51 protein-coding genes (2 of these 51 running past the window's edge) are annotated in these 56,549 nt (G+C 72.8%); 25 read left to right on the top strand and 26 right to left on the bottom strand.

Annotated features, from left to right (window positions below; all coding sequences use genetic code 11):
• The 8 genes from tatA to WN71_RS01520 form a co-directional block, all read right to left on the bottom strand.
• A protein-coding gene (gene tatA / locus WN71_RS01555) for a Sec-independent protein translocase subunit TatA (RefSeq protein ID WP_046581355.1) crosses the window boundary here: on the bottom strand, positions 1-66 show its start. 138 nt of this gene lie to the left of the window's left edge; 66 of the gene's 204 nt are visible here — the first part of the coding sequence; the start codon lies at positions 64-66; the stop codon falls past the left edge of the window.
• A gap of 67 nt (positions 67-133) precedes the next feature.
• Positions 134-1,960 (bottom strand): LCP family protein, encoded by a 1,827-nt coding sequence (locus WN71_RS01550; RefSeq protein WP_206299991.1) that lies wholly within the window; start codon positions 1,958-1,960, stop codon positions 134-136.
• A 280-nt stretch (positions 1,961-2,240) separates the two neighbouring features.
• On the bottom strand, positions 2,241-4,991 hold the full coding sequence (gene mgtA, locus WN71_RS01545; RefSeq protein ID WP_046581354.1) for a magnesium-translocating P-type ATPase: 2,751 nt from the start codon (positions 4,989-4,991) through the stop codon (positions 2,241-2,243).
• A complete protein-coding gene (locus WN71_RS01540) occupies positions 4,984-5,325 on the bottom strand; it encodes an ArsR/SmtB family transcription factor (RefSeq protein WP_240529529.1) in 342 nt (113 codons plus the stop codon). Before WN71_RS01540 ends, mgtA begins: the two co-directional genes overlap by 8 nt.
• Positions 5,326-5,422: 97 nt before the next feature.
• Positions 5,423-6,205, bottom strand: a complete 783-nt coding sequence (locus WN71_RS01535) for an SDR family NAD(P)-dependent oxidoreductase (RefSeq protein WP_046581350.1) — start codon at positions 6,203-6,205, stop codon at positions 5,423-5,425.
• Between the two features lie 3 nt (positions 6,206-6,208).
• Positions 6,209-6,814, bottom strand: a complete 606-nt coding sequence (locus tag WN71_RS01530) for a cupin domain-containing protein (RefSeq protein WP_079177592.1) — start codon at positions 6,812-6,814, stop codon at positions 6,209-6,211.
• A gap of 50 nt (positions 6,815-6,864) precedes the next feature.
• On the bottom strand, positions 6,865-7,743 hold the full coding sequence (locus tag WN71_RS01525) for an RNA polymerase sigma-70 factor (protein WP_046581348.1): 879 nt from the start codon (positions 7,741-7,743) through the stop codon (positions 6,865-6,867).
• A 106-nt stretch (positions 7,744-7,849) separates the two neighbouring features.
• A complete protein-coding gene (locus WN71_RS01520; RefSeq protein ID WP_046581345.1) occupies positions 7,850-9,136 on the bottom strand; it encodes an NAD(P)/FAD-dependent oxidoreductase in 1,287 nt (428 codons plus the stop codon).
• 202 nt (positions 9,137-9,338) lie between these two features.
• Here WN71_RS01520 and WN71_RS01515 point away from each other — a divergent pair, with 202 nt between their 5' ends.
• Both WN71_RS01515 and WN71_RS01510 read left to right on the top strand, forming a co-directional pair.
• Positions 9,339-9,857, top strand: coding sequence for a hypothetical protein (locus tag WN71_RS01515; protein WP_071369792.1), 519 nt, complete (start codon positions 9,339-9,341; stop codon positions 9,855-9,857).
• Between the two features lie 13 nt (positions 9,858-9,870).
• A complete protein-coding gene (locus WN71_RS01510; RefSeq protein ID WP_052742870.1) occupies positions 9,871-10,809 on the top strand; it encodes a hypothetical protein in 939 nt (312 codons plus the stop codon).
• A 37-nt stretch (positions 10,810-10,846) separates the two neighbouring features.
• Here the strand turns inward: WN71_RS01510 and WN71_RS01505 are convergent, their stop codons facing one another.
• Complete coding sequence (locus WN71_RS01505) at positions 10,847-11,533, bottom strand: DUF6445 family protein (RefSeq protein WP_046581341.1); 687 nt, start codon at positions 11,531-11,533, stop codon at positions 10,847-10,849.
• A gap of 241 nt (positions 11,534-11,774) precedes the next feature.
• Between WN71_RS01505 and WN71_RS01500 the strand changes: the two genes are divergently transcribed.
• Positions 11,775-12,515 carry a DUF4142 domain-containing protein gene (locus tag WN71_RS01500; RefSeq protein WP_206299990.1) on the top strand — a complete coding sequence of 247 codons (741 nt, stop codon included), beginning with the start codon at positions 11,775-11,777 and terminating at the stop codon, positions 12,513-12,515.
• 137 nt (positions 12,516-12,652) lie between these two features.
• Here the strand turns inward: WN71_RS01500 and WN71_RS01495 are convergent, their stop codons facing one another.
• Positions 12,653-14,296 (bottom strand): glycoside hydrolase family 13 protein, encoded by a 1,644-nt coding sequence (locus tag WN71_RS01495; RefSeq protein ID WP_046581339.1) that lies wholly within the window; start codon positions 14,294-14,296, stop codon positions 12,653-12,655.
• A gap of 271 nt (positions 14,297-14,567) precedes the next feature.
• Between WN71_RS01495 and WN71_RS01490 the strand changes: the two genes are divergently transcribed.
• Positions 14,568-15,527, top strand: a complete 960-nt coding sequence (locus WN71_RS01490) for a hypothetical protein (RefSeq protein ID WP_046581337.1) — start codon at positions 14,568-14,570, stop codon at positions 15,525-15,527.
• Positions 15,528-15,803: 276 nt separating this feature from the next.
• On the opposite strand, the gene thrS is transcribed toward WN71_RS01490, so the two are convergent.
• Positions 15,804-17,045 carry a threonine--tRNA ligase gene (gene thrS / locus WN71_RS01485; RefSeq protein WP_046581597.1) on the bottom strand — a complete coding sequence of 414 codons (1,242 nt, stop codon included), beginning with the start codon at positions 17,043-17,045 and terminating at the stop codon, positions 15,804-15,806.
• A gap of 365 nt (positions 17,046-17,410) precedes the next feature.
• On the opposite strand from thrS, the gene WN71_RS01480 reads away from it, so the two are divergent.
• On the top strand, positions 17,411-18,175 hold the full coding sequence (locus tag WN71_RS01480; protein WP_046581335.1) for a hypothetical protein: 765 nt from the start codon (positions 17,411-17,413) through the stop codon (positions 18,173-18,175).
• A 325-nt stretch (positions 18,176-18,500) separates the two neighbouring features.
• Here the strand turns inward: WN71_RS01480 and WN71_RS01475 are convergent, their stop codons facing one another.
• The 3 genes from WN71_RS01475 to WN71_RS01465 all read right to left on the bottom strand — a co-directional run bounded on the left by WN71_RS01475 (position 18,501) and on the right by WN71_RS01465 (position 21,154).
• Complete coding sequence (locus tag WN71_RS01475) at positions 18,501-19,844, bottom strand: helix-turn-helix domain-containing protein (protein WP_046581333.1); 1,344 nt, start codon at positions 19,842-19,844, stop codon at positions 18,501-18,503.
• Positions 19,845-20,127: 283 nt separating this feature from the next.
• The gene (locus WN71_RS01470) at positions 20,128-20,346 is read right to left on the bottom strand and encodes a DUF397 domain-containing protein (RefSeq protein ID WP_046581331.1); all 219 of its coding nucleotides are present in this window, start codon (positions 20,344-20,346) and stop codon (positions 20,128-20,130) included.
• Positions 20,330-21,154, bottom strand: a complete 825-nt coding sequence (locus WN71_RS01465; RefSeq protein WP_046581328.1) for a helix-turn-helix domain-containing protein — start codon at positions 21,152-21,154, stop codon at positions 20,330-20,332. The genes WN71_RS01470 and WN71_RS01465 overlap by 17 nt, the downstream gene beginning before the upstream one ends.
• Before the next feature lie 83 nt (positions 21,155-21,237).
• On the opposite strand from WN71_RS01465, the gene WN71_RS01460 reads away from it, so the two are divergent.
• Together WN71_RS01460 and WN71_RS01455 are read left to right on the top strand one after the other, a co-directional pair.
• Positions 21,238-22,476: an amidohydrolase gene (locus WN71_RS01460; protein WP_046581326.1), complete on the top strand. Its 1,239-nt coding sequence runs from the start codon at positions 21,238-21,240 to the stop codon at positions 22,474-22,476.
• Between the two features lie 133 nt (positions 22,477-22,609).
• Entirely contained in the window at positions 22,610-23,296 is a 687-nt protein-coding gene (locus WN71_RS01455; protein ID WP_046581324.1) for a GNAT family N-acetyltransferase, read from the top strand.
• Here WN71_RS01455 and WN71_RS01450 read toward each other — a convergent pair.
• Positions 23,284-24,492, bottom strand: coding sequence for a PP2C family protein-serine/threonine phosphatase (locus WN71_RS01450; RefSeq protein ID WP_046581322.1), 1,209 nt, complete (start codon positions 24,490-24,492; stop codon positions 23,284-23,286). The two genes, WN71_RS01455 and WN71_RS01450, sit on opposite strands and share 13 nt — an antisense overlap.
• 123 nt (positions 24,493-24,615) lie before the next feature.
• Here WN71_RS01450 and WN71_RS01445 point away from each other — a divergent pair, with 123 nt between their 5' ends.
• Positions 24,616-25,053: a hypothetical protein gene (locus tag WN71_RS01445; RefSeq protein ID WP_046581321.1), complete on the top strand. Its 438-nt coding sequence runs from the start codon at positions 24,616-24,618 to the stop codon at positions 25,051-25,053.
• Positions 25,054-25,144: 91 nt separating this feature from the next.
• On the opposite strand, the gene WN71_RS01440 is transcribed toward WN71_RS01445, so the two are convergent.
• Positions 25,145-25,651, bottom strand: a complete 507-nt coding sequence (locus tag WN71_RS01440) for an SH3 domain-containing protein (RefSeq protein ID WP_046581319.1) — start codon at positions 25,649-25,651, stop codon at positions 25,145-25,147.
• Between the two features lie 190 nt (positions 25,652-25,841).
• On the opposite strand from WN71_RS01440, the gene WN71_RS01435 reads away from it, so the two are divergent.
• Positions 25,842-26,756 (top strand): hypothetical protein, encoded by a 915-nt coding sequence (locus WN71_RS01435; RefSeq protein ID WP_046581317.1) that lies wholly within the window; start codon positions 25,842-25,844, stop codon positions 26,754-26,756.
• On the opposite strand, the gene WN71_RS01430 is transcribed toward WN71_RS01435, so the two are convergent.
• Positions 26,656-28,014, bottom strand: coding sequence for an aminotransferase-like domain-containing protein (locus WN71_RS01430; RefSeq protein ID WP_046581315.1), 1,359 nt, complete (start codon positions 28,012-28,014; stop codon positions 26,656-26,658). The genes WN71_RS01435 and WN71_RS01430 overlap by 101 nt on opposite strands.
• A gap of 77 nt (positions 28,015-28,091) precedes the next feature.
• On the opposite strand from WN71_RS01430, the gene WN71_RS01425 reads away from it, so the two are divergent.
• From WN71_RS01425 to metG, 4 genes are all read left to right on the top strand, one after another.
• The gene (locus WN71_RS01425) at positions 28,092-28,877 is read left to right on the top strand and encodes an alpha/beta fold hydrolase (RefSeq protein ID WP_046581314.1); all 786 of its coding nucleotides are present in this window, start codon (positions 28,092-28,094) and stop codon (positions 28,875-28,877) included.
• Between the two features lie 27 nt (positions 28,878-28,904).
• On the top strand, positions 28,905-29,915 hold the full coding sequence (locus WN71_RS01420; RefSeq protein ID WP_079177573.1) for an endonuclease/exonuclease/phosphatase family protein: 1,011 nt from the start codon (positions 28,905-28,907) through the stop codon (positions 29,913-29,915).
• Between the two features lie 138 nt (positions 29,916-30,053).
• On the top strand, positions 30,054-31,553 hold the full coding sequence (locus tag WN71_RS01415) for a VWA domain-containing protein (RefSeq protein WP_046581312.1): 1,500 nt from the start codon (positions 30,054-30,056) through the stop codon (positions 31,551-31,553).
• Between the two features lie 158 nt (positions 31,554-31,711).
• A complete protein-coding gene (gene metG, locus WN71_RS01410; RefSeq protein ID WP_046581310.1) occupies positions 31,712-33,436 on the top strand; it encodes a methionine--tRNA ligase in 1,725 nt (574 codons plus the stop codon).
• 192 nt (positions 33,437-33,628) lie between these two features.
• Here the strand turns inward: metG and aspS are convergent, their stop codons facing one another.
• Positions 33,629-35,392 carry an aspartate--tRNA ligase gene (aspS, locus tag WN71_RS01405; RefSeq protein ID WP_046581309.1) on the bottom strand — a complete coding sequence of 588 codons (1,764 nt, stop codon included), beginning with the start codon at positions 35,390-35,392 and terminating at the stop codon, positions 33,629-33,631.
• A 208-nt stretch (positions 35,393-35,600) separates the two neighbouring features.
• On the opposite strand from aspS, the gene WN71_RS01400 reads away from it, so the two are divergent.
• A complete protein-coding gene (locus WN71_RS01400) occupies positions 35,601-37,748 on the top strand; it encodes a SpoIIE family protein phosphatase (protein WP_046581308.1) in 2,148 nt (715 codons plus the stop codon).
• Between the two features lie 7 nt (positions 37,749-37,755).
• Here the strand turns inward: WN71_RS01400 and WN71_RS01395 are convergent, their stop codons facing one another.
• The 3 genes from WN71_RS01395 to WN71_RS01385 all read right to left on the bottom strand — a co-directional run bounded on the left by WN71_RS01395 (position 37,756) and on the right by WN71_RS01385 (position 40,461).
• Positions 37,756-38,811, bottom strand: coding sequence for an AI-2E family transporter (locus WN71_RS01395; protein ID WP_046581307.1), 1,056 nt, complete (start codon positions 38,809-38,811; stop codon positions 37,756-37,758).
• 84 nt (positions 38,812-38,895) lie between these two features.
• Positions 38,896-39,873, bottom strand: coding sequence for a pirin family protein (locus WN71_RS01390; protein ID WP_046581306.1), 978 nt, complete (start codon positions 39,871-39,873; stop codon positions 38,896-38,898).
• A gap of 114 nt (positions 39,874-39,987) precedes the next feature.
• Positions 39,988-40,461 (bottom strand): SseB family protein, encoded by a 474-nt coding sequence (locus WN71_RS01385; protein WP_046581304.1) that lies wholly within the window; start codon positions 40,459-40,461, stop codon positions 39,988-39,990.
• Between the two features lie 142 nt (positions 40,462-40,603).
• Between WN71_RS01385 and WN71_RS01380 the strand changes: the two genes are divergently transcribed.
• From WN71_RS01380 to WN71_RS41705, 5 genes are all read left to right on the top strand, one after another.
• The gene (locus WN71_RS01380) at positions 40,604-42,430 is read left to right on the top strand and encodes an acyl-CoA dehydrogenase (RefSeq protein ID WP_046581302.1); all 1,827 of its coding nucleotides are present in this window, start codon (positions 40,604-40,606) and stop codon (positions 42,428-42,430) included.
• Positions 42,431-42,550: 120 nt separating this feature from the next.
• A complete protein-coding gene (locus WN71_RS01375; RefSeq protein WP_046581301.1) occupies positions 42,551-43,846 on the top strand; it encodes a M18 family aminopeptidase in 1,296 nt (431 codons plus the stop codon).
• 68 nt (positions 43,847-43,914) lie between these two features.
• Positions 43,915-44,169 carry a DUF6458 family protein gene (locus WN71_RS01370; RefSeq protein ID WP_046581300.1) on the top strand — a complete coding sequence of 85 codons (255 nt, stop codon included), beginning with the start codon at positions 43,915-43,917 and terminating at the stop codon, positions 44,167-44,169.
• A 239-nt stretch (positions 44,170-44,408) separates the two neighbouring features.
• Positions 44,409-45,545 carry a glycosyltransferase family 2 protein gene (locus tag WN71_RS01365; RefSeq protein ID WP_079177572.1) on the top strand — a complete coding sequence of 379 codons (1,137 nt, stop codon included), beginning with the start codon at positions 44,409-44,411 and terminating at the stop codon, positions 45,543-45,545.
• Positions 45,546-45,591: 46 nt separating this feature from the next.
• Positions 45,592-45,756, top strand: coding sequence for a hypothetical protein (locus WN71_RS41705; RefSeq protein WP_167382888.1), 165 nt, complete (start codon positions 45,592-45,594; stop codon positions 45,754-45,756).
• A gap of 52 nt (positions 45,757-45,808) precedes the next feature.
• On the opposite strand, the gene WN71_RS01360 is transcribed toward WN71_RS41705, so the two are convergent.
• Together WN71_RS01360 and WN71_RS01355 are read right to left on the bottom strand one after the other, a co-directional pair.
• Complete coding sequence (locus WN71_RS01360) at positions 45,809-47,635, bottom strand: NHL domain-containing thioredoxin family protein (protein ID WP_046581295.1); 1,827 nt, start codon at positions 47,633-47,635, stop codon at positions 45,809-45,811.
• Positions 47,632-48,057: a cupin domain-containing protein gene (locus WN71_RS01355; RefSeq protein ID WP_046581294.1), complete on the bottom strand. Its 426-nt coding sequence runs from the start codon at positions 48,055-48,057 to the stop codon at positions 47,632-47,634. Before WN71_RS01355 ends, WN71_RS01360 begins: the two co-directional genes overlap by 4 nt.
• A gap of 51 nt (positions 48,058-48,108) precedes the next feature.
• Between WN71_RS01355 and WN71_RS01350 the strand changes: the two genes are divergently transcribed.
• Together WN71_RS01350 and WN71_RS01345 are read left to right on the top strand one after the other, a co-directional pair.
• Entirely contained in the window at positions 48,109-49,131 is a 1,023-nt protein-coding gene (locus WN71_RS01350) for a GlxA family transcriptional regulator (protein ID WP_046581292.1), read from the top strand.
• On the top strand, positions 49,128-49,625 hold the full coding sequence (locus tag WN71_RS01345) for an LURP-one-related/scramblase family protein (RefSeq protein ID WP_046581289.1): 498 nt from the start codon (positions 49,128-49,130) through the stop codon (positions 49,623-49,625). The genes WN71_RS01350 and WN71_RS01345 overlap by 4 nt, the downstream gene beginning before the upstream one ends.
• 147 nt (positions 49,626-49,772) lie before the next feature.
• Here the strand turns inward: WN71_RS01345 and WN71_RS01340 are convergent, their stop codons facing one another.
• A complete protein-coding gene (locus WN71_RS01340) occupies positions 49,773-50,570 on the bottom strand; it encodes a carbon-nitrogen family hydrolase (protein WP_046581286.1) in 798 nt (265 codons plus the stop codon).
• A gap of 218 nt (positions 50,571-50,788) precedes the next feature.
• Between WN71_RS01340 and WN71_RS01335 the strand changes: the two genes are divergently transcribed.
• Complete coding sequence (locus WN71_RS01335; protein WP_046581285.1) at positions 50,789-51,613, top strand: maleylpyruvate isomerase family mycothiol-dependent enzyme; 825 nt, start codon at positions 50,789-50,791, stop codon at positions 51,611-51,613.
• 255 nt (positions 51,614-51,868) lie between these two features.
• Here WN71_RS01335 and WN71_RS01330 read toward each other — a convergent pair whose 3' ends face one another.
• Together WN71_RS01330 and WN71_RS01325 are read right to left on the bottom strand one after the other, a co-directional pair.
• Entirely contained in the window at positions 51,869-53,164 is a 1,296-nt protein-coding gene (locus WN71_RS01330) for an MFS transporter (protein ID WP_046581284.1), read from the bottom strand.
• Complete coding sequence (locus tag WN71_RS01325) at positions 53,161-53,832, bottom strand: GntR family transcriptional regulator (protein ID WP_046581594.1); 672 nt, start codon at positions 53,830-53,832, stop codon at positions 53,161-53,163. Before WN71_RS01325 ends, WN71_RS01330 begins: the two co-directional genes overlap by 4 nt.
• Before the next feature lie 238 nt (positions 53,833-54,070).
• Between WN71_RS01325 and WN71_RS01320 the strand changes: the two genes are divergently transcribed.
• From WN71_RS01320 to WN71_RS42480, 3 genes are all read left to right on the top strand, one after another.
• A complete protein-coding gene (locus WN71_RS01320; protein ID WP_046581282.1) occupies positions 54,071-54,973 on the top strand; it encodes a D-alanyl-D-alanine carboxypeptidase family protein in 903 nt (300 codons plus the stop codon).
• A 118-nt stretch (positions 54,974-55,091) separates the two neighbouring features.
• Positions 55,092-55,409 carry a WXG100 family type VII secretion target gene (locus WN71_RS01315; protein WP_046581280.1) on the top strand — a complete coding sequence of 106 codons (318 nt, stop codon included), beginning with the start codon at positions 55,092-55,094 and terminating at the stop codon, positions 55,407-55,409.
• Positions 55,409-56,549: the 5' portion of an RNase A-like domain-containing protein gene (locus WN71_RS42480; protein ID WP_240529528.1), read on the top strand. Its footprint extends 611 nt past the window's final position; only the first 1,141 of its 1,752 coding nucleotides appear in the window; its start codon is at positions 55,409-55,411; the stop codon falls past the right edge of the window. Before WN71_RS01315 ends, WN71_RS42480 begins: the two co-directional genes overlap by 1 nt.

Below are 56,549 nucleotides of genomic sequence, written 5' to 3'. Positions count from 1 at the left end.
GAAGAGCAGGATGATCACAATGGCGACGATCAGCAGATGCCAGGGTTCCAGGCCGTTGCGGAGCATCCCGCTCACCCTCTTCCTCTTCGGTCAACTTCCTTGCGGCTTTGCGCAACTGTACAACCCCGGGGGATCAGTCGTCGGAGTCGGCCTTGCTGCTCGCCGCCTTGTACGCCTGGGCCGGGGTCATCGCCACGCCGTTGAGCGAGACCGTCTTGTAGGGGCTGACCTTCGCGCAGGTCTTCGCCTCGTCGGCGGTCTGCGCGTGCGCGTTGGACACCGCGGCCTGCGTGTCCGCGGAGGAGGAGGAGGAACCGCCGGGATACGTCGTGCCGCTCTCCCAGTCGCTGCCGATCACCAGCGTCAGCCCCGAGCCGCTGCCCGCCTTCACATGCTTGGTGGGCAGGCCCAGCGCCTTCGCCGCCGTCGTCGCCTCGGCCTTCTGGCCGCTGCCGTACGTCAGCGTGGTCGTCGTCGCCGCGCTGGCCGCGTTGCCGGTGGTGGTGTCGGAGCTGAAGCCCTTGTCGGTCAGCGCGGTCGCGATCTCCCCGGCGCGGCCGGTGACCGTGGTGCCGTTCTCCACCGTCACCGCGATCTCGGAGGCGGGCACCGCGGAGGCGGTCGCCGTGGCGGACGCCGCCGAGGACTTCTTGCCCGAGCCCGTCGTCAGCGACTTGTCCTCGGAGATGGTCGCGAACAGGCTCTTGGCGCCCGTGCCCACCACCACGCGGTTGCTGTTGCTCGGGTCGGGCGCGGTCTGCATGGTCGTGAAGGTCATCCGCTTGGTGGGGACCTTGTTCACGTCCGCCGCGAGCGCGACCAGCTTCGCCACGCTGCCGAGGCCGTCGTCGACGGTCAGCGCCTTGGTGGCCGCGTTGGCCAGCTTGTAGACCGCGGTGGGGTTGGTCAGCGTGCCCGCGCTCTTGAACTTGCGGATCATCGAGCTGAGGAAGATGTGCTGCGAGACCGTCCGGCCGAGGTCGCTGCCGTCGCCGAAGCCGTGCCGGCTGCGCACGAACTCCAGGGCGGCGACGCCCTTCAGGGTGTGCGAGCCCTTGGACAGCTTCAGGTGCGAGTAGGTGTCGTAGACGTCGTCGCTGACGCAGACGGAGACACCGCCGACCGCGTCCGACATCTTCACCACGCCGGAGAAGTCGAGCTGCACGAAGTGGTCGATGGTGATGCCGGTCAGCTTGTGGACCGTCTCCACCTGGCAGGCCGGGCCGTACTGGAGCGCGCTGTTGATCTGGCCGTAGTAGCCGGCCGTGGAGACCCCGGTGTCACTGTTCTTGCACGCGGGCACGTTGGTCATGGTGTCGCGCGGGATGCTCATGACGGTGGCGTTGGAGCGGTCGGCGGATATGTGCACCACCATCTGCACGTCCGCGTTGCTGCCGGTCTGCACGCCCGTGGTCGAGCAGCCGCCGCCGAGCTTGCAGTCGGTCTTGCTGGTACGGCCGTCCGAACCCATCACCAGGATGTTGATCGGGGTGCGGCCGAAGGCGTCGGCCTTCTCCGTGCCGCCCTTGCCGTCGATCGACACGCTGTGGATGTTGCCGTTCAGGTGCTGGTAGAACCAGTAACCGGCGCCGGCGAGGACCACGACGATCACGGAGAGCGATATCGCGATGATCTTCAGCGCCCGCCTGCCGCGACGTTCCGGACGGCCACGACGTCGTGACCGTCCGTGACCGCCGCCGTTCGCCGCGCCGTTGCCTCCGCCGTTCCCGCCGGCCCTGCCGCCCTTGCGGGCCGCCTCCCGCGCGGCCGCGCGGCCGCCGGTCGGACGGCCGGGATCACGCGGGGAGCGCGTCCCCTCCCCCGGCGCGCCCATTCCGTCGCCGGGGAGCCGGGAGCGGTCGCCCTGCGGGCGCACCCGGTCGCCACCGGCCCCGCGCTGGCCGGGAACCTGGCGGGTGCGTGTGGCATGGCCTGCCGGCCCGTCCCACGGGTCGCTCATCTACCACTCCCAGGCACGGTCGGGTCCGTCATGCCGGGCCGGGGGGCCGGGCGTGCGCGGCGGTATCGGGCAGGTGGAGCGGGGACTCCACCCCGGTTGCTCAGTTGCGCAATGTAACAAACCTCTGGCCATGGCAGTCCGGATCCTGTGGGAATTCACAGGTGAGTGATCTCATGGGAGCGCCATGAGGGACTCGGGGGACCCCTGTTGGCAGCCCTTTTACACCACGCAGGGTAAGGCTTGCATCAGAGCTCGGCTCACAGCTGTAACACAGCGTCGGTCAAAGGGGCTTGGGCCGCGGGCCGGAGGGCGTGGTGCGGCGCTCCGAGGCCGCGCGCAGGGCCACCGCGTACAGCACCAGGACGCCGATGAGCAGCGGGTAGTACACCGTCGGCAGGGCGGTCAGGCCGAGCGGCGGCCCCAGCGGCGACGCGGGCAGCAGCAGACCGATCACGGCGAGCGCACCGGCGGCCCACGCCACCGGGCCCGGCCTGCCGCCCCGCAGCGGCCGGCGGCCGATCCGCAGCAGCGTCATCACCAGCGCCTGCGTGAGCAGGTTCTCCGTGAACCAGCCGGAGTGGAACACCTCCTGGTCGTCCCCGAGCCCCCGGCCGTGCAGGGCGTAGGCGAGGACGCCGAAGGTGGCGAGGTCGGCCACGGCGTTCAGCACCCCGAACCCGGCGATGAAGCGCAGCAGGTCGCGCGGGCGCAGCACGGTAGGGCGGCGCAGCACCGAGGGGTGCGGGCGGTCGTCGGCGAAGGCGAGCTGGGCCGCGTCGAAGCACAGGTTCTGGACGAGCACCTGCGCCGGGAGCATCGGCAGGAACGGCAGCAGCAGGCCCGCGCAGAGCATCGCGATGACGTTGCCGAGGTTGGAGGAGAGCGTGACCCGCAGATAGGTGGCGATGTTGCCGCCGGCGAGACGACCGGTGCGCACGGTGCGGGCGACCGCGGTGAGGTCCTTGTCGGCGAGTACGACGTCGGCGGCCTCGCGGGCCACCCCGGCGGCGCCCTGCGGCGCGATGCCGACGTCGGCGGCGCGCAGCGCGGGCAGGTCGTTGACGCCGTCGCCGAGAAAGCCGACGGTGTGCCCGGCGCCGCGCAGCGCCCGCACGACGCGGGCCTTGTGCTCGGGGGTGCAGCGGGCGAGGACGGTCGCACGGCGGGCGAGGTCCGCGAGCGCCGCGTCGTCGAGCCCGTCGAGGCGGTCGGCGGTGAGCACGGCCTCGGGGGTGACGGGGACGCCCAGGTCGCGGCAGGCGCGGGCGGCGGTACCGGGGTGGTCGCCGGTGAGGACCTTGACGGTCACGCCGTGTCCGGCGAGGACGTCGAGCGCCCGCGCGGCGGTCGGCGCGAGCGCGTCCCGCAGGGTGATCAGACCGCGGAAGGTCAGGCCGCGCTCGTCGGCGGGGGTGAGGCCGCGGCCGGGGCGGGCGGGGCGCTCCGCGGTGGCGACCGCGAGGACGCGCAGACCGGCCTCGGCCTCGCGGGCGGCGAGGGCGCGCAGCCGGGCGCGGGGGTCGCCGCTGCCGTCGCCCGTCCCGTCCGGATCGCCGTCGAACGCGCACCGCTCCAGTACGGCCTCCACGTCGCCGCGCGCGATCAGGGTGTGCGTGCCGAGCCGGCCGGGGGTGCGGACCACGGCGGTGGCCAGGCGCCGGACCGGGTCGTAGGGGAGGGCCGCCACACCGTCGTAGGCCATGAGGCCGTCGGCGTCGGCGGTGTCGAGGACCGCCTCGTCGAGGGCGTCGGCGACGGGCAGGTCGGCGAGCTGGAGGGTCCACCAGGAACCTACGGCGGCCCAGTGCAGGACGTCCGCGTCGGCGCGGCCGTCCGGGCCGAGGGCCTGGTCGACGACCGGGCGGTCCTGGGTGAGGGTGCCGGTCTTGTCGACGCAGAGCACGTCGACGGCGCCGGCGTCGTGCAGCGCGGGCAGCCGCTTGACGACGACGTCGTGGGCGCGGGCCAGCCGCGTGGCCCCGCGCGCCAGGCAGACGGTGACCAGGACCGGCAGCATCTCCGGGGTGAGACCGACCGCCACGGCGACCGCGAACGGCAGGGTCTCCGCGCCCCGGCCGCGCAGCGCCGCGCCCGCCATGAGCACCAGCGGCGGGGTGAGCAGCATGAACCGGATCAGGATCCAGGAGATGCCGTGCACGGAGCGGTCGAAGGCGCTCGCCTCGCGCGGTACGGCGGCGGCGCCGTGGCCCGTGGCGAAGCGCGTGCGGGCACCGGTCGCGACCACGACGGCCGTGGCGCTGCCGGAGGCGACGCTGCTCCCCTGGAAGCACAGCTGGGGCTGCCCGAAGACGCCCGCGACGGCAGCGGAGGAGGCGGAGGCCGGGGACGCGGAGGCGGAGGCCGGGGACGCGGAGGCGGAGGCGGAGGCGGAAGCCGGGGACGCGGAGGACGCCGAGGCGGAGGAGGCAAAGGACGCGGAGGCGGGGGACGCCGAGGCGACGTGGGACCCGGTGGCCGCGGGGTCCGCCGACTTCGGGACGGGCGCCGACTCGCCCGTGAGCGCGGCCTGGTGCACCGTCAGACCGCTCGCGCGCAGCAGCCGTACGTCGGCCGGGACCAGGTCACCGGGACCGAGCCGGACCACGTCGCCCGGCACCAGCTCGTCCACCGGGATCTCGCGGGAGCCGCCGTCCCCGCCCTCCCCGGCCGGCCGCCGCAGCACGGTGGCGGTGGTGGCGACCAGGGCGCGCAGCCCGGCCAGGGAACGGTCGGCCCGGTGTTCGCCGCCGGCGCGCAGCGCGCAGCTCACGGCGACGAGGAGCAGGATCACGGCGGTCGTGCCCCAGGCGAGGACCAGCGCCGACACCAGGCCGAGGCAGGCCAGTACCGCGGTGAACGGGTCCCGCAGGCTGCGGGCGAACAGCCGCGGCCAGGAGGGCGTGCGGTGGGCCGGGAGGGTGTTGGGTCCGTACCGCGCCAGCCGTTCCAGGGCCTCGGCCTCGGTGAGACCGCGTGGTCCGCTGTCCAGCCCGCGCAGCACCTCGAGCACGGTCGCGGTGTGCTCAGCCACCGGCTTCGTGCAGTCGGCGCACCGGCGCGGCCGACCGGTCCGAACGGGCCGTCAGCTGACCCATCATCACCCGGACCACGGTCACGATGTCGGCGTCGTCGACGTAGTACACCTGGCGGCGGCCCTCGCGGCGGGAGCGCACCAGACCGGCCAGCTTCAGCTTGGCCAGGTGCTGGCTGACCGCGGGCAGCGCGCCGCCGACCCGTTCGGCGAGGTTGGTGACGTCGCTCTCGCCCTGCGCGAGCGCCCACACCAGGTGCAGCCGGGCCGACGAGGCGAGCAGTCCGAACGCGGCGGCCGCCTGGGCCAGCACCTCGGCGGACGGGTCGTCCACGCGACCGGCCTTCTCCCCCACAGCCCTCACCCGTCCCGCCCGTGTCACAGTCACCGCATAGAAGCCCACACAGTGTAGGTGTCCGTGAACGCCCCGCTCACCACGTCGGCCGCGCGCTCACCCCGCCGTCCACCACCAGGTCCGAGCCGCTGATCCAGGCCGCCGCCCCGGACGCGAGGAACACGCACGCGTCGCCGATGTCCTCCGGTGTGCCCAGCCGCCCGAGCGGGGCCGCCGCGCGCCAGCGGTCCACGCCCTCGGGCCAGTCCCGCGCCAGTCCGGGCCGGTCGATCAGGCCGGGGGAGACCGTGTTGACGCGGATGCCGTCGGGGCCGTACTCCAGCGCCGCCGAGCGGGCGAACATCAGCAGGGCCGCCTTGGAGGCGCAGTAGTGGGCGTGGCCCGGGGCGGGCCGGGTCCCCTCGATCGAGGCGACATGGACGATCGAGCCGCCCGCGCCCCGCTCCCGCATGGCCCGCGCCGCGGCCTGGGTGCAGGCGAAGGCACTGGTGACGTTGGCGTCGGCGACCTGACGCCACTCCGCGGCCGTGAGGTCGGCGAGCGCGCGGACCGGCTGGACGCCCGCGCAGTGGACGAGCGCGTCCAGGCGTCCGGCGCCCCAGGCGACGGCCTCGGCGACCAGCCGCTCGCACTCCTCCTCGCGGGTCAGGTCCGCGCGGGCCGCGAGCGCCCGGCCGCCCCCGGCCTCGATCTCCCCCACCAGCTCCCGCGCCCGCCCGGCCCTTCGGTGTCCGTGCACGACCACCGCCGCGCCGGCCGCCGCGAACCGGCGCGCGACGCCCGCCCCGATGCCTCCGCTCGCGCCGGTCACCAGCGCCACCCGTCCGCCGAGATCCGGCAGTCCGGCGTCACGCGTCACGCGTCACCGCCATGAGGGCCCTTCCTCTCTTGTCGCCTCTTGTCGCCCGTCTCTTGTCGCCCGTCGTCCGGGGGGATCCACGGCGTCCGGGGGGTCCACGGCGTCCGGCATCCTGGTCGGCTCCTCCGTCCGGCACAGCGCCCTGATGCGGGTCTCCTGGGCGGGGTGGCGCGCGGCGAGGACGTCCGGGTCGCCGCCCTCGTAGTCGGCGGTGACGAAGCCGGGCGCCATGGTCGTACCGAACAACGACCAGGTGCCGCCCGGGGCCACGCGCGCGCCCATCCAGGTGCCCGCGGCCACCACGAGCTGCACGAGGTCGCCCGCGCCGAGGTGCAGCACCCGGTCGGATCCGTCCGGGTCGAGCAGGAGCAGTTCCAGCGGGTCGCCCCGGTAGAAGTGCCAGACCTCGTCCGAGGCCAGGCGGTGCAGGGCGGAGAAGTCGCCCTCCTCCGAGGTCAGCAGCATCATGATCGCGGAGCCGGCCGGGCGGCCGTCCGGTCCCGGCGGGCCCGCCCAGGTACGGCGGTACAGGCCGCCCTCGACGGGCAGCGGGCGCAGTCCGTGGCGGGCGGCCAGCCGGGCGGGGGTGACGTCGGTGTCGTCCGTCATGGAGGTCTTCTCACCCGCGGTCCCCGGCGCCACACCCCTGAACCGGCGCGTCACCCCCGCAGTCCCGCGAGCTTGTCGGGGTTGACCTGGAAGCGGAGGTTGCGGATGCGGCCGTCCGCCAGGTCGTAGGTGAGGGCGCCCACCGGCAGGTCGCCCGCCGTGAACAGGATGCCCAGCTCCCCGTTGATGCCGGCCGGGCTCAGGCGTACCGCGGCCGAGACCGGCTTCGCCAGCACCCCGAGGATCCAGCGGGCCACGTGGTCGGGGCCGTACAGCGGGCGGCGGGCGGCGGTGACCTTGCCGCCGCCGTCGGACCAGCAGGTCACCTCGGGGGCGAGCAGTTCCATGACGGCGTTCAGGTCGCCGCCGGAGCAGGCGGCGATGAACCGCTCGGTGACGCGGGCGCGCCGGTCGTCGTCGGTGTCGTAGCGCGGGCGGCGGGCGCGGACGTGCTCGCGGGCGCGGTGGGCGATCTGCCGGACGGACGGCTCGGGGCGTTCGAGGACGTCGGCGATCTCGGCGTGGGAGTAGCCGAAGACCTCGCGCAGCACGAAGACGGCGCGCTCCACGGGGCTGAGGCTCTCCAGCACGACGAGCAGCGCGGTGGAGACGTTGTCGGCCACTTCGGCCTCCTGGGCCGCGTCGGGCGAGGTGAGCAGCGGCTCGGGCAGCCACGGGCCGACGTAGCTCTCGCGGGTGGCGCGGGCCGAGGTGAGGCGGTTGAGGGAGAGGTTCGTGACCGTGCGGACCAGATAGGCCTTGGGGTGCCGTACGGCGTCGCGGTCCGCCGAGCTCCAGGTCAGCCAGGTGTCCTGGAGGACGTCCTCGGCGTCCGCGACGCTGCCGAGCATCCGGTAGGCGGTGGCGAACAGCAGCCGCCGGTGGGCGAGATAGGGGTCGCTCTGGTCCGTGGTCGGCTCGTACCGCATGGGGACCAACCTGCCAGGAAAGACGGGGGAGTACGAGACGGCGGGAGCGCGCGCCGGATGGCGGGGGAGTCCCGCCGCGCGGGGCGGGCGGGCGCCGGGCACCCGTTCAGGCGGCGGAGACGCGGGCGGGCGCCGGGTCCGCGGGGGTCCGGGTCCGTCGGCCGCCGCGGGACACGGTCGCGGTCACGTTCATCCGCCTGCTCAGCCGCATGCTCGGGACGGGGCTGCCGCTGACGAACTCCTTGTAGCGGACGGCGGCGCGGCCGCGCAGCCACAGGCGGCGGGGGGTGTCGTCGGGGTGGGTGAACTGGATGACCGCGTCGTGCCGGCCGAGGCTCACCGGCTGGTGGATGTAGCCGAAGCGGAACGGCTTGACCTTCTTGCCGCGCAGCGCGCGGGCGACGGTGTCCGCCGTGTACTGGGCGGTGGGCAGCCCGCTCTGGCAGGTGCCGTGCACCCGCCCCCAGGCCAGCTCGACGGCGGCGGCGTCGCCGACGGCGTGCACCCGCGGGTGGGAGACCGAGCGCAGGGTGGCGTCGACGACGATCAGTCCCCGCTCGTCGACCGTGATCCCGGCGTCGGCGGCCAGCGGCCCGACCCGGACGCCCGCCGTCCACAGGCAGGCGTCCGAGCGGACGCGCTCGCCGGAGGAGAGTTCCACGGCGTCGGGCAGCACCCGGGCGACCCGGACCCCGGACCGCACGGTGACGCCGAGCCGGTCGAGCGCCCGGACGAGGTGGGCGCGGGCCCGCTCGCCCATCAGCGCGCCGGGCTCCTCGCCGCTGATCAGGGTGACGGCGAGGCCGGGATGGGCCTCGGCGATCTCGGTGGCCGCCTCGACGCCGGTCAGTCCGCCGCCGCACACGGTGACCGTGCCCCCGGCCGCGGCGACCTCGCCGAGCCGGGCGGAGAAGCGGGCCGCGGCCGGGATGCCGTCCAGGGTGAAGGCGTGGGCGGCGGCGCCGGGGACGCGGCCCGTGTCGGCCGCGCTGCCGAGGGCGTAGACGAGGGTGTCCCAGGGGAGGGTCACCGGCGTGCCGTCGGCCGGGGCGCCGTCGGCGCCGGTGGGAGCGACGGTCACGGTGCGGGCGCCGGGGTCGAGGGCGGTGGCGCGGCCCTGCACGAAGGTGATGCCGGTGCCGGCGAGCAGGTCGGCGACGGCGATGTCGGCGAGTTCCTGGCCCGCGGCGACCTGGTGCATGCGCAGCCGTTCGGTGAACCGGGGCGAGGGGTTGACCAGGGTGATGCGGACGTTGGAGCGCCGGGTGCGGCGGGCCAGCCGGATGGCGGCGAACATGCCGGTGTAGCCGCCGCCGAGGACGACGACCCGATGGTCGCGGGCCGGGCCGTCGCCGGGTGAGGTGGACGGGGTCTGCGCGCTGTGCTGCGTCATGTCGAACTCCGGTGTCGTCGGGGTGCCGGTGGGTTGTCGACCATGGGACAGACGGCCCTGTCCGGACGTGACAGGCGTACGATGTGACCTGCGTCACACGCCCGCCCGGGTGACCTCCGAGGTGCGGCCCGTCCGGTCCCCCCGTTGACTGGAGAGCGAATCGCGCCGGACCACGCGGCCGGGCGGGCACACGGGAGGCGACATGGCGGCACGCTGGGCGACGAGCGCCGTACTGGCGGTGGCGGTGGCCGCCGCGCTGACGGGCTGTTCGGACGACAACAGCCCGTCGAGCACCGCCAGCAAGGCCGCCTCGGCCGCGAAGTCGGTCGCGTCCTCGCTCGCCTCGCAGGCGTCCTCGGCGGTGGCCTCGGCGACCGCGAAGGCCGGTTCGGCGCTCGCGTCCGCCACCGCGGAGGCGGGCCGGAAGCTGGACGACATCAAGAACGGCACGGACGTCAAGAGCGATGTGACGCTCGGCTCGCCCACCACCGACTCCGACGGCCGGACCACCGTCAAGGTGACCGTCCACAACACCGCGGACTCGACCAAGTCCTTCGCCGTGCAGGTGGACTTCAAGGACTCCGGCGGAAAGCTGATCGACGTGTCGGTGCTGACCGTGTCCGACGTGAAGGCCGGCGCGAGCGCCGACGCCACCGCCCGCAGCACGCACAACCTGTCCGGCACGGTGAAGACCGAGGTGAGCCGGGCCGTCCGCTACTGACCGGTGGCCGGACGTGCCCGCCGCGGAGTCCGGCCCCGCGAAGTCCGGCCCCCCGGAGTCCGGCCCCGCGGACTCCGCTCTCGCGGGCTCCCTGCTGCAAAAGTCGCTCGCCGACCCGGGCCGACTGCCCGAGAACCTCGCCGAGTTCGCGGTACGGCGGCTGGGCCCGGCGGCCCGGCGCGGTGTGCGGGCGCTGCCCGACACCGGGGCCGAGGCCCGGCGGGCCCGGGTGATCACGCGGGGCAGACGGGCCACCGTCACCGAAGGGGCCTTCGTGGGCGGCCCGTTCCTCGTGTTCATCCCGGTGGCGTTCTGCGCGGCGCTGCTGCGCCAGGCCCGCACCCTGCTCGAACTGGCCGCCCTGGACGGCCGCGACCCGGCCGCGCCGGAACGGGTGCCCGAACTGCTGGTGCTGCAAGGGGTGTACCCCAACGAGCGGACGGCGGCCGAGGCGCTGGCCGCACACCGTGCGCGCCCGGCACCCGGCACCCCCCGCCGCCGCAGGCTGCCCGCGCTGTGGGACGTCACCGTGCGCATGGCCCGGCTGCTCGGGCTCGTCACCCCGGGCCGCGGCAGATGGTGGGCGCAGGCGGCGGGCGCGCTGCTGCTCCTCGCGGTGCTGCTGGTGGGCCTGGTGGCGCCGCTGGTCTGGCTGCCGTACATGGCGATGTCGTACGACCGTGCCACCACGCGGCTGATGGAGCGCGCCGTCCGCCACTACTTCGGCGACGCCCCCGTGCCCGTGCCGCGCAGGCGGCTGGCGCCGGGCGGGCTCGCCGCGCTGGTGCGCGCGGCCGCCTCGCTGCTGCTGGCGGCGGGACTGGTGCTCGGCGCGCTCGCCTCGGACGCGCGGATCGCGGACAGCAGGTGGCCGGTGCTGGGGATCGTGCTGGTGGTGGGAAGCCTGGCCGTCGGCACGCTGTGGCAACGGCGGCACAGGCGGCACCACTGACGGGCCGGGAGCAGCTCCGGATCCGGCCGGGTGTGCGTCAGGCCATCCAGAAGAAGACCGCGGTCATCCGCTTCTCCTCCAGCGTCCTGCCCGAGTAGGCGGTCGCGCTGTGCACGAGGTTGGCGTGGTACAGCAGCAGCCGGTTGTACTTGTGCGGGACCCGTACGTCCTCCTCGAAGGCGTCCGGCGCGACGAACCGGGTGCCGAGCGCCTCGACGAGGTTGGTGTGGGGGGCCTGCACCACGTTGCCGCCGAGCCGGCCGCCGGACAAGGACTGGCGGTAGAAGGCGGTGCCGCAGTCCTTCGGCACGTCCGGGTTGAGATAGAGCACGGCGGCGTACCGGCACAGCGCGCGCGAGTCGGTGTGCGGGCGCGGCTCGCTCTCGCCCTCCCCCACGACCTGGATGCAGTTGTGGTTGAGGGTGCCGCCGCCCGGCGCCTGCTGCACCCAGAGCTCCTTCGCCCCGGTCGCCTGCCGCACCAGGCGCTCCACGCGCGCCAGTTCGCCCGGTTCGAGCCCCGGCATGGTGCGCAGTCCGGGCCAGGACTCGCTCGTGTACGGATGTCCCTTGACCCAGTCGTCCTTGGCGAGGACGCGCTCGCGGACCGCGTCGGGATCGGGCAGCACGTCGTCGATGAGCCAGTAGTCACGGCCCTTGGTGGGCTTGCGATACGGCAGCACAGGAAGGGAGTTGGGGACCCTGTGGGGTGGTTGTGGGGGCATGGGGAAAAATCTAGGAGCGTGCTCCGCAACGCCTCTCCCGCCAAGTGGTCAACATTTCGTCAACCTCCGGGCCGCCCGTCCCGCCCGCCCCGTCCGGTGTGACGTCGGGCACTTCACAAGTTTTTACCAATTCCAGCGAGTCCTTCCGCTTCGGCGTCCGTATTGATCGATGTCCGACCCCCGCCGCCTGGCGGGACCCCCCGACCGGGCAGGAGGCACGGTGCGCTTTTCGCGGAACGCGATGGGAACTCTGTTCGTGGGCGGAGCCCTCAGCGTCACTCTCGTCGCGCTGGCGTATCCATCGATGCTCGGTGTCACCAAGGTGTCGACCTCACCGGACCGCGTCATCGCGAACACGCAGTGGGGCCCGCTGACGGAGGGGGACCGGGACTTCGTCGTGAAGGTGCGCGCCGCCGGTCTGTGGGAGTACCCCGTGGGTCAACTGGCCGAGAAGAAGGGCCAGTCCAAGGCCGTCCTCATCGCGGGCAAGCACCTCATCGACGGGCACGCGGCCCTGGACGCCACCGTCCGCAAGGTCGGACCGATGCTCAACATCACCATCCCGAACAAGCCCAGCCCCCAGCAGCAAGGTTTCATCAACACGCTGACCGCGGACCAGGGCAAGCAGTTCGACAAGGACTTCGCCAACATCCTGCGCGTGACCCACGGCTCGATCTTCAACACGATCGCGAAGATCCGCTCCACGACGCGCAACACGCTGGTGCGGGCGCTGGCCGACCAGGCCAACGCCACCGTGCTCGACCACATCACGGTCATGGAGCAGACCGGGCTGGTCGACTTCCCGCAGGTCCTCTTCCAGGAGACGACCCCGCCGAAGCTGCCCGCCACGGACCTGACCCCGCCGCCCCCGGCCGCCGGTGAACCGGAGGTCGTGCTGACCGCGCCGCCGGACACCACCACCCAGCCGCCGGTCCTGCCGGGCGAGACGCCCACGGCGTCGGCGACCCCGCAGGTCGGCTAGGAACGGCATCCGGGGGGCCGGTCGCGTCGGCCCCCCGGCTCCCGCGTCCGGCAGGACTTCTCGGACCGGCCCCGGCACAGCGGGGCCGGTCCGAGCCGTGTGCGGCTACCCCAGACACACCGTGGTGTCCGGTGCGGCTACCCCAGCCACACCGTGGTGTCCGGACCGAGCGCCCCCTCCGCCAGGGGGGCGCTGGCCAGCAGGGGCTCCCCGGCCGGCAGGGCGACCGGCCGGCCGGAGAGGTTGGCGACACAGCGCCAGCCGTCGTGCCGGGTGAAGGACAGCACGCCGGGCGGGCTCTCCCCGGCCCAGGTGAGCGTCTCGCCCACGGCGAGCTTGCGGCGCAGCCGCAGCGCCGTGCGGTACAGCTCCAGCGTGGATCCGGCGGTGCCGTCCTGCGCCTCGACGGCGTACTCCGCGAAGGACGGCGGCTGCGGCAGCCAGGCGGCGCCCGCACCGAAGCCGTACGACGGGCCGGTGGACGTCCACGGCAGCGGCACCCGGCAGCCGTCCCTGCCCTTGCGGGCGTGGCCCGTCTGCGTCCAGATCGGGTCCTGGAGCGCCTCGGCGGGCAGGTCGGCGACCTCGGGCAGGCCCAGTTCCTCGCCCTGGTAGAGGTAGGCGGAGCCGGGCAGCGCCAGCATCAGCAGGGTCGCGGCGCGGGCCCGGCGCAGACCGGCCGCGAGATCGACAGCCGGTTCCCGGCCGCCGGACAGCAGCCAGGCGTTCTCGTCGGTGCCGGGCTCCAGCATCAGACGCGAGGCGTGCCGTACGACGTCGTGGTTGGAGAGCACCCAGGTCGCGGAGGCGCCCGCGGTACGCGCCGACTCCAGTGACTCGGCGATGACCTCGCGCAGCGCGTCCGCGTCCCAGGGCGCCTGGAGGTACTCGAAGTTGAAGGCCTGGCCCAGTTCGTCCGGACGGGCGTACAGGGCCCGGCGGGCGCCGGGGACCCAGGCCTCGGCCACCGCGGTGCGCGGCGGGCTGTAGGAGTCGAACAGGGTGCGCCAGTCGCGGTAGATCTCGTGGACCTCGTCGCGGTCGTAGTAGGGATGGCTGCCGGGCGCCACATGGTGCAGGGCGTGCTCGCCGACCGGTTCGAGGCCCGCCACGTCCCGCAGCGGGTCGCTCAGGTCCTTGGCGAGCGCGTGGGCGACGTCGATGCGGAAGCCGTCGACGCCCCGGTCGGACCAGAAGGCCAGCGTGCGGCGGAGGTCGGCGCGCACCTCGGGGTGGTCCCAGTTGAGGTCGGGCTGCTCCGGAGCGAACAGGTGCAGGTACCACTCGCCGTCCGCGAGGCGCTTCCAGGCGCTGCCACCGAACACCGACTGCCAGTCGGTGGGTGCCAGTTCGCCGCTCTCGCCGCGGCCGGGCCTGAAGACGTAGCGCTCCCGGGCCGGGGAGCCGGGGCCGTCGTCGAGCGCCTGCCGGAACCAGGGGTGCAGGTGCGAGGTGTGGTTGGGGACGATGTCGACGATCAGCTTGAGCCCCAGGCGGTGGGCCTCCTCGGCGAGCGCGTCGAAGTCGTCCAGGGTGCCGAGGCGGGGGTCGACGCCGCGGTGGTCGGCGATGTCGTAGCCGCCGTCGGCGAGTTCGGAGGGGTAGAAGGGGCTCAGCCACAGGGCGTCGACGCCGAGCGCGGCCAGATGGGTCAGGCGCCGGGTGACGCCCGCCAGGTCGCCGAGGCCGTCGCCGTCGGCGTCCGCGAAGCTGCGCGGGTAGACCTGGTAGACCACGGCCTGGCGCCACCAGTCGGGGTTCCGGGAGGAGAGATCGGGCACGCGGTCTCCTTCTCTGGAGGGGCGGTACGGACGCCGGAAGCAGTACGTCCATAAGTGACGGAATCGTGGAGGACTCTCAAAGTCCTTGTGGAGTCCGCAGGTTGACAATCTTTCTCACAAGGATCCACCATGTGAGAAAGCTGTGGCTCATGTGACGTGTGAGCCCGGCGATTCCTGTGTTTCGAACCTTCGTCCCGGTGTCCGCGGCCGGCAGCGGTGTGCTGCCCTCCCGCCGTGTCCGCACCGGTTCCGCACGCAAGATGGGATCCACATGTCCATAGTGAGCCGTGGCACCGCCCGACGTCTGCTGGGCACCGGTGCCGCCGCGGTCGCGCTGTGCGCCGCGACCGTCGCCGCCGCGTCCGGCGCCTGGGCCGGCGGCACGCCCGGCGGGGACGGCTGGGACGCGGGCGGCCACTACGAGCCGGGCTCCGGCGCGGGCACGGCCACCGGGACCGACCGCTGCCAGTTCTCGCTCGACGGCACGGCGTTCTACGACTCCGTCAAGGTCGACGACCGGAACCTGCGGCCCACCGACGGCGGCAAGGTACGCGTCTGGGTCCGCACCGCGGGCGACGCGGACTCCTGCACCGCCTCCCTCGCCTCCTACCTCGCCCACGGCGCGACCTTCGCGACCTCCGGGGAGCAGGTCTTCGTCGACTTCGACACCGTGACGGTGAAGGCGGGGCAGACCGACTCGCTCGACATCGCGGTGCCGGACGCGGGCTGCTTCGCGCAGGTCGACCTCTACCGCGGCGCGGTGAAGTTCGACGGGCGCACGGACGCGGACGACGGCCTGGTCCACGGCGACCTGCCGGCGGGGCCGGACCACCCGGTGATCAAGGACAAGCTGATCGCCGCGTGGAACGGGGGCACGAAGGACTGCACGGCGGGGACGGGCGCGTCCTCCCCGGCGCCGAGCGCCTCCGGCGCGGTGGGCGGGAACGGCGGCGGCAGCGGTGCCGGCGGCGGGACCGAGTCGGCGACGCCGAGCGCCTCGGCGGCGGACTCCGCGTCCGGCTCGCCCGTGGGCTCCGCCTCGGACACGCCGTCCGCCGCCGGCTCGGCCCCGGCCGCGGCCGCCTCCCCGAACGGCGGCGACGACCTGGCCGAGACCGGCGGCGGCAGCTACTCGCTGCCGCTCGGCCTCGGCGCGGCGGCCCTGCTGGCGGCGGGTGGGGCGCTGGTCGTCAGCACGCGGCGCAAGCGCGGGACGGCCTCGCGGCGCTGAGCGTCCGGCATCTGCGGGTGCGTGGGGGCTGGTCGCGCAGTTCCCCGCGCCCCTGGGGGGTGCGGCCCACCGTGGCCCGGCACGCTCGCGGGACTGAGCGTCGCCTGGCACCCGCGGGTGCGTGGGGGCCGGGTGCGCAGTTCCCGCGCCCCTGCCGGGGTGCGGCGGACCGTGTCCCGATTCGCTCGCGGGACTGAGCGCCGTCTGACACCTGCGGGTGCGTGGGGGCCGGGTGCGCAGTTCCCCGCGCCCCTGAGGGGTGCGGGGTCTCGGGGTTCAGGCGTCGGGGGTGTTCTTCCACAGGGTGGGGGTGCGGGACGCGACGTGGTCGGTGATCCGGTGGAGCAGGGCGGTGGCGGGTACGGGGTCGGGGCGGCGGCCGTCCCGGAGGCGTACCGCGGCCAGTTGTGCCGCTGCCTCCCGCTCGCCGATCACCGCCAGGTAGGGCACCCGCCGCGCCGCCCGCACCCGGGCGCCGAGGGTGCCCTCTTCGGGTCCGGCGAGTTCGGCCCGCAGCCCGCGCGCGAGGGCCTGCCGCACCAGCTCGCTCGCGGCGGCGAACTGGGCCTCCGCGACCGGCAGGACGACCAGCTGCACCGGCGCCAGCCAGGGCGGGAACGCCCCGCCGTGCTCCTCCACGAGGTGCGCGACGGCCCGCTCCACGCTGCCGATGACGCTGCGGTGCACCATCACCGGCCGGTGCCTGGCCCCGTCGGCGCCGATGTAGTGCAGGTCGAACCGCTCGGGCTGGTGGAAGTCGATCTGCACGGTGGACAGGGTCGACTCGCGGCCCGCGCGGTCCGCGATCTGCACGTCGATCTTGGGACCGTAGAACGCGGCCTCGCCCGCCGCCTCCTCGAAGTCGACGCCGGCCGCGGCCAGGACCTCCCGCAGCAGCGCGGTGGCCCGCCGCCACAGCTCCGGGTCGGCGACGTACTTGCCGCCCTCGCCGGGCAGGGACAGCCGGTACCGGGCGGCCCGGATGCCGAGGTCGGCGTAGGCCCGCCCGATCATCTCCAGGGCGGCGCGGGCCTCCTCGACGGCCTGGTCCAGGGTGCAGAAGATGTGCGCGTCGTTGAGCTGGATGGCCCGCACCCGGGTGAGCCCGCCGAGCACCCCGGACAGCTCGGCGCGGTACATGCCGCCCAGCTCGGCGATGCGCAGGGGCAGTTCACGGTGGCTGTGCGGGCGCGAGCGGTAGATCAGCGCGTGGTGCGGACACAGGCTCGGGCGCAGCACGACCTGTTCGGAGCCGAGTTCCATCGGCGGGAACATGTCGTCGCTGTAGTGCGCCCAGTGCCCGGAGATCTCGTACAGCTCGCGCTTGCCGAGCACCGGCGAGTACACGTGCCGGTATCCGGCGGCGCGTTCGGCCTCGCGGACGTACTCCTCCAGGGTGTGCCGTACGACGGCGCCGTCCGGCAGCCAGTACGGCAGCCCCGCGCCCATCAGCGGGTCGGTGTCGAACAGGCCGAGCTCGCGGCCGAGCCGGCGGTGGTCGTGCGCGGGGGCCTGCATCGCCGGGCTCTGTCCGGCGGGGTTCTGCTGCGCGGGGTTCCGCATGGCGGGCTCCTCGGTGAGGGAGGAGGCGAACACCCCACGCGGCTGCGACGAAGCCCCGGGGCGTTCGCCCCGGGGCTTCGTGACTGGTCAGCTGTCAGCGCGCCGGGACACTCTCCGGCGTCGTCGTGAGGGCACGGGCGGCCCGTTCGCGCTGCATACGGCGGACCGTAGCAGCGGGCGCGCGCCGGGCGCGAAGGCTTTTCCGGACCGGCGCGGGCCGCTCCTCACCCGGACGGCGGTGACCGGCGGGGCCCGGCAGCGGGCAGTGATCGTGTGCAGGGGGGCATCGAGCACCCGCGCATCCTCGGAGGCCGTCCGTCATGACCCGTCGCCCCGTCCTCGTCCCGGCCCTCGCCTTCACCGGGCTGCTCGCCACGGCCGCCTGCTCGGCCACCGGAGCGGACCACGCCGCGGCGGACCGCGCGACGCCCGCCCCGCACGGCACGGGCGCCACCGGCGCGCCCGCCTCCGCCGTCTCCGCCCTGACCCCGGCGCAGGCGCAGGCCGCGCTGCTCACCCAGGCCGACCTCGGCGCGCCCTGGACCGCCACGCAGGGCGCGGCGACCTGGCGGGACGGGCTGCTGAAGGCGTCGGCCTCGGCGTCCTCGCCGGACTGCCAGCGGCTGATGGACGCGCTCTACACCGACCAGCTGCTCGGCGCCGCCGCGGCCCCGCACGCCACGGTGGCCCTGGACGACGGCACCGACGAGGCCCAGCTGCGCCAGCAGGTGACCACCGGCCGCCCGGCGGACGTGGACCGCACCCTGGACTGGCTGCGCTCGCTGCCGCGGACCTGCGGCCACTTCACGGCGACGACGACCAGCTACGGCGTCCAGGACGTGCAGGTCGCCGAATTCCCGCTGCCCGCGCTGGGCGACGCCCGCGAGGCGCTGCGGGTCACGCTGACCGGGCAGCCGGAGGACGCGGACGCGGTGCCGATGGTCCTCACCCTGGACGTCGCCGCGGTCCGGGTGGGCGACGACGCCCTCACCCTCTCCGACGGCACGCTGGGCACTCCGGCCGGGACCCTTCAGCAGGCGGCGCAGGTGGGCACCCAGCGCCTCACGGCGGTGCGGCGGCACTGAGGCCGTGCGGCAGCCCTGAGTCCACCCGCGGCCCGGTGGGGGCGTTCGCGCAGTTCCCCGCGCCCCTGAAAGGACACAGGCCGCACCATCCCCGCGGCCCGGTGGGGGCTGGTCGCGCAGTTCCCCGCGCCCCTGAAGGGCCAAGGCCGCACAGTCCCCGCGAGCCCGGTGGGGGCTTGGCGCGCAGTTCCCCGCGCCCCTGAAGGGACACGCGGGCCCGGTGGGGGCTTGGCGCGCGGTTCCCCGCGCCCCTTCGGGAGCTGCGCATCGGCCCACCAGGGGCGCGGGGAACTGCGCGATCAGCCCCCACCGGGCCGCGGAGCCGTCACAGCGGTGGCTGGGCCGGCGCCGGGCCGAGGGTGGTGGTGCCGGGGGCGGTGCGGTGCCCGAGGCCGGTGCGGTAGGCGTCCAGCGCGGCCTCCACCCGGCCGGTGCGGCGCAGCAGATCGCCGAGCAGCCGGCACAGGTCGGCGAGGTCCCCGGCCGCGCCCGCCCGCTCCAGCAGGCTCAGCGCGCGCACGTAGTGCTCCTCGGCGGCCTCGGTGTCGCGGGCGTCCTCGGCGATGATGCCGAGCAGCCGGTGCGCCGCCGCCGCGTGCACCGCGCCGCGCTCCGACGACAGGTCGCCGAGCACCCCGTTCAGCAGCTCCGCGGCCTCGTCGGACTTGCCGCGCCGGTGCAGCACGTCCGCCAGCTCCACCGCCACCTGGCTGCTGTACAGGGCGGCACGTTTCTCCGACAGCATGGCGAGCGCCTCCCGCAGCTCCGCCTCGCCGCGCTCCAGCTCGCCGTTCTGCACACAGACGTAGCCGCGCATCCAGTGGCAGTTGGCCAGCTCGGTGCGGATCCGGAGCTGCCGGTACAGCTCGGCCGCCTTCGCCAGCGAGGCGTCGGCCTCGGCGACCCGGCCCTCGGCGATCAGCGTGCGGGCCACCGAGCGGTGCATCCGGGCGAGCAGCGCGGGATCGGCGACCTGCGGGGCCAGCGCCAGCGCGAACTCCGCCGCCTGGGCGGCCCGCGCGTGCGCGCCCATGTCCATGTAGGGGCCGATCACGCTCGCGTACAGCAGGAGCAGCGCGTCGGGATCGTGCAGCCCGCCGCGGTTCAGCTCGTCGAGGGTGGTCTCCAGCAGGTAGACGGCGTACCGGAGTTCACCGGCGAGATAGTGCGAGAGCGCCCGGCCGCGCAGCGCGGGCACCCGGGCGGGCAGCGGCTGGTCGCCGAGCCGCTCCTCGGCCGTCTCGAAGTACCCCCGCGCCTCGCTCAGTTCGCCCGTCTCGATGGCGCACTCGCCGAGCCCGAGCAGGGCGGTGGCCGCCTCCCAGCCGAGGGCGAGCCGCTCCGCCTCGGCGAGCAGCTCCGCGTACTCCGCGGCCGCCTCCTCCGCCTCGCCGGTGGCGAGGGTGCGCTGCGCGTCGGTCAGCCGCAGCCGCAGATCGGCCGCGAGCCGGGCGGGCCGCCCGGTCGCCAGCTCGTCGAAGCCCACCCCGAGCCGCTCGGCGAGATGGCGCAGCGCCTCGTCCGAGGGGCGCACCCGGCCCGCCTCCAGCGTGGAGATGTACGCAGGGGTGTACGTCGGTTCGGCGAGCTGCCGCTGCGTGAGTCCTCGCTCGGTGCGCAACTGCTGCACACGGCGGCCGATCGTGCCCGGGTCGTCCCGCTCGCCCATCCGCCAACTCCCCCAGTGCCTCTTGCCGTTCGGCTCCTTCAGCCCCTAGGTTAAACCGCGTATTAAACATGCTTAATACGCCGCTGTTGTTGCGAGGTTGCCGTGCTCCGACGCACCGAGTCGCGTACCGAACACCCTTCGCATCGCTATGCCAGGGGTCTGGCCGCGGCGGTCGTGGCCGTCGCCGCCCTGATCACGGCCGCCTTCGCCGGACCGGCGAGAGCGGCGGAACCCGACGTCACCCCGCACACCGGGAGCGTCGTCGCACCACGGTGAGGACGGATCAGCGCACTCCGCCGTCCGCGGAACCGACGGCCCCGACGAACTCCGTCCAGGCGGCCGTCCCGAAGACCAGCACGGGGCCGCCGGCCGCGGTCTTGCTGTCCCGTACGGGGACGACTCCGTCGAGGTCGAAGGATGCCTCCACACAATCACCGCCGGTGTTCCCGCTGTAGGTCGACTTCCGCCAACGCACGCCGGTCAGGTCAAGGTTGCTGTCCATAGCGCTCCTCCATCACCTGGGCGATCAGTGCGGCCGACTCCTCCACGGACAGAGCGGCGGCCTGCACGGCAGCGTAACGGAGCGCCGCTTCCCTGAGGATCTCCGGACTGGCCGTCATATGGCCGGAGATGAGGTCCTCGGTGTAGACGATGTCGGGGTGTTCGGGGAAGCGGAGCATGTTGAAGGAGCCGACGAGACTGGAGTGCTGCCCGGCCGCGAAGGGCAGCACCTGGATCTGCGTCCAGCGCCGGTCGCGCAGCGACAGAAGGTGGGCCAGCTGCTCGCGCATGACGTCGGGGCCGCCGATCGGCCGGTGCAGCACGGCCTCGTCGAGCACCACGATCGTCACCGGCGGCTCCGGGCGGCGCAGGATGCGCTGGCGCTCCATCCGCGCCGCGACCAGGTCGCCGAGGTTGCCGGGCAGCCCGGTGGCCAGCACCTCGCGGGCGTACGCCTCGGTCTGGAGCAGGCCGTACACCAACTGGGCCTGATACGTGGAGATATGGGTGGCCTTCGCCTCCATCTCGGCGTACGGCTGGAACCACGTCGGCAACTGGCTCCGCAGCACCAGCCCCACCAGCCGCGTGAAGAAGCCGTCCGTCATCAGGGCCGCGTCCACGCGCTCCGCGAACTCCCGCGTCGGGACCTTGCGCGCGGTCTCGATCTGGCCGACGAGGGAGCCCGTGCAGTAGATGACCGACCCCAACTCGGCCTGGCTGAGCGCCGCGCCCTCCCGTTTGCGGCGCAGCTCCGATCCGAAGTAGTCCAACGGCGAGGCGCTCGGGTCGAGTTCGCGAAGGTGCACCATGAGCAGAGAGTAACCACGCGACTGCGCAGCGAAACCCCGCAGCACGTGGCTCCCGGCGCGTCCCGGGCGCCTACGCTGGCCCCGTGACCTCCCAAGCCGCCCGCGCCGCCCTGGACCTCACGGCCCAACTCCCCGTCCCTGACCTGGAGAACCTCTACCGCGACCTGCACCGGCACCCCGAGCTGTCGCTGCGCGAGCACCGCACCGCGGGGCGGCTGGCCGACCGGTTGCGCACGGCGGGCTACGCCACCGAGGAGGGCGTCGGTGGCACCGGAGTCGTAGGCGTGCTGCGCAACGGTGACGGGCCGACCGTGCTGCTGCGCGCCGACATGGACGCGCTGCCGGTGCACGAGGAGACCGGACTGCCGTACGCGTCGGAGGCGGCCGGGGTGATGCACGCCTGCGGGCACGACCTGCACGTGACCTGGCTGGCGGGGGCCGCCGGGGCGCTGGCCGACGGGCGGGACGCCTGGACCGGGACGCTCGTGGTGCTCGGGCAGCCCGCCGAGGAGACCGGCGGCGGCGCGGCCCGCATGGTCGCCGACGGCCTCTACGAGCGCTTCCCGCGCCCCGACGTGCTGCTCGGCCAGCACGCGGCGCCCGGCCCGGTGGGGTTCTGCCCGCACGTGCCCGGACTGATCATGTCCGCCTCGACCGACATGGACATCGTGGTGCACGGCCGGGGCGGGCACGGCTCGCGGCCCGAGTCGACCGTCGACCCCGTCGTCACCGCCGCCTACCTGGTCACCCGGCTCCAGACGGTCGTCTCCCGCGAGATCGCCGCCCGGGAGTCCGCGGTGCTCACCGTCGGCCGGATCGAGGCCGGCACCCGGCACAACATCATCCCGTCCGAGGCCCGCATCGAGCTGAACCTGCGCACCCAGTCCGACGCCGTACGGGACCGCATGATCGCCGCCGTCAAGCGCATCGCCGCCGGTGAGTGCCTGGCCGCGGGCTGCCCGCGCGAGCCGGAGGTGACGGTCGGCACCACGTTCCCGGTGACCGTGAACGACGAGCGCACCGACCGCCGGGTGGCCGCCGTGCACGAGGAGGTGCTCGGCCCCGGCACCGTGTTCGACCCCGGTCCGGCCATGGGCAGCGAGGACTTCTCGCACCTCGCCGAGGGCGGCATCCCGTTCTCGTACTGGTTCCTCACCAGCACCCCTGCCGCGGTGTGGGACGCGGCGCCGGGGGACGAGCTGATGGAGAAGTTCCAGGCCGTGCCCGGCAACCACAGCCCGCGCTTCGCCCCCGACCTGGCGTCCGTCGAACCCGGCGTGCGCACGCTGGTGTCCGGCGCGCTCGCCTACCTCGTGGGCTGATCGGGAGACCCGCCGGGCCGCCCGGGCCCGGCGGAAATCGGGCGACACGGGCCGACGGCCTCTGCGACGCTGCGGGCCGCGAGCCGCGAGCCGCACGAGGACGGCCGCGGCACCGTCGTACGAGAGGTGGGCCATGGGTTTCCCGTTCGAGGCACCGGTGCTGGAGGGCGCGCGGGTGCGCCTGGAGCCGCTGGCGCGCCGCCACGCGGCGGATCTCGCCGTGGCGGCGGAGGAGGACCGCGGCTCCTACCGGTTCACGTGGGTGCCGCGGTCCGCCGAGGTCCCGGACTACGTCGGCGCCCAGCTCGCCCGCGCGGCCGCCGGGACGCTGGCGCCGTACGCGCAGGTGGACCGGGCGACCGGCCGGGCGGTCGGCGCCACCGCCTACCTGGACCCGCGGACCTGGCCCGACCGCGAGGGCCTGTGCGCGATCGAGGTCGGCTTCACCTGGCTCGCCGCCTCCGCGCAGGGCACCGGCATCAACCGCGAGGCGAAGTACCTGCTGTTCCGGCACGCGTTCGAGACCTGGGAGGTGGCCCGGGTCGACCTGAAGACGGACGCCCGCAACAGCCGGTCCCGGGCCGCGATCGAGGCGGCGGGCGCGTCCTTCGAGGGCGTGCTGCGCAACTGGTCCCGCTCCTGGGCACCGGGCGAGGACGGCCTGCTGCGCGACTCCGCGATCTTCTCGGTCACCGCGCGGGAGTGGCCCGACTGCCGGGCACTCCTCGAACAGCGCCTCACCCGCGCCGGCGCGGGCGGCCACCCGGAGAGGGAGCCCGCTCCTCGGCCGGTCCGGGGCCCCGGCCGTCAGCCGGTGTGAGGGGTCCAGCGGGTCGGGTCGTTCACGCGGCGGCGCACGGCGAAGATCGTGGTGTCGTCGGACAGCCGCCCGCGGCAGTGGCGCAGCGTGCCGTCGCGGACGTAGGCGACCAGCCGGCGCGGCTCGGCGAGCCGGGGGTCCGAGGCGAGGCCGCGGGCCACGTCGTCGGGGAGCGGATAGAACGTGCCGCCGGGATCGCGTGCCTCGGTGACGCCGTCGGTGGTCAGCAGCAGGGTCTCCTCGGCGCCCAGCCGGACGCTCACCGTGTCCGGGAATCCGGTGCCGGGCGCGAGATCGCTCATGCCCAGCGGCAGCCCGTGCGCCGCGGGCAGCCGGCGCACCCCGGACGGCCCGGCCACCAGCGGCGGGTCGTGGCCGAAGTTGACGAACTCCACCGTCTCCGGGGCGTCGGGCGGGAAGCCCAGCAGCACGGCGGTGGCGAAGCGGTCGCCGTCGTCCCGGCCGAGCGCGCTGGTGTGCAGGCGGTGCCGCAGCATCCGCACCTCCAGCCGCCCGGCCACCGCCATCAGGTCCGCCTCGTGGTACGCCGCCTCACGGAAGGTGCCGAGCAGCGCGCCCGCGGTCTCCACCGCTCCGAGCCCCTTGCCCTGGACGTCGCCGAGCACGACCCGGGTGCCGTACGGGCCGGGCTGGATGTCGTAGAAGTCGCCGCCGACCCGGGCCTCGATGTCGGCGGTGAGATAGACCGCCGCGTGGTCGAGGCCCCCGAAACCCGGCGGCAGCGGCCGCAGCAGGGTGCGGCGGGTGGTGTCGGCGATGTCCTGGATCCGGACCAGGCGCCGCTCGCCGCGCTGTCTGACCGCGCAGGCCAGCGTGGACAGCACCCCGCTCACCGCGACGAGGATGAGGTCGGGGGCGCCGATGCGGTCCTGGTGCGGCCAGGCGGTGTCCACACCGACGTAGGTCGCCAGCGCGAGCACGGCGAAGCACATGGTGATCCACACCGGGCACAGCGCGGCGGCGATCGCGGGCACCAGCGCGGCCCAGGAGATCAGCCGGAAGCCGCCGCTGGTGTTCCAGTCGGCGACCGCCACGCCGACGAGCATCAGCAGCGGCACCAGCCAGGCGATGCTGTGGCCGCGCACCTCCAGCGGAAGGCGCTGCGCGAACGCTTCCACGCGTCCGGCCCGGGGCAGCCGGGCGAGCGGGTCCTGCCGCCGGGCCACGAACCTCATGGGGCCAGACAAGCACGGGGGCACGGGGACCGCATCCGGGCCGCGACGAGGTCCGTACGACTTGCCCGGTCACCCGCCCAGGTGTGCATTGGAAGGCGGGGGAGACGAGAGAGGAGTGCTCTCATGGCTCAGGCGGCACCCGCGGCCGGCGCGTTCTCGCGCACGGACCTGCCCGACATCCTCAGCGCCCGCACGCACCGCATGGTGCACTGGACGGTGCCCGTCGCACTGGCGCTGGTCTACGGCTACTGGGTCGCGGCCATCCGGCGCGACGGTGGCCCCATCACCGGCTGGAACGTCCTGTTCGGCTTCGTGAGCGCGATCGTGTTCGCGGTGCTGATGCTGGCCGTCCTCCAGCTCACGCCGTCACTGCCGCGCGAGACGCACGCGGTGGTGTGGTTCGCCTTCACCGGCATCACGTTCGGCTTCGCGTACAGCCAGACCGGCGCGACCGTGCTGCGCTCGGTGATCATGTCCATCGGGATCGCCCTGCTCGTCGGCATCCCGCTCTTCTACTGGTACTACACGCACGAGGACGGCGAGGGGCATCACGTCCCCTGACCCGCCGGTCCGTGGCGGGCTGAGTGACCGTCATGGACGCGGGCCCCGGACCGGTCGGTCCGGGGCCCGCGTCCATGCCGACCGGCGTCCGTCAACGCGTGATCGTGATGCTCCAGGAGAAGGAGCCCGACACGGTCCAGGAGTCGTTCCAGAACGGGTCGTCCCAGTTGGTCCAGTGGTCGTTGCGCCACTGCGGCATCGGGTCGGCGCAGGCCCGCACCCACTGCCCGTCGGTGTTCACGAACGCGGCACTCGCCCAGGCCTTCGCGCCGACGACCCAGTACCAGTACGGATTCCCGTCGACCGTCTGCCCCTTGACCTGGCACTGCACCCGGACCTGGCTGCCGGACTCCAGGGTGCCGACCACCGGCGCCCGCGTGGTGGGCGCCATCCGCAGGCTGAGGTCGCCGTGCGAGGTGATGGTGGCCCAGACGGGTCTGCCCTGACCGCCGCCGCCTCCACCGCCGTTTCCACCGCCGTTTCCGTCGGCGTACGACACGGGTGCCGCCGCCGCTGCCGTGCCCGCCGCCGCGACGGCCAGGCCGCCGCCGGCCAGCAGGGCCGCCGTGAGGGTTCGCAGAGCCAAAGTGGTGCGCATGATCGCCTCCTTTGCCCCCGCTCCAGGAAACACCCGTTCGGGTGAAGCCTCCACCGGAGCGCGCGAAACCCCCTTGCCCCAAGGGGTCCAGGGGCTCGCGGGGGTCATCCGGGCCGTGTTTCCACCCGGTTGGCGGGCATGACGCGGCCCACGGCTCGCGCCCGGGGCGCGCCGGACGTTCGCTGGGAACGTGTCCTCCCGACTGCGAGGCGGCCTGTCGGCCGCGCTCATCGCCCTCGCCTGCCTGCTCGTGCCGTTCGGCGCGCTGGCGGCCTGGGCGGCGTACGGGCTGACCGACGGGGAGCGCTGGGTCGCCACGCTGGCGCCGCTCTCCCGCGACCCGGACGTACGGGACGCGATCGCCGACACGGTCGGCGACGGCCTCGCCCGCGAGGTCTCCGTCGCCGGACCCGCGGGCCGCGACGTCCCGGCCTTCGTGCACGACGCGGTGCGCTCCTTCACCCGTACGCCCGCCTTCGCGACCGCGTGGGACGCGGGCAACCGCGCCACCCACGACGCCGTGCTGCGCGCCCTGCGGGACGGGCGCACGGGCAGCGTCACCGTCGATCTGGCCCCGGTCACCGCGCAGGTGAAGGACCAGCTCGCCCATGACCACGTACCGCTCGCGAGCCGCATCCCGGTCGAGCACACCGAGGTCGCCGTCCTTCCGGCCCAGGACCTGGACCGGCTCAGAAAAGGGTTCCACGTGCTCGAAGTCGCGGGCTTCTGGCTGCCGGTCAGCGCCGTCGTGCTCGCCGCAGCCGGTATCGCCCTCTCCGTCCACCGCCGCCGCGCGATCGTGGCGACCGCGCTCGGCACCGCGCTCGGCGGCGCGCTGCTCGGCCTCTCCCTGGCGATCGGCCGGATGCTCACGCTGGAGGACCTGCCCACCGACGTCTCACGGGCCGCCGTCGGCGCGGTCTACGACGCCCTGACCGGCACCCTGCGCACCTGCGCCTGGCTGCTGCTGGCCCTCGGCGTGACGGTCGCGGTGGGCACCCGGTTCAGCCGGTACCTGCGTCCGGACCGGCTGCTGCGAGCGCGGCGAGGGTCCGCAGCGCCCGCTCCAGCTCCGGCTCAGCCGCCGACGCGAGTCCGAGCCTGACCGCGTCGGGGGTGCGGCGCGGGGCGACCGCGAAGGCCGTGCCGGGCGTGACCGCGATCCCGTGCGCCGCCGCGGCGGCCGTGAAGGTGTCCGCCCGCCAGGGCGCGGGCAGCTCCCACCAGGCGAACAGCGAGCGCGGGTCGGAACGCACGCGGAACCCGGCGAGCCGCCGCGCGACCAGCGCCTGCCGCCGGGCCGCCCCCTGCCTTTTCGCCTCGGCCAGCCGCTCCACGGTCCCCTCCGCGCACCAGCGCACGGCCGCCTCCAGCGCGAACCGCCCCGCGCTCCAGCCCCCGGAGCGCACCGCCGCGGCGACCGCCCCGGTGCGGCCGGGCGGCACGACGAGAAGCCCGACGGCGAGTCCCGGCGCGACCCGCTTGCTCAACCCGTCGACGACATGGGTGAGTTCGGGGGCGTGGGCGGCGAACGCCGGCTCCGGCCGCAGGAACGACCAGATCCGGTCCTCGACGACCGGCAGCCCCAAGTCCGTCACGACGGCCGCCAGTTGTTCCCTCCGTACGGCGGTCGTGGTCGTCGACGTCGGGTTGTGCAGCGTGGGCTGGAGATAGAGCGCGGACAGCGGCGCCGAACGGTGGGCCGCGCGCACCCCGTCCGGGACCGGCCCCTCCTCGTCCGTGGCGAGCGGCACCAGGGCGATGCCCAGCCGCTCGGCGATCTCCTTGACCACCGGATACGTCAGCTCCTCGACGCCCACCCGCCCGCCGGGCCGGACCAGCGAGGCGAGCGCGGCGGCGACGGCCTGCCGGGCGTTGCCGGTGAACAGCAGTTGCCCGGGGTGCGGCCGCCAGCCCGGCACGGCGAGCAGGGCGGCGGCCGCCTCGCGCGCCGCCGCGGTGCCGTCTGCGGCGGCCGGGCGCAGCGCCTCGGCCAGCACGTCGGGCCGGAGCAGAGGGGCGAGGGCGGGCGCGAGAAGCTCCTCCTGGCCGGGCGCGGAAGGGTAGTTGAGCTCCAGGTTGACCGGGGCGTCGGTCGCCCGCTCGGTCAGCGCCCGGCCGGACGGCGTCCCGGGCGCGGCTCGCACGAAGGTGCCCCGGCCGACCTCGCCCACGACCAGCCCGCGGCGTACGAGTTCGCCGTAGGCGCGGCCCGCCGTGGAGGCGGCGATCCCGTGGCGGCGCGCGAACTGCCGCTGCGGCGGCAGCCGTCGCCCCGGCGCGAGCCGCCCGGCCCGGATGTCGTCGGCGATCCGGTCGGCGATCCGCCGGTAGTCGCCCCGCCCGCCCGGCTGCTGCGCCATGCCCGGCCCCTCCCCCATTGCACTGAGAGCAAAGATCTTATTGCACCGAGCAGTTGGGGCCGCCTAGGGTCGCGGACATGGCACCCTTCCTCTCATACGAGGACAAAGGCGCGGATACTTCTCCGCTGCCCCTGGTCCTCGTCCACGGCCACCCCTTCGACCGCGGCATGTGGGCCCCGCAGCTCGCGGAGTTCGCCGCCGGACGCCGGGTGATCGCCCCCGACCTGCGCGGCTACGGCGCCTCCCCGGTCGTCCCCGGCGTCACCCCCCTGTCGGCGCACGCCCAGGACATCGAGGAGCTCCTCGACGCGCTCGGGGTGGACCGGTTCGTGCTGGGCGGCCTGTCGATGGGCGGCCAGATCGCCATGGAGTGCTGCGCGCGCCTCGGCGACCGCGTGCGCGGCCTGCTGCTCGCCGACACGTTCGCGGCGCCGGAGACCCCCGAGGGCCGGCGGGGGCGCAACGCCATGGCGGACCGGCTGCTGCGGGAGGGCCTGCGCGGCTACGCCGACGAGGTCCTGGAGAAGATGGTCGCGCCGTACGCCGCCGACGACGTGAAGGCGCGGGTGCACCGCATGATGACCGGCACGCCGCCGGAGGGCGCCGCGGCCGCCCTGCGCGGCCGGGCCGAACGGCCCGACTACCGGGGCCTGTTGCCCCGGATCACCGTCCCGGCGCTGGTCGTGGTCGGCGCGGACGACACCTACACGCCCGTCGCCGACGCGCGCGAACTGCACGCGGCGCTGCCCGACTCCGTCCTGCGGGTGATCGAGGGCGCGGCGCACATGCCGAACCTGGAACGGCCGAAGGAGTTCAACGCGGCACTGAGGGATCTGCTGATACGGGTGGACAGCCGCCCTTAGGTCCGTTTTGGCCCTAGGCTCGACCGTATGAGGATCGGTCGGGGGACCGTGATCGGGACCGGGGTCGCCAGGGCCGGCAGGGCTGCCGGCGCCACCAGGGCGGCCGCCTGGTGCGCGGGGCTGCTCCTGCTCGGCGTGAGCGTGGTGGTCGGCTGCCGGGCCGCCGACACCGACGGGGTCACGCCGGTGCCGCAGCTGCTCGCCTTCCTGCCCTGGCTGCTCGCGCCCACCGCCCTCGGCCTGCTGCTGGCGCTGCCCGCCCGCTGGTGGCCGGGGGTGGCCTGGGCGGTCGTCCTGGCCGGACTGCTCGCCTGGTACGTCGAGCCGTACGGCGCCCCCGGCGGCGGCGAGCCGCACGGGCCCGCGCTGGCCCGGCTGCGGGTCCTCACCTCGAACGTCGAGTTCGGCCGGGCGACCGGCTCGCTGGTACCGGTGATCCGGAGCCTGAACCCCGACATCGTCTTCGTCGAGGAGTGCGAGTACGGCTGCCAGGACACCCTCGTCCGGGAGTTCGGCGCGGTCTACCCCCACCGGGCGGCGGTGCGGGCCGACGGCTCCACCGGCTCCCTCCTCCTCAGCCGGTTCCCGCTGACGGCGACGGCCGGGGTGCCGGGCACGATGGGGATGCCGGGTGCGGTCGCCGACGTCCACGGCCGTGCCGTACGGCTCCAGCTCGCGCATCCGATGCCGCCGCTGCCCGGCCAAGTGGCCCTGTGGCGCCGCGAACTGGCCCGGCTGCGCGACTGGTCGGCGGCCGACCGGTCCGCCCCGACGATCCTGGCCGGCGACTTCAACGCCACCGAGGACCACGCGGCGTTCCGCCGCATCCTCGGCACCGGCCTGCGCGACGCGGCGCGCCTCGCGGGGGACGAGCGGGCGCCCAGCTGGCCCGCGGGCGCGGCGCCCGCGCTCGGCGCGCAGATCGACCACGTCCTGGTGTCGGCGGACTTCTCCGCCCGCGGGGCCCGCTTCCTCCGTCTGGCCCACACCGACCATCGCGCGCTGCTCACCGACCTCACGCTGCACGAGGGCGGATGACCAGCCAGAACGGCCCCGTAACCGCAGGTGGGGACGGATACCCCATGCCTGCCGAAGATCACCCAGCGGGGCCGCTAACCTTACGTGTCCGTCCTGGCCAGGGATTGACGGGCTTCAACTCAGCGAAGGGTTGCGCACATGGGCATTCTCACTCTCCTGCGAAAGACATTCGGCCGCTCACCCAAAGAGGAGCGCGGGGCCGAGGCAGAGGGTGCGACGCGTGAGCAGGAGCAGCTGCCCACGGCCACCTCGGAGACCCCGACGGTCCCGGAACCGCGCCCCGCGACCGAGGACGAACACGAGCTGGTCTCGGCGGCCTTCGACAACGTGACGGTTCCGAACCAGGCACCCCCGGCGGAACCGACCCCCACAGAGGAGCCGACCCCGGAGGCACCCACCGCCGAGGAGCCGACCGCGGCCGAGGAGCCGACCGCCGAGCCGGAGCCGGTCGTGGCCGAGGAGCCGGTCGTCGAGCCGGAGCCGGTCGCTGTCCCCGTAGAGGAGCCCGAGCCGGTCGCCGCCGCCGAGGAGCCCGTCGCCGAGGAAGAGCCCGAGGCCTCCCTGGCCGAGGAGCCGGAGCCTGTCGTCGCCGTAGAGGAGCCAGAACCGGTCGCCGCCGTCGAGGAACCCGAGGCCGTCATCGCCGAGGAGCCCGAACCGGTGGTCGCCGCCGAGCCGGAGCCCGTCGCGGCTGCCGAGCCGGAGGCCGAGGTCGTGGCTGTCGCGGAGGCGACCGAGCCGGCTGAGGAGCCGGTGGCCGCCGACGGCGAGGACACCGCGCAGGGGCCACTCGCAGTCGACGACGAGACCGTCACGGGTGGTGCGGGTGGGAACACCGGCGAGGCCGACGGCGCAGCCGAGGCCGCGCTCCCGGCGGAAGCGTCAGACGCAATCGACCCCGTGGCCGCCGACGGCGAGGACACCGCGCAGGGGCCACTCGCAGCCGACGACGAGACCGTCACGGGTGGTGCGGGTGGGAACACCGGCGAGGCCGACGGCGCAGCCGAGGCCGAGCCCCCGGCGGACGCAGCGGCCAGCGCCCTCGCTGCGAACAAGCTGACCGGCACCACCGCCAAGGTCTACCTCGTCCTCGACAGGTCCGCCTCCATGCGGCCGTACTACAAGGACGGCTCCGCCCAGGCCCTCGCCGAGCAGACCCTCGCCCTGGCGGCCCACCTCGACCCCGAGACCCCGGACGCCACGGTCCACGTCGTCTTCTTCTCCACGGAGGTGGACGGCACGACCGACCTCACCCCCGCCACCATCGACAACCGCATCGACGAGGTTCACGCCGGCCTCGGCCGCATGGGCCGCACCAGCTACCACGCCGCCGTCGACGCCGTGCTCGCCGCCCACGAGAAGTCGGCCGACCCCGCCGCCCCCGCCCTCGTGGTCTTCCAGACGGACGGCGCCCCGGACGCGAAGACCCCGGCCACCCAGGCCCTCGCGGACGCCGCGAAGAACCACCCCGCCGTGTTCTTCTCCTTCGTCGCGTTCGGCGAGCACGACAACAAGGCCTTCGACTACCTCCGCAAGCTGAAGTCCGACAACACGTCGTTCTTCCACGCGGGGCCGGCCCCCAAGGAGCTCACCGACACGGAGCTCTACGAGGGCGTCCTGGCGAACTGGCGTCCGTAGGCTCGCGGGCCCCCCGGGCCGACCCCCGCACGACCTGCGAGCCCCCGCGGCTCCCGATGCCGCCCGCTTCTCACCCCGTAAAACGGGAGGCGGGCGGCATACACACGTCGGCTACGATTTCAAGGTTCGTACCCGTAGCGACCTGGGAGCAGCCCCCGATGGCTCGACACCTCATCACCAGCGCCCTTCCGTACATCAACGGGATCAAGCACCTGGGCAACATGGTGGGGTCCATGCTCCCGGCCGACGTGTACGCGCGGTACCTGCGCCAGCGCGAGCACGACGTGCTCTACATCTGCGCGACGGACGAGCACGGCACCCCGGCCGAGCTGGCCGCGAAGGAGCAGGGCCTCCCCGTCGACGCGTTCTGCGCGCAGGCCCACGACGCCCAGAAGGCGGTCTACGACGGCTTCGCGCTGGCCTTCGACTACTTCGGCCGCAGCTCCTCCGCGGAGAACCGCGACATCACCCAGCACTTCGCGCGCCGCCTCAACGAGAACGGCTTCATCGAGGAGCGGGCGATCCGCCAGGTCTACTCGCCGACCGACGGCCGCTTCCTGCCGGACCGCTACGTCGAGGGCACCTGCCCGCACTGCGGCTACGACAAGGCCCGCGGCGACCAGTGCGAGAACTGCACCCGCGTGCTCGACCCGACCGACCTGATCAACCCGCGCTCCGCGATCTCCGGCTCCACCGACCTGGAGGTCCGCGAGACCAAGCACCTCTTCCTGCTCCAGTCCAAGCTGCAGCACGAGGTCGAGGAGTGGGTGGCCCGCCACGAGGCCCACTGGCCGCAGCTGGCCTCCTCGATCGCCCGCAAGTGGCTGACCGAGGGGCTGCACGACCGCGCCATCACCCGTGACCTGGACTGGGGCGTGCCCGTCCCGGCGGACACCTGGCCGGAGCTGGCGGCCGAGGGCAAGGTCTTCTACGTCTGGTTCGACGCCCCGATCGAGTACATCGGCGCGACGAAGGAGTGGGCCGACCAGGACCCGGACAGCCGCGACTGGAAGTCCTGGTGGTACGACGCGGACTCCGGCGAGAACCCGGTCCGCTACACGCAGTTCATGGCCAAGGACAACGTCCCCTTCCACACCGTGATGTTCCCGGCCACCGAGCTGGGCGTGCGCGAGCCGTGGAAGAAGGTCGACTACGTGAAGGCCTTCAACTGGCTGACGTACTACGGCGGGAAGTTCTCCACCTCGCAGAAGCGCGGCGTCTTCACCGACCAGGCCCTGGACATCCTCCCGGCCGACTACTGGCGCTACTTCCTGATCGCCAACGCCCCCGAGTCGGACGACTCCTCGTTCACCTGGGAGCACTTCACCGCGACGGTGAACAAGGACCTGGCCGACACCCTCGGCAACTTCGTCAACCGCGTGCTGTCGTTCTCCCGCAAGCGCTTCGGCGACGACGTCCCCGAGGGCGGCGTGCCCGGCGAGGCGGAGGCGAAGCTGGGCGAGCAGATCGCGGAGCTCCTCGCCGAGTACGAGGCGCAGATGGAGGCCCTCCAGTTCCGCAAGGCGGCCGCCGCCCTGCGCGCGCTGTGGTCCGCGGGCAACTCCTACCTGGAGGAGAAGGCCCCCTGGCTGGAGATCAAGACCGACAAGGACGGCGCGGCCCTGACGCTGCGCACGGCGATGAACCTGATCCACCTGTACGCGGTGGTCTCCGAGCCGCTCATCCCGTCCTCGTCCGCCGCGATGCGCCAGGCGTTCGCCCTCGCCGACGACACCGCCACCTGGGTCACCCCCGAGGAGGCCCGCGCCCTGACCTCGGTCCCGGCCGGCACCCCCTTCACGGTCCCCCCGGTCCTCTTCGCCAAGCTGACGGACGAGGACCTGGCCACTTACAAGGAGCGCTTCGGCGGCGCACCGGAGTAGTCGCCGCCCTACCGACAGAGCCCGGGAACGAACGGTTCCCGGGCTCTTCGCATGGCCGGACCGGAGCCTGAGAAACCGTGCTCCGGTCCGGGAGCGCAATCCCCATGCGAGGGCCGCTTCCCGTCGAACCGTGGAAAAGACGAAGGGCTCGGAACCGGGGACGGTTCCGAGCCCTTCGTGGTGCCGGGGGGACTACTTCGGCTGCGGCTTGCGGATGTTCAGGTGCAGCTCGCGCAGGCGGGTCTCGTCCAGCTCGGTCGGCGCGCCCATCATCAGGTCCAGGGCGTTGCCGTTGAGCGGGAACGCGATGGTCTCGCGGATGTTGGGCTCGTCCGCGAGCAGCATGACCATGCGGTCCACGCCCGGGGCGATGCCGCCGTGCGGCGGGGCGCCGAAGCGGAACGCGCGCAGCATGCCCGCGAACTTGTCCTCGACCGTCTCGCGGTCGTAGCCCGCGATCTCGAACGCCTTGAGCATGATCTCGGGCTCGTGGTTACGGATCGCGCCGGAGGACAGCTCGACGCCGTTGCAGACGATGTCGTACTGCCAGCCGAGGATGTCCAGCGGGTCCTGGGTCTGAAGGGCCTCCAGGCCGCCCTGCGGCATCGAGAACGGGTTGTGCGAGAAGTCGATCGCGCCCGTCTCCTCGTCCTTCTCGTACATCGGGAAGTCGACGATCCAGCAGAACCGGAAGACGCCCTCCTCGAAGTGGCCGGCGCGCTTGGCGGCCTCGACGCGCACGGCGCCCATGATCTTGGAGACCTCGTCGAACTCGCCGGCGCCGAAGAACACCGCGTGGCCCGCGGCCAGCGACAGACGCTTGGTCAGCTCGGCGACGTTCTCCTCGGTGAGGAACTTCGCGATCGGGCCGGACAGCGAGCCGTCCTCGGCGACGCGGACCCAGGCCAGGCCCTTCGCGCCCTGCTCGACGGCGTAGTCGCCGAGGCCGTCGAAGAACTTGCGGGGCTGGGCGGAGACGTCCGGCACGGCCAGCGCACGCACGTGCTTGCCGGCGAACGCCTTGAACTCCGAGCCCTCGAACACGTCGGTGATGTCGACCAGTTCGAGCTTGGCGCGCAGGTCCGGCTTGTCGGAGCCGTACTTCAGCATCGCCTCGCGGAACGGGATCCGCGGGAACGGCGAGGTGACGTGGCGACCGCCGCCGAACTCCTCGAAGATCTCCGTCATCAGCTTCTCGATCGGCTGGAAGACGTCCTCCTGCTCGACGAAGCTCATCTCGACGTCGAGCTGGTAGAACTCGCCCGGCGAGCGGTCGGCGCGGGCGTCCTCGTCGCGGAAGCAGGGCGCGATCTGGAAGTAGCGGTCGAAGCCGGAGATCATCAGCAGCTGCTTGAACTGCTGCGGGGCCTGCGGCAGGGCGTAGAACTTGCCCGGGTGCAGCCGGGAGGGGACGACGAAGTCGCGGGCGCCCTCGGGAGAGGTCGCGGACAGGATCGGCGTCGCCATCTCGTTGAAGCCCATCGTCACCATCTTCTGGCGGATGGAGGCGATCACGGCCGTGCGCAGCATGATGTTGCGGTGCATGCGCTCGCGGCGCAGGTCGAGGAAGCGGTACTCCAGGCGCCGCTCCTCGTTGACGCCGTCCTCGGCGTTGATCGTGAACGGCAGCGGGGCGGCGGCGCCGAGCACCTCGACCTCGCCGACCTCGATCTCGACCTCGCCGGTGGGCAGTTCGGCGTTGATGTTCTCCGCGCCGCGCGAGACGACCTGGCCGTCGATGCGGACGGTGGTCTCCTTGGACAGCTTGTCCAGGGCCTCGTACGCCGGGGTGCCGGGGCGCGCCACGAGCTGCGTGATGCCGTAGTGGTCGCGCAGATCGATGAAGAGGATGCCGCCCAGGTCGCGCCGATTGTGCAGCCAGCCACTCAGCCGGACGTCGGTGCCGACGTCAGAGGAGCGGAGCTCGCCGCAGGTGTGGGACCTGTACCGATGCATCGTCGTTCATCCAGTCTTCGCGGATCGGGGATCGGGGCCGTTGTTTCACGTGAAACTCTGTCCCAGCCTACCGGGCGGGCCACGATCGGCTCTCCACCATTACGGCTCGCGGCGCCGGGGGCGCGGAGGGCGTCCCGGCGCACGATTTCGATCATCATTTCTTGCAGATCAGTGGCAGGCCCCGATCATCTGTTCTTAAAGTGGGGCAATGCGCACTGGTGAGCCCCTGCCTGCCGTGGGGGAGGTCCTCGCCGCCCTCGCGACCGGCCTCTGGCACTGGGACACCGCCACGGGTCTCGTCACGGTCGACGCCGAGGCGGCTCGGCTGCTCGGCCTGCCCGCCGAGGGGGTCGTCCTCACGGAGGCCCAGACCCGGGCCCGGCTGCACCCCGTCGACTGGAACGAGATCACCGGCGTGGTGCAGCTCGCCGTCGCCGAGTCCACCCTCGCCGAGGTGCGCATCCGGATCATGGACGAGCACGGCCGGATCGTCCGGGTGGTGCGCAGCCGCTCCAAGCCCTCCTTCGACCCGGTGAAGAAGGCCTACGAACTCATCGGCACCCTCCAGGAGGTCACCGAGCCCTCGCCGGGCACCCCGGCCGGGCGCAGCGCGGTCACCGGCGACTGGCGGCGCTCGCGCGAGGCGTTCCTGCTGGACGCCGGCCGGGCGCTGGCCGAGGCGCGCTCCACGGAAGAGGTGCTGCGGGTCGCGGCGGGCCTGTCGATGCCCGGGTTCTCCCCGGACGGGCTGGCCGTCTTCGGCGTCCAGGGCGACCGGCTGACGATCATCGGGCACCACGGACAGCAGCCCGGCGACGAGGACCCCTTCTCGCACATGTCGCTGGCCACGGACTATCCGGCCGCCGAGGTGGTCCGCACCGGCCGTGCCGTCTATCTGTCCTCCCCCGAGCAGTACCGGTCGCGCTATCCGCTCACGTGGCCGCTCGCCCGCGCCTTCGGCCGGCGCTCCTGGGCGTTCCTGCCGCTGTCGGTCTCCGGACGGACGATGGGCGCCTGGATGGCCGGCTTCGCCTATCCCGTGGCCTTCACGCCCGACGAGCGCTCGGTGCTCACCACGGTCGCCCGCATGCTCGCCCAGGCCCTGACCCGCGCCGGGACCGCCGAGTCCGAGCGGGAGCTGACCGACGGCCTCCAGCGCACCATGCTGCCGAGCCTCGGCCCCGAGATCCCGGGCCTGGACGTCGCCGCCCGCTACATACCCACCGGCGGCGGGCTCCAGGTCGGCGGCGACTGGTACGACCTGATCCCGCTGCCCGGCGGCACCTCCCGCTCCCGGCCCGGCGGCAGCCGTATCGCCATGGTCGTCGGCGACGTCCAGGGCCATGACGTGCGTGCGGCCGGGCTGATGGGCCAGTTGCGCATCGCGCTGCGCGCCTACGCCTCCGAGGGCCACCGCCCGGACGCCGTGCTCGCCCGTGCCTCCCGCTTCCTGCACGGCATCACCGCCGACGACGAATCGGACCTGCGCTTCGCCACCTGCCTGTATGTCGAGGCCGACCCGGCGACCGGCGTCCTGGAGATCGCCCGCGCCGGGCATCTGGACCCGGCGATCCGGATGAGCGACGGAACGGTGCTGGCCCGGCCCACGGCGGGCGGGCTGCCGCTGGGCATCGACCCGGACGCCGACTATCCGACGACCCGGTTCGTCCTCCAGCCCGGCGAGACCATGCTGCTGTGCACCGACGGCCTGATCGAGACCGGCGGCCACGACCTGGAGAGCGGCTGGCAGCGGGTGCGGGCGATCCTCGAAGCGCACACCGGCGATCTGGAGGGGCTGGCCGACGCGCTCGTGCAGGGGGTCACCGGGCCGTCCTCGCACCACACCACCGGCCCGCTCGCCGACCGCCGCGAGGACGACATCGCCGTACTGCTCCTCAGCCGGCCCCCGACGGCCGCCGGACCGGGCGGCAGCGGGGTCGTACGGCCGCGGGTGCGGCGCACCATGCTCACGGTGGCCCAGGCCGAGCCGGAGCGGGTCGCCGTGGCCCGGCAGCAGCTGCGCGAGCTGCTGCACGACTGGTCCTCGCCCGACCAGGTGGACTCGGCGGTGCTGCTGCTGTCCGAGACGCTCACCAACGTCCTCGTGCACACGGACGCGGACGCGCTGCTGACCGCCGAGGTGTCCGGCGAACCGGACAAGCGGCGGATGCGGGTGGAGGTCACCGACACCAGCGACGACCTGCCGCACAAGCGGCGCCCCGGCGAGATGGCGTCCTCCGGGCGCGGCCTGGTCCTGATCGAGCTGCTGGCGGACGCGTGGGGGGTGGACCCGCGGGGCGAGGGCAAGAGCACGTGGTTCGAACTCTTCGAGCGGCCGGCGGAGGAGCAGGACTAGCCAGGCCCTAGGACTCCTTCCGCGGGACCGGGCGCGGTGCGCGCAGTTCCTCCAGGACGCCGAACGCCGCCGCCGTCAGCGGGACCGCCAGCAGCATCCCGATGATCCCGGCCACCGACGCCCCCGCCGTGATCGCCAGCATCACCACGGCCGGATGCATCTGCACCGTGCGGCTCTGGATGGCCGGCTGGAGCACATGTCCCTCCAGCACCTGCACCGCCACCACCACGCCGAGCGCCCACAGCGCGATGACGAACCCGCGGTCGGCCAGCGCGACCAGCACGGCCACCGCGCCGGAGAGGAACGCGCCCAGGTAAGGGACGTAGGCGCCGACGAAGACCAGCGCGCCGAGGCCGACCGCACCGGGCACGTCGAGGATCAGCAGGCCGATGGTGATGCAGGTGGCGTCGATGAGCGCGATGACGGTGGTGCCGCGCATGAACCCCTCGACGGCCCCGAAGGCGCGGCGGGCCATCGCCTCCAGCAGGTCGGCCGTGGAGCCGGGGGCGAGCGTGCGCAGCACGCCGACGGCGCGGTCGGAGTCGCGCAGGAAGAAGAACACCAGCAGCAGCGCGAGCACGGCCATGGCGATGGACTCGCCGACCACGCTGACCCCGCTGATCACGTTGGAGGCGGCCGTGGAGCCGTACTTGCTCAGCAGGTCCTTGGAGTTGGCGGCGAGGTCGTCCAGCGAGGTGCCGGCCGCGCCGAAGTGCCGGGCCACCGACTTCGCGGCCTGCCGCAGCGACGACACGATCTGGTCCCCGCTGTTCACCAGCGCGGCCACCACGATGTAGACGGCTCCGCCGACCACGGCCACCACGGCGACACAGGTGAGCGCCGCGGCCAGCGACCGGTTCACCCGGGCCTGCACCATGCGGCGGTGCAGCGGTCCGAGCAGCGCCGTGCCGAGCAGGGCCAGCAGTACGGGGATGACGGCCGTACGGAAGGTGACGCACAGCCGGGCGCCGATCCAGACCACCCCCGAGGCCAGCAGTACGACGGCGCACCAGGCGGCGGCTCGGCGCACGGGTTCGGGCAGCAGCGGGGTGGGGTCCGGCACGCTTCCAGCGGAACACGGACCGGGCGGGCTGTCGCGTACGGACAGCCCGCCCGGGTGACGAGGCGTCAGTCGCCCCGGGGCCGATCAGTCCTGCGGACCGGCCTCCGTCATGCCGTGGACCGCGGGGACCGTGCCGAGGCGGCCCTTCTGGAAGTCCTCGAACGCCTGCATGAGCTCGTCCTGGGTGTTCATGACGAACGGGCCGTAGTGCGCCATGGGCTCGCGGATGGGCTGCCCACCGAGGAGCACGACCTCCAGGTCGGGGGTGTTCGAGTCCTGCTTCTCGTCCGCGCGGACGGTCAGCGAGCCGCCCGCCCCGAACACCGCGGTCTGGCCCATGCGGATCGGCCGCCGGTCGGCGCCGACCGCGCCGCGGCCGGCCAGCACGTACGCCAGGCCGTTGAAGTCCTCGCGCCAGGGCAGCGTGATCTCGGCGCCCGGCGCCAGCGTGGCGTGGACCATCGTGATCGGGGTGTGGGTGATGCCCGGGCCGGCGTGGCCGTCGAGCTCACCGGCGATCACCCGCAGCAACGCCCCGCCGTCCGGGGAGGTCAGCAGCTGCACGCTGCCGCCACGGATGTCCTGGTAGCGCGGGGCCATCATCTTGTCCTTGGCCGGCAGGTTCACCCACAGCTGCAGGCCGTGGAAGAGACCGCCGGACATGACCAGCGACTCCGGCGGCGCCTCGATGTGCAGCAGGCCCGAGCCCGCCGTCATCCACTGGGTGTCGCCGTTGGTGATGGTGCCGCCACCACCCTGCGAGTCCTGGTGATCGAAGATCCCGTCGATGATGTACGTCACGGTCTCGAAGCCGCGGTGCGGGTGCCAGGGGGTGCCCTTGGGCTCGCCCGGCGCGTACTCCACCTCACCCATCTGGTCCATCATGATGAACGGGTCGAGGTGGCGGTAATGGATCCCGGCGAAGGCGCGCCGCACGGGGAAGCCCTCGCCCTCGAATCCGCTCGGCGCGGTCGTGATGCCCAGCACCGGGCGTGCCACGGCGTCTGCGGACGCGGCCACGCGGGGCAGGGTCAACGGGTTCTCGACGGTCACTGCGGGCATGTCGGTACCTCCTTGTGCGGCAAGTTTAGTTGAGCATTGAACTTCTTGCTACCCGGAACGCCACGGGCCCGGAGGGCATTCCCCCCGGGCCCGGCGACTACGTCCAGGAACTGCTCAGCCGTACATTCTGCGCATGGCAAAATCGACCATCTGTTCGACGGACTTGGCGTCGAAGACGATCCGGTGCTCGCCCTCCATGTCGAGGACGAAGCCGTACCCCGTCGGCAGCAGGTCGAGCACCTCCGCGCCCATGATCACGAAGTACTTGGACTCCTTGCCCGCGTACCGGCGCAGCTCCTTGAGCGAGGTGAACATCGGGATCACCGGCTGCTGGGTGTTGTGCAGTGCGAGGAAGCCCGGGTTGTCACCCCGCGGGCAGTACACCTTGGAGGTCGCGAAGACCTGCTGGAAGTCCTCGGCCGCCAGCTGACCGGTGGTGAAGGCGCGCACCGCGTCCACCAGCGAGGGCGGCGACGGCTCGGGATACAGGGGCGGCTGCTGGCCGTATCCGCCCACGCCGCCGGCCATCTGCTGCTGCGGCGGGACATAGCCCTGCTGGGCGCCCACGTTCTGGTCGTAGCCGTACATGCGTCAAAGCCTACTGAGTCACAGATGGCCGGTTCGGGGTTGCTTCTTATTACCGACGGGTAGCATCATCTTAGCTACTTGTTAGTACGTGAACTAGTGCGAGGATCCAGTGCCTCGCCGATCCTCAAACGGAGCCGTGGCCATGGGGCACTACAAGTCGAATCTCCGCGACATCGAGTTCAACCTGTTCGAAGTCCTGGGGCGGGACAAGCTGTACGGCACCGGCCCGTTCGAGGAGATGGACACCGAGACCGCCAAGAGCGTGCTCGAGGAGCTGACCCGACTCTCGGAGAACGAGCTGGCGGAGTCCTTCACGGACGCCGACCGCAATCCGCCCGTCTTCGACCCCGAGACCAACACCGCGCCGGTCCCCGCGTCCTTCAAGAAGAGCTACAAGGCGTTCATGGACTCGGAGTACTGGCGTCTCGGCCTGCCCGAGGAGCTCGGCGGCACCACCGCCCCGCCGTCCCTGATCTGGGCGTACGCGGAGCTGGTCCTCGGCGCGAACCCGGCCGTGTGGATGTACTCCTCCGGCCCGGCCTTCGCCCGCATCCTCTTCGACGAGGGCACCGAGGAGCAGAAGCAGTGGGCGCAGCTCGCCGTCGACCGCACCTGGGGCTCCACCATGGTGCTCACCGAGCCCGACGCGGGCTCGGACGTCGGCGCCGGCCGCACCAAGGCGGTGCAGCAGGAGGACGGCTCCTGGCACATCGAGGGCGTGAAGCGCTTCATCACCTCGGGTGAGCACGACATGGAGGAGAACATCCTCCACTACGTCCTCGCCCGCCCCGAGGGCGCCGGCCCCGGCACCAAGGGCCTCTCCCTCTTCCTCGTCCCGAAGTTCCTCTTCGACGGCACCACCGGCGAGCTCGGCGAGCGCAACGGCGTCTACGCCACCAACGTCGAGCACAAGATGGGCCTGAAGGCGTCCAACACCTGCGAGATGACGTTCGGCGACCGGCACCCCGCCAAGGGCTGGCTGATCGGCGACAAGCACGACGGCATCCGCCAGATGTTCCGCATCATCGAGTTCGCCCGCATGATGGTCGGCACGAAGGCGATCTCCACCCTCTCGACGGGCTACCTCAACGCCCTCGAGTACGCCAAGGAGCGCGTCCAGGGTCCCGATCTGGCCAACTTCATGGACAAGTCCGCGCCGAAGGTCACCATCACCCACCACCCCGACGTGCGCCGCTCGCTCATGACGCAGAAGGCGTACGCGGAGGGCATGCGCGCCCTGGTCCTCTACACGGCCTCCGTGCAGGACACCATCGCCCTCAAGGAGACGACCGGCGAGGACGCCGCCACCGAGCACGCGCTGAACGACCTGCTCCTGCCGATCGTCAAGGGCTACGGCTCCGAGAAGGGCTACGAGCAGCTCGCGCAGTCGCTCCAGACCTTCGGCGGCTCCGGGTTCCTCCAGGAGTACCCGATCGAGCAGTACATCCGCGACGCCAAGATCGACACCCTGTACGAGGGCACCACCGCGATCCAGGGCCAGGACTTCTTCTTCCGGAAGATCGTCCGCAACCAGGGCGCGGCGCTGAACTCGCTGGCCGAGGACATCAAGAAGTTCCTCGCGCTCGGCACCGGCGGCGAGGAGCTGGCCGGCGCCCGCGAGCACCTCGCCAAGGCGGCCGTCGAGCTCGAGGCGATCGTCGGCCTGATGCTGACCGACCTCGCGGCGACCGAGCAGGACGTCAAGAACATCTACAAGGTGGGCCTCAACACCACCCGCCTGCTGCTCGCCTCCGGTGACGTCGTCGTCGGCTACCTGCTGCTCAAGGGCGCCGCGATCGCCGCCGAGAAGCTCCAGACCGCCTCCGCCAAGGACGTGGCTTTCTACACCGGCAAGATCGCTGCGGCGAAGTTCTTCGCGGCCAACGTGCTGCCGGGCGTGACCCTGGCCCGCAAGATCTCGGAGAACGTCGAGCTGGACCTGATGGAGCTGGACGAGGCCGCGTTCTAGCCACCAGGGGGTGTTTCGAAAATCCCCCTGGCCGCGTCCTCCGGCGAAACTCCACACCGTCCACACGAGGGCCCGCTCCAACACCGGGAGCGGGCCTTCGTACGTCGTTAAGGTGATGTCATGAGAACGAGCGCCCGCTTCGACCGCGGCCACACCGACGACCTCATGTCCTTCCTGGCGGCGAGCCCGTCGCCGTACCACGCCGTGGCGAACGTCGCCGAACGGCTGGAGAAGGCGGGATTCCGCCAGGTCGCCGAGACGGACGCGTGGGACGGGACGAGCGGCGGCAAGTACGTGGTGCGCGGCGGCGCCCTCATCGCCTGGTTCGTGCCCGAGGGGGCCGAGGCGCACACCCCGTTCCGGATCGTCGGCGCTCACACCGACTCCCCCAATCTGCGCGTCAAGCCGCTGCCGGACACCGGCGCGCACGGCTGGCGCCAGGTCGCCGTGGAGATCTACGGCGGCCCGCTGCTGAACTCCTGGCTCGACCGCGACCTCGGCCTCGCCGGCCGGCTGAGCCTCAAGGACGGCTCGACCCGGCTGGTCGACGTCGACCGGCCGCTGCTGCGGGTGCCCCAACTCGCCATCCACCTCGACCGGTCGGTCTCCTCCGACGGCCTGAAGCTGGACAAGCAGCGCCACCTCCAGCCGATCTGGGGCCTCGGCGACTCCGTGCGCGACGGCGACCTGATCGGCTTCCTCGAGCAGGAGGCCGGTCTCGCGGCCGGCGAGGTGACCGGCTGGGACCTCATGGTCCACTCCGTCGAGGCGCCCGCCTACCTGGGCCGCGACCGCGAACTCGTCGCGGGCCCGCGGATGGACAACCTGCTCTCCGTGCACGCCGGGACCGTCGCCCTGACCGCCGCGGCCGCGTCCGAGGGCCTGGACTGCATCCCCGTGCTCGCCGCCTTCGACCACGAGGAGAACGGCTCGCAGTCGGACACCGGCGCGGACGGGCCGCTGCTCGGCGGCGTGCTGGAGCGCTCGGTGTTCGCCCGCGGCGGGTCGTACGAGGACCGGGCGCGGGCCTTCGCGGGCACGCTCTGTCTGTCCTCCGACACCGGCCACGCCGTGCACCCCAACTACGCCGAGCGCCACGACCCCACGCACCACCCGCGCGTCAACGGCGGTCCGATCCTCAAGGTGAACGTCAACAACCGCTACGCCACGGACGGTTCGGGCCGCGCGGTGTTCGCCGCCGCGTGCGAGCGGGCCGGGGTGCCGTTCCAGTCGTTCGTCTCCCACAACTCCATGCCCTGCGGCACCACCATCGGCCCGATCACCGCGGCCCGGCACGGCATCAGGACCGTCGACATCGGCGTGGCGATCCTGTCGATGCACAGCGCACGGGAGTTGTGCGGCGCCGACGACCCGTACCTGCTGACGAACGCTCTGGTGGCGTTCCTGGAGGGCTAGTTCGCCGAAGCGGGGGTACCCGCAGGTCCGGTCCGGAACGACCGGACCGGATTGGGGAGGCGACAGCCATGGGCCTCGGCGGATGCATCATCCTCATAGCCGTGGGAGCCATTCTCACGTTCGCGACCGACTGGCACATGAACGGGGTCAACCTCGATCTGGTCGGCATCATCCTGATGATCGTCGGCCTGATCGGCGTGACGACGTTCAGCAGCATCGCCCGACGCCGGCGCGTGGTGATGCCGCCGTCGACACCGGTGATCGAAGAAGACGGCGCCGTGCACCACCGGCGTGACGGCTACTCGGACGGGTACGGCGTCTGACCCGACACGCGGTCAAAAAGATTCAGGTGCGTCCACATCACGCCCCGAAAGGGACATGGCGTACGCACAGGTCGAACACAGACAACCTTGCCCATTCCGTAACCCCTGCCCGCTTGTGGTGGTGTGTGCATCTCGTGAAGACTTTGTGCCTCACGAGGTCCCGGGAATGACGGCGCCGGGCCCGGCGCAGCATCACCTGGGGGGGCTCGGTGCTCGACCATGCCGCGACGACCGCGGGCATGCCCGCACACACGTCGCGATCGTCGCGCCCACGGCGCCACGCCGCACGACGGGCGCACGCGGCCCGCGAGGAACCCGCGGTCCGCCCGCGCCTCGCGGTGCTCATACCCGCCCACAACGAAGAGGACCGCGTCGCCGCGGCCATCGACGGCCTGTGGGACCAGACCCGTCCCCCGGACCTGATCGTCGTCGTGTGCGACAACTGCACCGACGCCACCGCGGAGATCGCCGCCGAGCACGGCGCGCAGGTCTTCCACACGCAGGGCAACACCCACAAGAAGGCGGGCGCCCTCAACCAGGCCATCGCCTGGCTGCTGCCCCATCTCGACGACCGCGACCTGCTGCTGGTGCAGGACGCGGACACCGTCCTCGACCCGTGGTTCACCGAGACCGCCGAAGGCACCTTCAACCGCAAGGTCGGCGCCGTCGGCGGCGTCTTCTACGGCGAGAGCGGCGGCGGCCTGCTCGGCCTGCTGCAACGCATGGAGTTCCAGCGCTACGCGTGGGAACTGGACCGCAGCGGCGGCAAGGCGCAGGTGCTCACCGGCACCGGGACCATGTTCCAGGCCCGGGTGCTGCGCGAGGTACGGGCCGCGCGCCGCGACGGCGTGATCGGCGGCGGCAGCGGCTACTACAGCCTCGCCTCGCTCACCGAGGACGACGAGATGACCAAGGCGGTCAAGACCCTCGGCTACCGCACCATGTCACCGGCCGGCTGCGCCGTCGTCACCGAGGTGATGCCGAGCCTGCCCAAGCTGTGGCACCAGCGGCTGCGCTGGCAGCGCGGCGCCCTGGAGAACCTGCGCGACTACGGCTGGACCAAGGTCACCGCGCGCTACTTCGTCCAGCAGTTCCTCATGGGCTTCGGCGCGCTGTCCTTCTTCGTCTACCTGACCTTCATGACCGTGTCGATGTCCATGTACGGCTGGCCCGGCCTCTCGCCGTTCTGGACCTCGATCGGTCTGCTCTTCGTGCTGGAGAAGACCGTCTCCGTGCGCCGCGCCGGACCCCTCGCGGTCCTGGTGGCGGCCGTGATGATCCCGGAGATGCTCTACGACCTCTTCCAGCACGCCGTCTACTTCACCTCGCTGTGGGGCCTGGTGCGCCGCAGCGAGGAGAAGTGGGTGGCCACCTGACCCGCCCCCCGCAGCACACCACCGCACCACCGATCGGGAGACAGACATGTACGGACGAGTGATCGGCGCCGGCACCACGGGCGCCGGGGGTGCCACGCTGGCCGCCACGGGCCTGTGGATGAACAGCATGGCGATGATGGTGGCGGCCACCACCCTCGTGGCCGCCGGGATCGCCGTGTTCAAGCTGGCGCCGCGCCCGCGCCGCCGCTGACCGCGGTCCGCGAGGCGCCCTCCTTCAGGCGCCTCCGCGGGGAAGCCTCGTTTCAGGCGTCCTGGTCGTCCATGCCGGCCAGGACCAGGGGCAGCCGGTCCGCCCCGCCCCGCACGAGGCGGACCGGAACACCCCAGTCCTGCTGGTGCACATGGCAGGCGGGGTACTCGTTGGCAGGATCGTCGTCGCAGGACGCGGCCATCGCCGACACATGCAGCACGCCCTCGCCGAACGCGGGGTCCAGCTCCAGCTCACGCGCGAGATCGGTGCCCGCGCCCTCGCCCGACCGCAGCAGCTCCGGCGGCGTCGAGGAGACCAGCAGCCGGGTCGAGGGGCCGTAGCGCGTGTCCAGCTTCTGGCCCGCGGGGGCCTGGAAGATCACGTCGAGCCGCAGCCGGCCCGGCGCCACCTCGGTCGCCGCGCGCCGCGTGCGGTGCGCGACCGCCTCGACCCGCACCGCCTCCTCGGGCAGCCTGAGCCGGGTCAGCCGGTGCCGCGCCGACTCGACGACCACGATGTCCTCGCCGACGACGACGGCGTCGCTCGGCTCCCGCAGATCCGTGGCCAGCGTGCCGACCTCGCCGGTCGCGGGGTCGTAGCGGCGCAGCGCGTGGTTGTAGGTGTCGCTGACGGCGACCGAGCCGTCCGGCAGCACGGTCACCCCGAGCGGATGCTGGAGCAGGGCCTGACCGGCCGCGCCGTCACGGTGCCCGAAGTCGAACAGGCCGGTGCCGACGGCGGTGTGCACGGCGCCCTCGCGGTCCACCCAGCGCAGCGCCGACGTCTCGGAGTCGGCGACCCACAGCCGGTCCTCGGCCGCCGCGAGCCCCGAGGGCTGGGCGAACCACGCCTGGTCGCCCGGTCCGTCCACGAGCCCCTCGTTGGTGGTGCCCGCGGTGACCGCGACGGTCGCGTCGGCGGGGTCGTACGCCCACAACTGGTGCACGCCCGCCATCGCGATCCACACCCGGCCGCCGAAGACGGCCACGTCCCACGGCGAGGACAGGTCGACCTCGCGCGCCGGACCCGAGGTGGGCGAGCCCTGCCACCACTGCCGGCCGGTCCCGGCGAGCGTGGTGACCTCCCCCGAGGCCAGGTCCAGGCGGCGCAGCGCGTGATTGACCGTGTCGGCGACGACCACCGAGCCGTCGTCCAGCAGCGCGACACCCTGCGGCTCGCTGAACGCGGCCGACACCGCCGGTCCGTCGGTGAAGCCGCGCTCCCCGGACCCGATCCGGCGCACCACGCTCTCCCCGTCCTCGGCCAGCTCCACCAGCTGGTGCCGGGTGGTGTCGCTGACCAGGAAGCCACCGCCGGGCAGCGCCAGCGCCTTGCCGGGGAAGCGCAGCGCCGTCGGCTCCGGCTCCGGCGGCACGTACGGCCCGTCGCCGCGGCGCAGGGTGCCCTTCGCCGCGTGCTCCGTCTCCAGCTCCGCCACCAGCCGCTCGATGGCGTGCACATGGCCCTCGCCCGCGTGCTGCGCGACGACGTACCCCTCCGGGTCGATCACCACGAGCGTCGGCCAGGCCCGCACCGCGTACTGCTTCCAGGTCGCGAGCTCCGGATCGTCGAGCACGGGGTGCTCCACGCCGTACCGCTCGACGGCGTCGACGACCGCCGCGTGCTCCGCCTCGTGCACGAACTTCGGCGAATGCACCCCGACCACCACCACCGTGTCCCGGTGCTTCTCCTCCAGCTCGCGCAACTCGTCCAGGACATGCAGACAGTTGATGCAGCAGAAGGTCCAGAAGTCCAAGATCACAATGCGTCCGCGCAGGTCGGACAGGGTGTACTGCGTGCCGCCCGTGTTCAGCCAACCGCCCTTGCCGATCAGTTCGGGGGCGCGGACTCGGACACGTCGGGGTGCGGAGTGGCTCATGCGTCCAGGGTGCCACCCGGCACCGACAACCCGTTCAGCGCGTGTCCGGTGGTCGCGTCCACGTGGGCCGGTACGGCGTCGTGGCGGTCGCCGACCGTGAGGGTGCCGGTGGGTTCCAGGAGGAGGAGGGCGGTGGGCACGGGCGCGTAGGGCTTGTGTTCGGTGCCGCGGGGGACGGTGAAGACGGAGCCCTTCGGCAGGACCACCGTGCGCTCCCCGGCCGGCTCCCGCAGGTGGATGTGGAGTTCGCCGTCGACGACGAGGAAGAACTCGTCGGTGTGGTCGTGCGCGTGCCAGACGTGCTCGCCCTCGACCTTGGCTACGCGGACGTCGTAGTCGTTGACGGCCGTGACGATGCGGGGGCTCCACCGCTCGGTGAAGGAGGCCAGGGCGGTGTCCAGGGAGATCGGTTCGCTGCTCATGCCGTCATCGTCGGGCGTACGGCCGCCGCGCACGAGTGCTAGAAATCGCATATGGCGCAAGGATTCTCGCAACCGGGGAAGGCGGCGTCGGCGCCGCGCGCGCACCGGGTCGCCGTGATCGTCGACACCGGCACCAACCCCTTCGAAGTCGGCGTCGCCACCGAGCTGTTCGGGCTGCCGCGGCCCGAACTGGGTCTGCCGGGGCCGCTGTACGAGGTGACGCTGTGCGCGCCCGAGCCCGAGGTGCGGATGAACCACGGCTTCTTCACGCTCACCGGCGTGGCGGGGCTGGAGACGGTGGACGACGCGGACACGCTCGTCGTGCCGGGCCGCCCGGACAACGTGGTGCCGCGCGGCGCGGACGTCCTCGCGGCGATCCGGCGCGCGCACGCGCGGGGCGCGCGCGTGGTGAGCTTCTGCACCGGCACCTTCGCGCTCGCCGAGGCGGGCCTGCTGGACGGCCGCCCGGCGACCACGCACTGGCGCTGGGCCGGGCAGTTCCGGCGGCTGCACCCGCAGGTGCTGCTGGAGCCGGACGTCCTGTTCACCGACGACGGCGACGTCCTGACCGCGTCGGGCAGCGCGGCCGCGCTCGACCTGGGGCTGCACATCTGGCGCCGGGACCACGGCGCGGAGCTGGCCAACGCCGTCTCCCGGCGGCTCGTGTTCGCCTCCCACCGGGACGGCGGGCAGCGCCAGTTCGTCGAGCGCCCGCTGCCCGAGGTGCCGGACGCCTCGCTCGGGCCGCTGCTGGAGTGGGCGCTCGGGCGGCTGGACGAGCCGCTGACCGTGAGCGGCCTCGCCACGCGCGCGTGCGTCTCGCCCGCGACCCTGCACCGCCGGTTCCGCGCCCAGCTCGGCACCACCCCGCTGGCCTGGCTGACGGGGGAACGGGTTGCGCTGGCCTGCCGACTGATCGAGCGCGGGGAGGAACGGCTGGACGTGGTCGCCGCGCGCAGCGGTCTCGGCAGCGCCGCCAACCTGCGGGCGCGGCTGCGCCGGGAGACCGGACTCAGCCCGTCGGCCTACCGGCGGCGTTTCGGAGCGGCGCCCAGGGAAGGGCTCCCGGTATGAGATTCCTGGTACGCGACCGGCTCCTCGGCATCGGCGAGGACTACTGGATCGAGGACGAGCACGGCGAGAAGGTCTTCCTCGTCGACGGCAAGGCGATGCGGCTGCGGGACACCTTCGAGCTGAAGGACGTCCGCGGCCGGGTCCTGATCGACATCCACAAGAAGATGTTCGCGCTGCGCGACACGATGGTGGTCGAGCGGGGCGGCGAGGCCCTGGCGACCATCCGGCGCAAGCGGCTGTCGCTGCTGCGCAACCACTACCGGGTGGTGCTGGTGGACGGCACGGAGCTGGACGTCAGCGGCAAGATCCTCGACCGCGAGTTCGCGGTGGAGTACGACGGCGAGCTCCTCGCCGTCATCTCCCGCCGCTGGCTGCACGTGCGGGAGACGTACGGCGTGGATGTCGTACGGGAGGACGCGGACCCGGCGCTGCTGATCGCGGTGGCGGTGTGCGTGATCCATCTGGCGGAGCGGGAGCGGGGGGTGGTCGACTGAGCGGGGCGGTGGACCTGGCAGGGCGGTGGACCGAGTGGGGTCGCGGACCGGGCAGGGTCGCGGACCGGGCAGGGTGATGGACCGGGCAGGGTGATGGACCGGGCGGCCCGCGTCACCGGGCTGCCGGCCCGCGTCACCGGGCTGCCGTCAGCGGCGCGGTGGGGCCAGGCCCAGCATCCGGTCCTTGAGGGCCGGGAAGAGCTCGCGGGTCTGGGCGACCTGGCCCGGTTCGAACTCCACCGTGAGGACCTCCTCGTCGGGCCCGGCCTCCGCCAGCACCTGACCCCACGGATCCACCACGATCGAGTGACCCGCCTGGGGAACCCGGGCGTGCGTCCCGGCCGTTCCACAGGCGAGCACGAACGCCTGGTTCTCCACCGCCCGCGCCCGGGCCAGCAGCGTCCAGTGCTCGCGGCGGCGCTCCGGCCAGCCCGCCGGCAGGACCAGCGTCTCGGCGCCCGCGTCGACGAGCCCACGGAAGAGTTCGGGGAAACGGAGGTCGTAACAGGTGCCCAGACCGAGCACGGTCTCCGGCAGGCGGACCGTCACCAGTTCCTCGCCCGCGCCCATCATCACCGCCTCGCCCTTGTCGAAGCCGAAGCGGTGGATCTTGCGGTAGGCGGCGGCGAGGTCGCCGGAGGGCGAGAACACCAGGGAGGTGTTGTAGAGGGGGCCGTCGGGGTCCCGCTCGGGGATCGACCCGGCGTGCAGCCAGACGCCCGCGTCGCTCGCCGCCTTGGCCATGGCCTCGTACGTCGGCCCGTCCAGCGGCTCGGCCTCGGACCCGAACCGCTCGTAGGCGAAGGCGCCCGTGGTCCACAGCTCGGGCAGGACGACGAGGTCCGCCGCACCGGCCCGTTCCCGCACCAGCGACGCGACCCGCCGTCGGCGCTCTTGGACCGATTCGTCCTCGTTCACGGCGATCTGGATCAGCGAGGAGCGCACACTACCACCGTCCTGGCATTCGAGCCGTCCACACGGGCCTACGATCGTCACACGAAAGCACTGCCGGGGTGCCTCACAGCAGCGTAACTTGGGGGTCCCCCCTGTTCGAGCGAACCAAGAGCTCGGGGGAGATCCGAGACGCCCGCCGACTGCCCCCACCTCCGCTGGCATCGACGCCACAAACTGCCCGAGTTCCGACCGCCGAGGGGTCCCGTTCCGTGAGTCTGCATCCCACCCTCCAGCCCTACGCCGACGCCTGGACCCACTCCATCGAAGCGATATCCGAGCTGGTGGGCCCGCTCGCGGAGGGTGAGTGGAACCGCCGGACCCCCTGCCCCGGCTGGTCGGTGCGCGACATGGTGTCGCATGTCATCGGCCTGGACTGCGAGATGCTGGGCGACCCGCGACCCATCCACACCCTCCCCCGCGACCTCTACCACGTCACCAACGAGCACCAGCGCTACATGGAGATGCAGGTCGACGTGCGCCGGCACCACACGGCGCCGGAGATGACGGCGGAGCTGGAGTACACGGTCATCCGCCGCAACCGCCAGCTGCGCAACGAGTCGCGCGACCCGGGCACCAAGGTGCGCGGCCCGCTCGGCGCCGAGGTCACCCTCGAGGACGCCATGCGCTACCGGGCGTTCGACATCTGGGTGCACGAGCAGGATCTGCGCGCCACCCTGGGCCGTCCGGGCGGTCTCGACACGCCTGGCGCGCACATCGCGCGCGACTGGCTGCTGGACGAGATGCCCCGCGTGGTCGCGGAACAGGCCAAGGCGCCGCGCAGCTCGGCGATCGTCCTCGACGTGCACGGGCCGGTGGAGTTCCTGCGCACGATCCGCGTCGACATCCAGGGCCGCGGCACGCTGGAGACGGCCCCCGCGCTCGGGCCCGCCGCAACCTTCACCCTCGACTGGGAGACCTTCGTCCTCCTGGCGTGCGGCCGGGTCACCGCGGAGGCCGTCGCGGACCGGGTGAAGGCGGAGGGCGACCCGCAGCTGACGTCGGCGATCCTGCGCAACTTCACGGTCACCAAGTAGCGGCGGGCGCGTCGTAGGGCGGCGGGCCCGACCCGTCGCGCGGAGCCAGGCGGGGCGGGGAGCACGGCGGCCCCCGCCACCCGGCCGGCGCTAGGGGGTGTTTCGAAAGTCCGGTGCGGTGCCCGCGGTGTCCGGTGCGTGCTCTCGGCGTGCCGGCCGAAAGCCCTCGTACTGGACGTACTCGGGCTTTCGGCCGGTGCGGCGAGAGTGCGTGCCGGGCGCCGTGGGTGCTGTGCGGGACTTTCGAAACGCCCCCTAGGCCGGTACGTGCACCGTCTCGACGCGGCTCGCGACCAGCCGCTCCCGTTCCCTGCGCGCCGCCCGGGCGCGCAGCCGCAGGATCTGGCTGACGCCCACCGCCTGGAGCACGAACACGGCGGAGAAGGCGATCGCGTAGTCGTCGCCGGTCGAGTCCAGCAGCACGCCGATCGCGAAGAGCGTGGTCATCGAGGCGACGAAGCCGCCCATGTTGGTGATCCCGGACGCCGTGCCCTGCCGCTCCGGCGGGTTGGCGGGCCGGGCGAAGTCGAACCCGAGCATCGAGGCCGGACCGCACGCGCCGAGCACCGCGCACAGCGTGATCAGCAGCCACATGGGGTCGTGCCCGCCGGGATACGCCAGTGTCGCCGCCCACAGCACCGCGGTCGCCGCGACCGTGCCGAGCGCCAGCGGCAGCCGCGCCGCGTGGTGCCGGGCGACGACCTGGCCGTAGACGAGTCCCACGGCCATGTTGCAGAGCACGACCAGGGTCAGCAGCTCACCGGCGGTGGCGCGGCTGAGGCCCTGCGCCTGAACCAGGAACGGCAGGCCCCACAGCAGCAGGAACACCATCGCCGGGAACTGCGTGGTGAAGTGCACCCACATGCCGAGCCGGGTGCCCGGCTCGCGCCAGGACGCGGCGATCTGCCGGCGGACGTACGCGGCGCCCCGGTGCGGCAGCGGCTCGGGCTCGTGGCCCTCCGGGTGGTCCTTGAGGAACAGCAGCACCAGCACGAGGGCGACCGCTCCGGCGACCGCGCTGCCGGCGAACGCGGCCGTCCAGCCGAGGCCGTGCAGCAGCCGGGCGATCACCAGCGTGGAGACGAGGTTGTCGGCCATGCCGGCCAGACCGGCGAGCTGCGCGACGAGCGGACCGCGCCGGGCGGGGAACCAGCGGGTGCCCAGCCGCAGCACGCTGATGAAGGTCATCGCGTCGCCGCAGCCGAGCAGGGCGCGCGAGGCGAGGGCGGTGCCGTACGACGGGGAGAAGGCGAAGCCCACCTGACCCGCCGTGAACAGCACGGCACCGATGCTCAGCACCTTCTTGGTGCCGAGGCGGTCGACGAGCAGGCCCACCGGTATCTGCATTCCGGCGTACACGAGCAGCTGGAGGATGGAGAAGGTGGACAGCGCGGAGGCGCCCACGTGGAAGCGGTCGGCCGCGTCGAGGCCGGCGACGCCCAGCGAGGTGCGGAAGATGACGGCGACGAAGTAGACGGTGACGCCGATGCTCCAGACGGCGACCGCCCGGCGGCCGCCGGGCGGGTCCCCCGGAAGGGTGGTGTTGCTCATCGGACCTCACCCCGCGCGAGGTGCGAGAACCAGCTCACGTGCCGGTGCACGACCTCGACGGCGGCCTCCGCGTCGCCGGCGCGCAGCGCCCGGAGGATCTCCTCGTGCTCGGTGAGCGTCTTGGCGATGCGGTCGGGGTGGGAGTGCATCACGGCGACGCCCATCCTGAGCTGGCGGTCGCGGAGCTGGTCGTAGAGGCGGGAGAGGATCTCGTTGCCGCCGTTGCGGACGATCTCGGCGTGGAAGCAGCGGTCGGTGACCGCCGCCGCGGCCAGGTCGCCCGCGGCGGCCTGTTCCTTCTGCCGCAGCAGCAGTTCCTCCAGGCGCTCGAGGAGCGCGGGGGGCGCGGGGACGGCCTTGCGCGCCGCGTGCGTCTCGACGAGCTGCCGGGTCTCGACCACGTCGGCGATCTCCTGCGCGGAGACGGGCAGTACGAGGGCGCCCTTCTTCGGGTAGAGCCGGAGCAGGCCCTCCACCTCCAGCCGCAGCAGGGCCTCGCGCACGGGGGTGCGCGAGACGCCCACGGCCTCGGCGAGCTCCCCTTCGGTGAGCAGGGTGCCGCCCTCGTAGCGGCGGTCGAGGACGCCCTGCTTGACGTGGGCGTAGACGCGTTCGGCGGCGGGCGGGCGTTTGAGCGTCGGGGAGTTGACGGGTGGGGCTGAGGCCATGTGCACAGCATAGATACAACACGTGTGCACGACGGGCGGTCGTCCGAGATGCGGACGAGGGCGACTCGTCGGGCGGTTCGTCGGATGGTCGCACCGACATCGGATTTCCGAGATTTTCCCTCAGCGATCGCACAACCTTCTGTGCTACTTACGTGTCACACACGTGCGGCCCCACTTTCATGCCACCTCAACTTGGCCGCACTTTCAGGGGCATTACAGACAATCGGGGTATCTCACTTTGATTACTGCTCTCAAGGGCACCCGCCTCCGCAGGGCCGCGGCCGTCGCCGTCACGTCCGGCGCGATGCTCGCCGGCGGAGCCTTCGCCGCGGCGCCCGCGCAGGCCGTCACGACGCCCACCATCGTGGCCAAGGGCGGCTACGTGATGAACAACGCGACCGGCACCTCGCTGTTCACGAAGAAGGCCGACACGGAACTCTCCACGGGTTCCACCACGAAGATCATGACCGCCAAGGTCGTGCTCGCCCAGTCGAACCTGAACCTCGACGCCAAGGTCACGATCCAGAAGGCGTACAGCGACTACATCGTCGCCAACAACGCCTCCTCGGCGCACCTGATCGTCAACGACAAGGTCACCGTCCGCCAGCTCCTCTACGGGCTGATGCTGCCGTCCGGCTGCGACGCCGCCTACGCGCTCGCCGACAAGTACGGCTCGGGCACGACGCGGGCCGCGCGCGTGAAGTCGTTCATCGGCAAGATGAACAGCGCCGCGAAGAGCCTCGGCCTGACGCACACGCACTTCGACTCCTTCGACGGCATCGGCAACGGCAACAACTACTCGACGCCGCGTGACCTGACGAAGATCGCCAGCAGCGCGATGAAGAACTCGACGTTCCGCACCGTCGTCAAGACGAAGTCGTACACCGCGAAGACCATCACCAAGACGGGCTCCACCCGCACGATGGCCGCGTGGACCAACACCAACGGCCTGCTCAGCAGCTACAGCGGCACGATCGGCGTGAAGACCGGCTCCGGCCCCGAGGCCAAGTACTGCCTCGTCTTCGCCGCCACCCGCAACGGCAAGACCGTCATCGGCACCGTCCTCGCCTCCACCTCGATCGCCCAGCGCGAGTCGGACGCGAAGAAGCTCCTCACCTACGGCTTCGCCAAGCTCGGCTGACCCACCCGAACCCACGCACGGGCCCGCCGCACCCCGCGGCGGGCCCGTCGCCGTTCCCGGGGGCTTTCGTAGAATGACCACATCGGCAAGGCCGTCGTGCCAATGCCCGGGGGGTGACATGTCGATCGGATCCAGACCTGCCGACGACGACATATCGGTGTCCTTCAGCACGCTGCGCGAACTTGCCGGCGAACTGGAGGACATCCTCAAGAGTCTCGACGTCACGCTCGACGACCTCTACGACCGTGTCGAGCCCGTCGTCCTTTCCTGGAAGGGCGAGGCCCGCGAGATCTTCGTCCAGAAACTCGATGAGTGGGACCGATCGGCGCAGGATCTCCGGGCGGCCCAGAAGTGGCTCCACGAGTATGTGACCAACGGCCACACCAACTACGCAGCTGCTCACCAGGCAGTTCTGCGCGGCTGGGGAGCTACCTGATGGGGAGCCGTCCCGGCGCTGCCGAGCGCCGACGGGAACGCGACCGGCTCAACACCACGGCGCCGACTTCCGGCGGCGGATTCGAGCTGAAGCCGCAGCACCTTTACTACACGTCGGCCGTGGTACGTGACGGGCAGTTCGACTACGACAAGGGCGCCTCGACATTGACGAGCGCTCTCCATCAATACAGCCAGTCGGCGGGCAACGGATCCGGTCCGGACGCCTTCGCCGCAGCCTATATGCGGATCGCCGAGAAATTCTTACAGGTCTGGGCGGCCAGTGTGGTGAGCGTCGGTGGCGTCTCCGTCGGCCTCACCGTGACCGCCAACAACTACCAAGCGGCCGACTGGGCTTCGCGCGGAATGTACGGCCCTCCTCCGCGTCACACACCGCCCGCAGTCATCGACAAGGCGCCCGACTACGGGAAGATCAACGACATCAAGTGGTCGGGAACCGGTCAGGACGCGGACTCATGGGCGATTTCAGGGGCACTGGGAAAGATTCCCGATTTCCTCGCGGGGGCCATTCGACCTGCCATCGAGTACGGGCTGAATCTGGGCAAGACTCATGAAATCACGCCCGGTGCCGATGAGGGACACCTCAAAGGAATGGCCGGAGCATGGCAAGATGCCGGCAAGACGGCACTCGCCGCGGGAGACGAATTCACCTCTGCCATCTCCTACATCACGAACCCCCAGGGAAACAATGAATGGCAGAGCGCGATGAATGCCTTCTGCCAGTCCATCTGGGGGACGACTCCGTGGGGACAGACCCGGGACGCGCAGGGTCAGGTCACACAGCAGGGCGGTCGCAGTTGGGCCACTGCAGGGAACATCGCGCCGACACAGCGTCGACCCTTGCTCGAAGTTCTGCAGCACACCGCGGACACCGTGCGGACGGCTTGCAACGACCTGGCCGGGGTAGCACGCACGTGCCGCCAAACCACCACCCACCTCGCCGAGAAGGCCGCCGAGGGAATGGTGAACGAACTGACCAGCGGCAACCCGCTGGAGATACTTGAACTCGCCGGCCCTCAGATGTTCGCGACCCTCGTCTGGACCTTCCGCAAGCACATGGACCGAGAAGCGGCGGACGCAGCGGTCGAGATCTACCAGCAGAAGTTCCAGGACGCCGCCGCCA

The organism is Streptomyces mangrovisoli (assembly GCF_000974985.2).
GTDB classification, from domain to species: domain Bacteria; phylum Actinomycetota; class Actinomycetes; order Streptomycetales; family Streptomycetaceae; genus Streptomyces; species Streptomyces mangrovisoli.
This window is presented reverse-complemented; position numbering and strand designations above follow the sequence as displayed.

Coding starts and splice junctions, on each gene's coding strand:
- WN71_RS01550 (WP_206299991.1), bottom strand. CDS start 1,960: ATGAGCGACCCGTGGGACGGGCCGGCAGGCCATGCCACACGCACCCGC.
- WN71_RS01530 (WP_079177592.1), bottom strand. CDS start 6,814: ATGACGGACGACACCGACGTCACCCCCGCCCGGCTGGCCGCCCGCCAC.
- WN71_RS01525 (WP_046581348.1), bottom strand. CDS start 7,743: ATGCGGTACGAGCCGACCACGGACCAGAGCGACCCCTATCTCGCCCAC.
- WN71_RS01520 (WP_046581345.1), bottom strand. CDS start 9,136: ATGACGCAGCACAGCGCGCAGACCCCGTCCACCTCACCCGGCGACGGC.
- WN71_RS01515 (WP_071369792.1), top strand. CDS start 9,339: ATGGCGGCACGCTGGGCGACGAGCGCCGTACTGGCGGTGGCGGTGGCC.
- WN71_RS01505 (WP_046581341.1), bottom strand. CDS start 11,533: ATGCCCCCACAACCACCCCACAGGGTCCCCAACTCCCTTCCTGTGCTG.
- WN71_RS01500 (WP_206299990.1), top strand. CDS start 11,775: ATGGGAACTCTGTTCGTGGGCGGAGCCCTCAGCGTCACTCTCGTCGCG.
- WN71_RS01490 (WP_046581337.1), top strand. CDS start 14,568: ATGTCCATAGTGAGCCGTGGCACCGCCCGACGTCTGCTGGGCACCGGT.
- thrS (WP_046581597.1), bottom strand. CDS start 17,045: ATGCAGGCCCCCGCGCACGACCACCGCCGGCTCGGCCGCGAGCTCGGC.
- WN71_RS01480 (WP_046581335.1), top strand. CDS start 17,411: ATGACCCGTCGCCCCGTCCTCGTCCCGGCCCTCGCCTTCACCGGGCTG.
- WN71_RS01475 (WP_046581333.1), bottom strand. CDS start 19,844: ATGGGCGAGCGGGACGACCCGGGCACGATCGGCCGCCGTGTGCAGCAG.
- WN71_RS01470 (WP_046581331.1), bottom strand. CDS start 20,346: ATGGACAGCAACCTTGACCTGACCGGCGTGCGTTGGCGGAAGTCGACC.
- WN71_RS01465 (WP_046581328.1), bottom strand. CDS start 21,154: ATGGTGCACCTTCGCGAACTCGACCCGAGCGCCTCGCCGTTGGACTAC.
- WN71_RS01455 (WP_046581324.1), top strand. CDS start 22,610: ATGGGTTTCCCGTTCGAGGCACCGGTGCTGGAGGGCGCGCGGGTGCGC.
- WN71_RS01450 (WP_046581322.1), bottom strand. CDS start 24,492: ATGAGGTTCGTGGCCCGGCGGCAGGACCCGCTCGCCCGGCTGCCCCGG.
- WN71_RS01445 (WP_046581321.1), top strand. CDS start 24,616: ATGGCTCAGGCGGCACCCGCGGCCGGCGCGTTCTCGCGCACGGACCTG.
- WN71_RS01440 (WP_046581319.1), bottom strand. CDS start 25,651: ATGCGCACCACTTTGGCTCTGCGAACCCTCACGGCGGCCCTGCTGGCC.
- WN71_RS01430 (WP_046581315.1), bottom strand. CDS start 28,014: ATGGCGCAGCAGCCGGGCGGGCGGGGCGACTACCGGCGGATCGCCGAC.
- WN71_RS01425 (WP_046581314.1), top strand. CDS start 28,092: ATGGCACCCTTCCTCTCATACGAGGACAAAGGCGCGGATACTTCTCCG.
- WN71_RS01420 (WP_079177573.1), top strand. CDS start 28,905: ATGAGGATCGGTCGGGGGACCGTGATCGGGACCGGGGTCGCCAGGGCC.
- WN71_RS01415 (WP_046581312.1), top strand. CDS start 30,054: ATGGGCATTCTCACTCTCCTGCGAAAGACATTCGGCCGCTCACCCAAA.
- metG (WP_046581310.1), top strand. CDS start 31,712: ATGGCTCGACACCTCATCACCAGCGCCCTTCCGTACATCAACGGGATC.
- aspS (WP_046581309.1), bottom strand. CDS start 35,392: ATGCATCGGTACAGGTCCCACACCTGCGGCGAGCTCCGCTCCTCTGAC.
- WN71_RS01400 (WP_046581308.1), top strand. CDS start 35,601: ATGCGCACTGGTGAGCCCCTGCCTGCCGTGGGGGAGGTCCTCGCCGCC.
- WN71_RS01390 (WP_046581306.1), bottom strand. CDS start 39,873: ATGCCCGCAGTGACCGTCGAGAACCCGTTGACCCTGCCCCGCGTGGCC.
- WN71_RS01385 (WP_046581304.1), bottom strand. CDS start 40,461: ATGTACGGCTACGACCAGAACGTGGGCGCCCAGCAGGGCTATGTCCCG.
- WN71_RS01380 (WP_046581302.1), top strand. CDS start 40,604: ATGGGGCACTACAAGTCGAATCTCCGCGACATCGAGTTCAACCTGTTC.
- WN71_RS01375 (WP_046581301.1), top strand. CDS start 42,551: ATGAGAACGAGCGCCCGCTTCGACCGCGGCCACACCGACGACCTCATG.
- WN71_RS01370 (WP_046581300.1), top strand. CDS start 43,915: ATGGGCCTCGGCGGATGCATCATCCTCATAGCCGTGGGAGCCATTCTC.
- WN71_RS01365 (WP_079177572.1), top strand. CDS start 44,409: ATGCCCGCACACACGTCGCGATCGTCGCGCCCACGGCGCCACGCCGCA.
- WN71_RS41705 (WP_167382888.1), top strand. CDS start 45,592: ATGTACGGACGAGTGATCGGCGCCGGCACCACGGGCGCCGGGGGTGCC.
- WN71_RS01360 (WP_046581295.1), bottom strand. CDS start 47,635: ATGAGCCACTCCGCACCCCGACGTGTCCGAGTCCGCGCCCCCGAACTG.
- WN71_RS01355 (WP_046581294.1), bottom strand. CDS start 48,057: ATGAGCAGCGAACCGATCTCCCTGGACACCGCCCTGGCCTCCTTCACC.
- WN71_RS01350 (WP_046581292.1), top strand. CDS start 48,109: ATGGCGCAAGGATTCTCGCAACCGGGGAAGGCGGCGTCGGCGCCGCGC.
- WN71_RS01345 (WP_046581289.1), top strand. CDS start 49,128: ATGAGATTCCTGGTACGCGACCGGCTCCTCGGCATCGGCGAGGACTAC.
- WN71_RS01330 (WP_046581284.1), bottom strand. CDS start 53,164: ATGAGCAACACCACCCTTCCGGGGGACCCGCCCGGCGGCCGCCGGGCG.
- WN71_RS01325 (WP_046581594.1), bottom strand. CDS start 53,832: ATGGCCTCAGCCCCACCCGTCAACTCCCCGACGCTCAAACGCCCGCCC.
- WN71_RS01315 (WP_046581280.1), top strand. CDS start 55,092: ATGTCGATCGGATCCAGACCTGCCGACGACGACATATCGGTGTCCTTC.